The 56,971-nt window shown below is 45.6% G+C and carries 64 protein-coding genes, 2 pseudogenes and 2 riboswitches (2 of these 68 cut by a window edge); of the genes and pseudogenes, 54 read left to right on the top strand and 12 right to left on the bottom strand.

The window, feature by feature from the left end; translation table 11 throughout:
- Positions 1-3: the start of a hypothetical protein gene (locus AC3IPL_RS09395; protein WP_489240806.1), read on the bottom strand. The gene continues 267 nt to the left of window position 1, outside the view; the window shows 3 of its 270 coding nt (coding positions 1-3); it begins with the start codon at positions 1-3; its stop codon lies beyond the left edge, outside the window.
- Positions 4-259: 256 nt separating this feature from the next.
- Here AC3IPL_RS09395 and AC3IPL_RS09390 point away from each other — a divergent pair, with 256 nt between their 5' ends.
- The 4 genes from AC3IPL_RS09390 to AC3IPL_RS09375 all read left to right on the top strand — a co-directional run bounded on the left by AC3IPL_RS09390 (position 260) and on the right by AC3IPL_RS09375 (position 4,012).
- Positions 260-865, top strand: a complete 606-nt coding sequence (locus tag AC3IPL_RS09390; RefSeq protein WP_489240805.1) for a hypothetical protein — start codon at positions 260-262, stop codon at positions 863-865.
- Positions 866-953: 88 nt separating this feature from the next.
- Entirely contained in the window at positions 954-2,264 is a 1,311-nt protein-coding gene (locus AC3IPL_RS09385) for an ABC transporter substrate-binding protein (protein WP_489240804.1), read from the top strand.
- A gap of 9 nt (positions 2,265-2,273) precedes the next feature.
- Positions 2,274-3,173 (top strand): carbohydrate ABC transporter permease, encoded by a 900-nt coding sequence (locus AC3IPL_RS09380; RefSeq protein ID WP_489240803.1) that lies wholly within the window; start codon positions 2,274-2,276, stop codon positions 3,171-3,173.
- Positions 3,173-4,012 carry a carbohydrate ABC transporter permease gene (locus AC3IPL_RS09375; RefSeq protein WP_489240802.1) on the top strand — a complete coding sequence of 280 codons (840 nt, stop codon included), beginning with the start codon at positions 3,173-3,175 and terminating at the stop codon, positions 4,010-4,012. Before AC3IPL_RS09380 ends, AC3IPL_RS09375 begins: the two co-directional genes overlap by 1 nt.
- Before the next feature lie 59 nt (positions 4,013-4,071).
- Here AC3IPL_RS09375 and AC3IPL_RS09370 read toward each other — a convergent pair whose 3' ends face one another.
- From AC3IPL_RS09370 to AC3IPL_RS09355, 4 genes and pseudogenes are all read right to left on the bottom strand, one after another.
- The gene (locus tag AC3IPL_RS09370) at positions 4,072-4,536 is read right to left on the bottom strand and encodes an S-ribosylhomocysteine lyase (protein ID WP_489240801.1); all 465 of its coding nucleotides are present in this window, start codon (positions 4,534-4,536) and stop codon (positions 4,072-4,074) included.
- A 12-nt stretch (positions 4,537-4,548) separates the two neighbouring features.
- A pseudogene (locus AC3IPL_RS09365) lies at positions 4,549-5,695 on the bottom strand (bifunctional cystathionine gamma-lyase/homocysteine desulfhydrase).
- 11 nt (positions 5,696-5,706) lie between these two features.
- Entirely contained in the window at positions 5,707-6,603 is an 897-nt protein-coding gene (locus AC3IPL_RS09360; RefSeq protein ID WP_489242340.1) for a PLP-dependent cysteine synthase family protein, read from the bottom strand.
- A 198-nt stretch (positions 6,604-6,801) separates the two neighbouring features.
- Positions 6,802-7,203 (bottom strand): annotated as a pseudogene (locus AC3IPL_RS09355) (class I SAM-dependent methyltransferase); the annotation flags it as partial.
- Positions 7,204-7,390: 187 nt separating this feature from the next.
- Between AC3IPL_RS09355 and AC3IPL_RS09350 the strand changes: the two are divergent.
- The 4 genes from AC3IPL_RS09350 to ldmS all read left to right on the top strand — a co-directional run bounded on the left by AC3IPL_RS09350 (position 7,391) and on the right by ldmS (position 12,321).
- A complete protein-coding gene (locus tag AC3IPL_RS09350) occupies positions 7,391-8,062 on the top strand; it encodes a response regulator transcription factor (protein ID WP_489240800.1) in 672 nt (223 codons plus the stop codon).
- Complete coding sequence (locus tag AC3IPL_RS09345; protein ID WP_489240799.1) at positions 8,059-9,711, top strand: sensor histidine kinase; 1,653 nt, start codon at positions 8,059-8,061, stop codon at positions 9,709-9,711. The genes AC3IPL_RS09350 and AC3IPL_RS09345 overlap by 4 nt, the downstream gene beginning before the upstream one ends.
- Before the next feature lie 52 nt (positions 9,712-9,763).
- A riboswitch (SAM riboswitch) is annotated at positions 9,764-9,863 on the top strand.
- Positions 9,864-9,935: 72 nt separating this feature from the next.
- Positions 9,936-11,135 carry a M20 family metallopeptidase gene (locus tag AC3IPL_RS09340; RefSeq protein ID WP_489240798.1) on the top strand — a complete coding sequence of 400 codons (1,200 nt, stop codon included), beginning with the start codon at positions 9,936-9,938 and terminating at the stop codon, positions 11,133-11,135.
- A gap of 4 nt (positions 11,136-11,139) precedes the next feature.
- Positions 11,140-12,321, top strand: a complete 1,182-nt coding sequence (ldmS, locus tag AC3IPL_RS09335) for an L-aspartate--L-methionine ligase LdmS (RefSeq protein WP_489240797.1) — start codon at positions 11,140-11,142, stop codon at positions 12,319-12,321.
- 337 nt (positions 12,322-12,658) lie between these two features.
- Here the strand turns inward: ldmS and AC3IPL_RS09330 are convergent, their stop codons facing one another.
- Entirely contained in the window at positions 12,659-13,282 is a 624-nt protein-coding gene (locus AC3IPL_RS09330) for a pentapeptide repeat-containing protein (protein ID WP_489240796.1), read from the bottom strand.
- The gene (coaW, locus tag AC3IPL_RS09325; RefSeq protein WP_489240795.1) at positions 13,272-14,084 is read right to left on the bottom strand and encodes a type II pantothenate kinase; all 813 of its coding nucleotides are present in this window, start codon (positions 14,082-14,084) and stop codon (positions 13,272-13,274) included. The genes AC3IPL_RS09330 and coaW overlap by 11 nt, the downstream gene beginning before the upstream one ends.
- Positions 14,085-14,402: 318 nt before the next feature.
- Here coaW and AC3IPL_RS09320 point away from each other — a divergent pair, with 318 nt between their 5' ends.
- The 6 genes from AC3IPL_RS09320 to pyrG all read left to right on the top strand — a co-directional run bounded on the left by AC3IPL_RS09320 (position 14,403) and on the right by pyrG (position 22,018).
- A complete protein-coding gene (locus AC3IPL_RS09320) occupies positions 14,403-16,490 on the top strand; it encodes a (Fe-S)-binding protein (protein ID WP_489240794.1) in 2,088 nt (695 codons plus the stop codon).
- Positions 16,491-16,492: 2 nt separating this feature from the next.
- Positions 16,493-17,671 (top strand): acetyl-CoA C-acetyltransferase, encoded by a 1,179-nt coding sequence (locus AC3IPL_RS09315; protein ID WP_489240793.1) that lies wholly within the window; start codon positions 16,493-16,495, stop codon positions 17,669-17,671.
- Positions 17,668-18,477 carry a GNAT family N-acetyltransferase gene (locus tag AC3IPL_RS09310; RefSeq protein WP_489242339.1) on the top strand — a complete coding sequence of 270 codons (810 nt, stop codon included), beginning with the start codon at positions 17,668-17,670 and terminating at the stop codon, positions 18,475-18,477. Before AC3IPL_RS09315 ends, AC3IPL_RS09310 begins: the two co-directional genes overlap by 4 nt.
- A 67-nt stretch (positions 18,478-18,544) precedes the next feature.
- Complete coding sequence (locus AC3IPL_RS09305; RefSeq protein ID WP_489240792.1) at positions 18,545-19,669, top strand: acyl-CoA dehydrogenase; 1,125 nt, start codon at positions 18,545-18,547, stop codon at positions 19,667-19,669.
- An 86-nt stretch (positions 19,670-19,755) separates the two neighbouring features.
- Positions 19,756-20,283: a DNA-directed RNA polymerase subunit delta gene (gene rpoE, locus AC3IPL_RS09300; RefSeq protein WP_489240791.1), complete on the top strand. Its 528-nt coding sequence runs from the start codon at positions 19,756-19,758 to the stop codon at positions 20,281-20,283.
- Between the two features lie 139 nt (positions 20,284-20,422).
- Positions 20,423-22,018, top strand: a complete 1,596-nt coding sequence (gene pyrG / locus AC3IPL_RS09295; RefSeq protein ID WP_489240790.1) for a CTP synthase — start codon at positions 20,423-20,425, stop codon at positions 22,016-22,018.
- A 197-nt stretch (positions 22,019-22,215) separates the two neighbouring features.
- On the opposite strand, the gene AC3IPL_RS09290 is transcribed toward pyrG, so the two are convergent.
- Positions 22,216-22,716 carry a DUF2529 family protein gene (locus tag AC3IPL_RS09290; RefSeq protein ID WP_489240789.1) on the bottom strand — a complete coding sequence of 167 codons (501 nt, stop codon included), beginning with the start codon at positions 22,714-22,716 and terminating at the stop codon, positions 22,216-22,218.
- 60 nt (positions 22,717-22,776) lie between these two features.
- Here AC3IPL_RS09290 and AC3IPL_RS09285 point away from each other — a divergent pair, with 60 nt between their 5' ends.
- The 30 genes from AC3IPL_RS09285 to fabZ all read left to right on the top strand — a co-directional run bounded on the left by AC3IPL_RS09285 (position 22,777) and on the right by fabZ (position 46,503).
- Entirely contained in the window at positions 22,777-23,139 is a 363-nt protein-coding gene (locus AC3IPL_RS09285) for a response regulator (protein ID WP_489240788.1), read from the top strand.
- Between the two features lie 76 nt (positions 23,140-23,215).
- Positions 23,216-24,073 carry a class IIb fructose-bisphosphate aldolase FdaB gene (gene fdaB, locus AC3IPL_RS09280; protein WP_489240787.1) on the top strand — a complete coding sequence of 286 codons (858 nt, stop codon included), beginning with the start codon at positions 23,216-23,218 and terminating at the stop codon, positions 24,071-24,073.
- A gap of 198 nt (positions 24,074-24,271) precedes the next feature.
- A complete protein-coding gene (gene murA, locus AC3IPL_RS09275) occupies positions 24,272-25,534 on the top strand; it encodes a UDP-N-acetylglucosamine 1-carboxyvinyltransferase (protein ID WP_489240786.1) in 1,263 nt (420 codons plus the stop codon).
- A 93-nt stretch (positions 25,535-25,627) separates the two neighbouring features.
- Positions 25,628-25,963, top strand: a complete 336-nt coding sequence (locus AC3IPL_RS09270; RefSeq protein ID WP_489240785.1) for a winged helix-turn-helix transcriptional regulator — start codon at positions 25,628-25,630, stop codon at positions 25,961-25,963.
- A gap of 108 nt (positions 25,964-26,071) precedes the next feature.
- On the top strand, positions 26,072-27,049 hold the full coding sequence (gene glpX, locus AC3IPL_RS09265; RefSeq protein WP_489240784.1) for a class II fructose-bisphosphatase: 978 nt from the start codon (positions 26,072-26,074) through the stop codon (positions 27,047-27,049).
- A 221-nt stretch (positions 27,050-27,270) separates the two neighbouring features.
- On the top strand, positions 27,271-28,587 hold the full coding sequence (gene rho, locus AC3IPL_RS09260) for a transcription termination factor Rho (RefSeq protein ID WP_489240783.1): 1,317 nt from the start codon (positions 27,271-27,273) through the stop codon (positions 28,585-28,587).
- Between the two features lie 107 nt (positions 28,588-28,694).
- Positions 28,695-28,952 (top strand): type B 50S ribosomal protein L31, encoded by a 258-nt coding sequence (locus AC3IPL_RS09255; protein ID WP_489240782.1) that lies wholly within the window; start codon positions 28,695-28,697, stop codon positions 28,950-28,952.
- 119 nt (positions 28,953-29,071) lie between these two features.
- On the top strand, positions 29,072-29,650 hold the full coding sequence (locus tag AC3IPL_RS09250) for a thymidine kinase (protein ID WP_489240781.1): 579 nt from the start codon (positions 29,072-29,074) through the stop codon (positions 29,648-29,650).
- Position 29,651: 1 nt separating this feature from the next.
- Positions 29,652-30,728 (top strand): peptide chain release factor 1, encoded by a 1,077-nt coding sequence (gene prfA, locus AC3IPL_RS09245; RefSeq protein ID WP_489240780.1) that lies wholly within the window; start codon positions 29,652-29,654, stop codon positions 30,726-30,728.
- Positions 30,715-31,551: a peptide chain release factor N(5)-glutamine methyltransferase gene (gene prmC / locus AC3IPL_RS09240; protein ID WP_489240779.1), complete on the top strand. Its 837-nt coding sequence runs from the start codon at positions 30,715-30,717 to the stop codon at positions 31,549-31,551. The genes prfA and prmC overlap by 14 nt, the downstream gene beginning before the upstream one ends.
- A gap of 89 nt (positions 31,552-31,640) precedes the next feature.
- A complete protein-coding gene (locus AC3IPL_RS09235; protein ID WP_489240778.1) occupies positions 31,641-32,648 on the top strand; it encodes an L-threonylcarbamoyladenylate synthase in 1,008 nt (335 codons plus the stop codon).
- Positions 32,649-32,656: 8 nt separating this feature from the next.
- Positions 32,657-33,085 (top strand): low molecular weight protein arginine phosphatase, encoded by a 429-nt coding sequence (locus AC3IPL_RS09230; RefSeq protein WP_489240777.1) that lies wholly within the window; start codon positions 32,657-32,659, stop codon positions 33,083-33,085.
- Positions 33,086-33,149: 64 nt separating this feature from the next.
- Positions 33,150-33,602 (top strand): ribose 5-phosphate isomerase B, encoded by a 453-nt coding sequence (rpiB, locus tag AC3IPL_RS09225; RefSeq protein WP_489240776.1) that lies wholly within the window; start codon positions 33,150-33,152, stop codon positions 33,600-33,602.
- Complete coding sequence (locus AC3IPL_RS09220; RefSeq protein ID WP_489240775.1) at positions 33,589-34,119, top strand: TIGR01440 family protein; 531 nt, start codon at positions 33,589-33,591, stop codon at positions 34,117-34,119. Before rpiB ends, AC3IPL_RS09220 begins: the two co-directional genes overlap by 14 nt.
- A gap of 23 nt (positions 34,120-34,142) precedes the next feature.
- Positions 34,143-35,381, top strand: coding sequence for a serine hydroxymethyltransferase (gene glyA, locus AC3IPL_RS09215; protein WP_489240774.1), 1,239 nt, complete (start codon positions 34,143-34,145; stop codon positions 35,379-35,381).
- 36 nt (positions 35,382-35,417) lie between these two features.
- Entirely contained in the window at positions 35,418-36,047 is a 630-nt protein-coding gene (gene upp, locus AC3IPL_RS09210) for a uracil phosphoribosyltransferase (RefSeq protein ID WP_489240773.1), read from the top strand.
- A gap of 20 nt (positions 36,048-36,067) precedes the next feature.
- Complete coding sequence (wecB, locus tag AC3IPL_RS09205) at positions 36,068-37,207, top strand: non-hydrolyzing UDP-N-acetylglucosamine 2-epimerase (RefSeq protein WP_489240772.1); 1,140 nt, start codon at positions 36,068-36,070, stop codon at positions 37,205-37,207.
- Between the two features lie 188 nt (positions 37,208-37,395).
- A complete protein-coding gene (locus AC3IPL_RS09200) occupies positions 37,396-37,749 on the top strand; it encodes an ATP synthase subunit I (protein WP_489240771.1) in 354 nt (117 codons plus the stop codon).
- Between the two features lie 24 nt (positions 37,750-37,773).
- Positions 37,774-38,496, top strand: coding sequence for a F0F1 ATP synthase subunit A (atpB, locus tag AC3IPL_RS09195; RefSeq protein WP_489240770.1), 723 nt, complete (start codon positions 37,774-37,776; stop codon positions 38,494-38,496).
- A gap of 44 nt (positions 38,497-38,540) precedes the next feature.
- A complete protein-coding gene (atpE, locus tag AC3IPL_RS09190; protein ID WP_489240769.1) occupies positions 38,541-38,762 on the top strand; it encodes a F0F1 ATP synthase subunit C in 222 nt (73 codons plus the stop codon).
- Positions 38,763-38,845: 83 nt separating this feature from the next.
- Complete coding sequence (locus AC3IPL_RS09185; RefSeq protein WP_489240768.1) at positions 38,846-39,370, top strand: F0F1 ATP synthase subunit B; 525 nt, start codon at positions 38,846-38,848, stop codon at positions 39,368-39,370.
- Positions 39,370-39,903 (top strand): F0F1 ATP synthase subunit delta, encoded by a 534-nt coding sequence (locus AC3IPL_RS09180; protein ID WP_489240767.1) that lies wholly within the window; start codon positions 39,370-39,372, stop codon positions 39,901-39,903. The genes AC3IPL_RS09185 and AC3IPL_RS09180 overlap by 1 nt, the downstream gene beginning before the upstream one ends.
- Positions 39,904-39,924: 21 nt before the next feature.
- Entirely contained in the window at positions 39,925-41,433 is a 1,509-nt protein-coding gene (atpA, locus tag AC3IPL_RS09175) for a F0F1 ATP synthase subunit alpha (RefSeq protein WP_489240766.1), read from the top strand.
- Between the two features lie 37 nt (positions 41,434-41,470).
- Positions 41,471-42,331 (top strand): ATP synthase F1 subunit gamma, encoded by an 861-nt coding sequence (atpG, locus tag AC3IPL_RS09170; protein WP_489240765.1) that lies wholly within the window; start codon positions 41,471-41,473, stop codon positions 42,329-42,331.
- 19 nt (positions 42,332-42,350) lie between these two features.
- Entirely contained in the window at positions 42,351-43,763 is a 1,413-nt protein-coding gene (gene atpD, locus AC3IPL_RS09165; protein ID WP_489240764.1) for a F0F1 ATP synthase subunit beta, read from the top strand.
- Positions 43,764-43,784: 21 nt separating this feature from the next.
- On the top strand, positions 43,785-44,192 hold the full coding sequence (locus AC3IPL_RS09160) for a F0F1 ATP synthase subunit epsilon (RefSeq protein ID WP_489240763.1): 408 nt from the start codon (positions 43,785-43,787) through the stop codon (positions 44,190-44,192).
- A gap of 69 nt (positions 44,193-44,261) precedes the next feature.
- The gene (locus tag AC3IPL_RS09155) at positions 44,262-44,489 is read left to right on the top strand and encodes a DUF1146 family protein (protein ID WP_489240762.1); all 228 of its coding nucleotides are present in this window, start codon (positions 44,262-44,264) and stop codon (positions 44,487-44,489) included.
- Positions 44,490-44,584: 95 nt separating this feature from the next.
- Positions 44,585-45,868, top strand: coding sequence for a UDP-N-acetylglucosamine 1-carboxyvinyltransferase (gene murA, locus AC3IPL_RS09150; RefSeq protein WP_489240761.1), 1,284 nt, complete (start codon positions 44,585-44,587; stop codon positions 45,866-45,868).
- A gap of 5 nt (positions 45,869-45,873) precedes the next feature.
- Positions 45,874-46,065, top strand: a complete 192-nt coding sequence (locus AC3IPL_RS09145) for a DNA-directed RNA polymerase subunit beta (protein ID WP_489240760.1) — start codon at positions 45,874-45,876, stop codon at positions 46,063-46,065.
- The gene (gene fabZ, locus AC3IPL_RS09140) at positions 46,066-46,503 is read left to right on the top strand and encodes a 3-hydroxyacyl-ACP dehydratase FabZ (protein ID WP_489240759.1); all 438 of its coding nucleotides are present in this window, start codon (positions 46,066-46,068) and stop codon (positions 46,501-46,503) included. It begins immediately after the preceding gene.
- 327 nt (positions 46,504-46,830) lie between these two features.
- On the opposite strand, the gene AC3IPL_RS09135 is transcribed toward fabZ, so the two are convergent.
- Positions 46,831-47,280 (bottom strand): YwpF family protein, encoded by a 450-nt coding sequence (locus AC3IPL_RS09135; protein ID WP_489240758.1) that lies wholly within the window; start codon positions 47,278-47,280, stop codon positions 46,831-46,833.
- A gap of 216 nt (positions 47,281-47,496) precedes the next feature.
- Here AC3IPL_RS09135 and AC3IPL_RS09130 point away from each other — a divergent pair, with 216 nt between their 5' ends.
- From AC3IPL_RS09130 to yidC, 8 genes are all read left to right on the top strand, one after another.
- Positions 47,497-48,120 (top strand): single-stranded DNA-binding protein, encoded by a 624-nt coding sequence (locus AC3IPL_RS09130; RefSeq protein ID WP_489240757.1) that lies wholly within the window; start codon positions 47,497-47,499, stop codon positions 48,118-48,120.
- Positions 48,121-48,307: 187 nt separating this feature from the next.
- Entirely contained in the window at positions 48,308-48,544 is a 237-nt protein-coding gene (locus AC3IPL_RS09125) for a hypothetical protein (protein WP_489240756.1), read from the top strand.
- A gap of 301 nt (positions 48,545-48,845) precedes the next feature.
- Positions 48,846-49,742, top strand: a complete 897-nt coding sequence (locus AC3IPL_RS09120) for a transglycosylase family protein (RefSeq protein ID WP_489240755.1) — start codon at positions 48,846-48,848, stop codon at positions 49,740-49,742.
- An 85-nt stretch (positions 49,743-49,827) separates the two neighbouring features.
- A riboswitch (TPP riboswitch) is annotated at positions 49,828-49,924 on the top strand.
- Positions 49,925-49,973: 49 nt separating this feature from the next.
- Positions 49,974-50,639 carry a thiaminase II gene (gene tenA / locus AC3IPL_RS09115; RefSeq protein ID WP_489240754.1) on the top strand — a complete coding sequence of 222 codons (666 nt, stop codon included), beginning with the start codon at positions 49,974-49,976 and terminating at the stop codon, positions 50,637-50,639.
- Complete coding sequence (gene thiD / locus AC3IPL_RS09110) at positions 50,636-51,442, top strand: bifunctional hydroxymethylpyrimidine kinase/phosphomethylpyrimidine kinase (protein WP_489240753.1); 807 nt, start codon at positions 50,636-50,638, stop codon at positions 51,440-51,442. The genes tenA and thiD overlap by 4 nt, the downstream gene beginning before the upstream one ends.
- A complete protein-coding gene (gene thiM, locus AC3IPL_RS09105) occupies positions 51,429-52,214 on the top strand; it encodes a hydroxyethylthiazole kinase (RefSeq protein WP_489240752.1) in 786 nt (261 codons plus the stop codon). Before thiD ends, thiM begins: the two co-directional genes overlap by 14 nt.
- Positions 52,215-52,856, top strand: coding sequence for a thiamine phosphate synthase (gene thiE, locus AC3IPL_RS09100; protein WP_489240751.1), 642 nt, complete (start codon positions 52,215-52,217; stop codon positions 52,854-52,856).
- A gap of 82 nt (positions 52,857-52,938) precedes the next feature.
- Positions 52,939-53,793, top strand: coding sequence for a membrane protein insertase YidC (yidC, locus tag AC3IPL_RS09095; RefSeq protein WP_489240750.1), 855 nt, complete (start codon positions 52,939-52,941; stop codon positions 53,791-53,793).
- A 38-nt stretch (positions 53,794-53,831) separates the two neighbouring features.
- Here yidC and AC3IPL_RS09090 read toward each other — a convergent pair whose 3' ends face one another.
- Positions 53,832-54,479 carry an HD domain-containing protein gene (locus AC3IPL_RS09090; RefSeq protein WP_489240749.1) on the bottom strand — a complete coding sequence of 216 codons (648 nt, stop codon included), beginning with the start codon at positions 54,477-54,479 and terminating at the stop codon, positions 53,832-53,834.
- A 95-nt stretch (positions 54,480-54,574) separates the two neighbouring features.
- On the opposite strand from AC3IPL_RS09090, the gene AC3IPL_RS09085 reads away from it, so the two are divergent.
- The gene (locus AC3IPL_RS09085) at positions 54,575-54,700 is read left to right on the top strand and encodes a hypothetical protein (protein WP_489240748.1); all 126 of its coding nucleotides are present in this window, start codon (positions 54,575-54,577) and stop codon (positions 54,698-54,700) included.
- Here the strand turns inward: AC3IPL_RS09085 and cls are convergent.
- Complete coding sequence (gene cls / locus AC3IPL_RS09080) at positions 54,697-56,172, bottom strand: cardiolipin synthase (RefSeq protein ID WP_489240747.1); 1,476 nt, start codon at positions 56,170-56,172, stop codon at positions 54,697-54,699. The genes AC3IPL_RS09085 and cls overlap by 4 nt on opposite strands.
- A gap of 196 nt (positions 56,173-56,368) precedes the next feature.
- On the opposite strand from cls, the gene AC3IPL_RS09075 reads away from it, so the two are divergent.
- The gene (locus AC3IPL_RS09075) at positions 56,369-56,503 is read left to right on the top strand and encodes an Lmo0850 family protein (protein ID WP_254249839.1); all 135 of its coding nucleotides are present in this window, start codon (positions 56,369-56,371) and stop codon (positions 56,501-56,503) included.
- Positions 56,504-56,561: 58 nt separating this feature from the next.
- Here AC3IPL_RS09075 and AC3IPL_RS09070 read toward each other — a convergent pair whose 3' ends face one another.
- On the bottom strand, positions 56,562-56,971 hold the 3' portion of the coding sequence (locus tag AC3IPL_RS09070; protein ID WP_489240746.1) for an FtsW/RodA/SpoVE family cell cycle protein. 754 nt of this gene lie beyond the right edge of the window; 410 of the gene's 1,164 nt are visible here — the last part of the coding sequence; its start codon lies off the right edge, out of view; the stop codon is at positions 56,562-56,564.

The raw sequence follows: 56,971 nt of genomic DNA, 5'->3' as shown, positions 1-56,971 counted from the left end.
CATGATATCATCTCCGTAATAATATCATACGCGTCTTCATCTACTACTACGGTTAATTTTCAGTTAAACCATTGTAAATTATGTTAATTTACCGTATGGATGCGTCTGCTAACCGCAATTGTTTCGTGTTTTTTCTATCAAGGCGTGTCATAATAATAATGACACTTTCCGTACTTGAAACTTTTTCCGGCGTTTATGCGTATGAATAGAAGAAAAGGGTATAGAAAGATAAATTTCAAATTACGAAAGGGGTTCAACTATGGGATGCCCATATCATTATCAAGCGCCTGCGCGTAAAAGCAAATCACCATTTGCGCTCGGCACGTTATTAAGTGTGGCTGCACTTGGTGCTGCTGCATTTGTCGTACTAAAAAAGAAATCATCAGATGAGGAGGTCGAAGGCAGTCAGCATGTTGAGCTGCTGAAAAAACAGCCGACGCCTGATAAGTATATCGGCCAGGAATTCTACATGCCGCACTTTATGCTGAAAAATATCAGAGTCACTCCTGACGACGCAGGTCTTACTGCCAGAATTGACTACCAGATTGACGATGTGCTCTACAATCACTTGATGCACAATACACCGCACTACACATTCCGCTTCACGCTGCCGGAAGACCAGCAGCATCTGTTCGAAGGGGACGGCACAGCCAAAGTCATCGGTGACTTAGTATACGGTACCGGCGATCAGAAAGATTACGCAGTGACGTTCAACTTCAAAAAACGGGATGATGCATCACAGCAAGACATCGCACAACTTGATGCAACAACAGGTCCATACAAATTAGATATCGTAGACCATCAGTTAAAAGTATTGAATCACTTTGATGACGTCTACGGTGCTGTCAATATCATCAGATTTTAATAGTAGAAAAGCAGGTTGCCTGCTTTTTTATTTATCATTATATATGCATTTTAATTGTATGTGACAACTTATTTAAGGGGGAAAAAGAATGAAACGATTATTGGGTATGTTATTAGTATTTGTGCTTATGCTTGCAGGATGTGGCGGGTTAGTCCCGAACAGCGGCAAAAATGATTCTAACGATCAAGCAGAAGGTGGTAAGACGGAAATCAGATTTTGGACATTCTGGGGTTCTGACCCGCGTAAAGCTACATTGAATAAAATCATTGATGACTACAATGATTCGCAGGATAAAGTAGTCGTGAAGCATACCTATTTACCATGGGGGGACATCTGGACGAAGAACTTAGCGGCGATTGCAGCAGGAAATCCAGCTGATGTCGTGATCAATGATATTAATGCGACAGCACTTCGCGGCATGAAAAATCAAGCAGAAGATCTGACTTCATTTGTTGAGAAAGATGATTTATCGAGTCAGTTCTCTGAAGAACTGTGGGATGCGACACAATATGAAGGGAAAACATACGGTATTCCTTACAATACAGATACACGCGTATTATTCTATAACAAAGATGCCTTCAAACAAGCAGGACTCGATCCTGAGAAGCCACCGACAACTTGGGCGGAACTAAAAACTTATGCCGCTAAGCTGGATCAGAAAAAAGGCTCAACTTATAACAAAATCGGCTTCTATCCATTGTTCGGCGCAGGCCCTGATATTTGGATTACGAACGCCAACCACAAAAACTATATCGATATGGACGGCAATGTGTCGATCGATACAGAGCAGAATATCGATACGATGAACTGGCTGAAACAATGGCAGGATAAATACGGCAGCGATACACTGCAGAAATTCCAGGCTAAATTCGACAGTCAGCAAGGAAATCCATTTTTCGCAGGTGATGTCGGCATGATTGTTAAAGACCAGAGCTTTGCGACACAGATGGACGATTACGCTAAAGACATCGATTACGGTGTTGCACCACTGCCAGCTGTAACAGCAGGGGAACAGCCGACGAGCTGGGGCGGCGGATTTGTCGCAGAAATCCCGAAAGGCTCGAAACATAAAGATGAGGCTTATGATTTCATCAAATTCCTGACTAACGAGAAAAACCAGCAGTACTGGGCTGAGGAGACGTTTGACTTAGTAGCAAACGAAAAAGCGGCTGAAGCGGCCGGCAGCAATCTGTCAGGCAATAAAAAAGAAGCATACCAGGCAGCGGTTGATAACTTAGAGGATACTATTCTCACACCGGTTCCTGTATCAGCACCAGACTATTTCAACCTAGTCAATCCTCAGTTTGATAACATCATGCAGGGCAAAAAGACGCCACAGGAAGGACTGAAGAAAGCTCAAACAGATGTAGAGAAATTAGTTGAGCAGAATAGCAAGTAGGTGAGCCGGATGAAAAAACAATATAAAGATAATCTGGCCGGCTACTTATTTATTTCACCGTGGATATTTGGGTTCCTAGTGTTTACACTAGGACCGATTCTTTTTTCGTTATATGCGAGTTTTACGAATTACAACATTACGTCGCAGATGGATTTCGTCGGTCTGTCCAACTATTCGAGACTGTTCAAGGAAGACGAACTGTTCTATACATCGATGATGAATACCTTGTTCTTTGTCATCTTCTCTGTACCGCTGACAACGGTCGGTGCTATCGTGCTGTCACTGATGATGAATCAGGACATACCGGGCATGAGAATTTTCAGGACGATCTACTATCTTCCGGCTGTATTATCAGGCGTCGGTGTGTACTTACTGTGGATGCAGCTGCTGGATCCGTCGACAGGGCTTGTCAACACAGCGCTCGGCTACATCGGTATCGACGGCCCGAACTGGCTGCTTGACCCTGAATGGACAAAACCATCACTGATCTTCATGAAACTATGGAGCGTCGGCGGCAGTATGCTGTTGTATTTAGCAAGTCTGCAAGGGGTTTCGAAGTCTCTGTACGAGGCAGCAGATATGGACGGTGCGAATCGCTGGCAGAAATTCAGAAACATCACGCTGCCGATGATTACGCCGATCATCTTCTTCGATATCGTGACCAGTACAATCGGTGCATTCCAGATTTTCCAGGAAGCTTACGTCATGAGCAGCGACGGCGCAGGTTCACCGTCGAATTCACTGTTGTTCTATAATCTTTATATGTGGCTGAAAGCATTCAAGGCGTTTGATATGGGTTACGCCATGGCGATGAGCTGGATCTTATTCGTGCTCGTGCTGATCTTGACCGTCATCAACTTGAAGCTCGCGCCGCGCTGGGTGCATTACGAAGGAGGCGAAGATAACTGATGAAAAATCACGTCAGTCCGTTCTGGAAATGGTTCAACTTCGTACTGCTTGCAGCGGGTTCACTCGTCATATTGAGCCCGATATGGTGGATGATTGCCACGTCACTGAAAACAATGGAAGAAATTATGGGGACACCGACCTTTATTCCGAAAGAATGGCATTTTGAGAACTATATGAACACGTGGCAGGCCGCACCGTTTACGACTTATGCGGTGAATTCACTCGTCATCACCTTGATCAGCGTTGTCGCAAACGTCTTCGTCAATGCATTCATTGCGTACGGCTTTGCGAAACTAGACTTCAAAGGCAAGAAAATCTGGTTTTTGATTGTTCTCGGCACGATGATGATTCCGGGATTTGTGACGCTCATTCCGCAGTATGTGCTGTTCGCCAAGCTGCATTTATTGAATACTTACTATCCACTCATACTGCCGGCCTTTTTCGGCAGTGCTTTCAACATCTTCCTGCTGCGCCAGTTCTTCATGGGTATACCGAAATCCTATATAGAAGCGGCGCGCATGGAAGGGGCCAGTCATTTCTATATCTTCAGAAAGATCGGGCTGCCGCTCGTGCTGCCGGCGCTCGCAACCGTTGCGATATTTACGTTCAACGGTGTGTGGAATGACTTTTTAGGGCCGCTGCTGTACATCAATGATGAGAATCTGTATACATTGCAGATCGGTCTGCAAGTATTCAAAGAACGCAGCACGACACAATGGAACTACTTGATGGCAGGGTCGCTCATGGTACTGCTTCCCGTCATCGTGCTGTTCTTCATGTTTCAGAGATACTTCATTCAAGGTTCGAACATTACCGGACAGAGTTCAGTTGATAAATAATCATGCAAAAGGTCCTCATTCTCATGGAATGAGGACCTTCTGCATGATTGCTTCTATCATTAATCCTGATAGATGACTGCCCACTCATCTTCTTTAGCGAGCATGTCTGATGCTAATTGTTGTGCACCTTCTAAACTGTGGCTTGCTGCCCAGCCGCACTGTACTTCGTTGCAGGCTGGAACTTCTGTCGCTGCGAGTACATCTTTCAGTGTGTTTTCCAGTATGCTGAGGACGTCATCATAGTTATCGTGATTGATCAATGACAAGTAAAAACCGGTCTGGCAGCCCATCGGTGAAATATCAACGACTTTGTCTGAATGGTTGCGGATATTTTCAGCCATCAAATGTTCAAGTGAATGTAATGCCGGCATTTCCATATGTTCTTTGTTCGGCTGCTTGAAGCGGATGTCATATTTGTGGATGACATCGCCGCGTTGACCTTCTTTAATTCCGGCAAGACGGACAAATGGTGCCACGACTTTTGTGTGGTCGAGGTTGAAGCTCTCTACGTTCATTTTCTGCATAGTTGACACTCCTTATTGAATGGCTGCAAAGCCTTGTTTTAAGTCTTCTAGTAAATCTTCGCTGTCTTCGATGCCGACAGAAATTCTAACGAGTCCATCAGTAATGCCCAGTTCAAGACGGCGTTCGCGTGGAATAGAGGCGTGAGTCATCTGGCTCGGTACTGAAATCAAGCTTTCTACGGCGCCGAGTGATTCAGCTAATGTGAAGTATTTCAATGATTTCACAAGGGCTTCTGCTTTTTCTTTAGAACCGACGTCGAATGAAATCATGCCGCCGAATCCTGATGCCTGGCGTTGTTGGATGGCAAGCTGTGCATCGTTCAACTGGCTTGGATGGAAGACGTTTGTTACAACGTCATTATGATTCAAGTAGTCGACAATTTCAAGCGTTGTTCGCTCTGTCTGTTCCATGCGGATGGCAAGTGTTTTAATACCGCGTACTAACAGGAAGCTGTCCTGTGGTCCGAGTACACCACCGACTGAGTTCTGGATGAAGCCGATACGTTCAGCTAAATCAGCATCTTTCGTTACGAGCAGTCCTGCGACGACATCGCTGTGTCCGCCGATATATTTCGTTGCGGAGTGCAGCACGATATCTGCGCCAAGAATCAAGCGGGTTCTGGAAATAAGGGGTCATGAATGTGTTGTCGACGACCGTGATTAACTGATGCTCACGAGCAATTTCTGCCATGCGGGCAATATCTGTCACGTTCAACAGCGGGTTAGTCGGTGTTTCGATGTACAGCATTTTTGTCTGCGCTGTAATCGCATTTCTCACGGCTGCTTCGTCTGTCGTATCAACGAATGTTGATTTGACCCCGATACGGTCGAATACTTTTGTGAAGACTCGATATGTCCCGCCGTACACATCTGAACCAACGACAATATGGTCACCGGCGTTCAGCAGCATCACTACAGTTGATACAGCTGCCATCCCTGAACCGAACGCAAAGCCGTCAGTACCGTGCTCGAGGTCTGCGATTAGTGATTCAAGCGCAGAACGCGTCGGGTTTTTTGAGCGTGAATATTCATAGCCTTGTCTTAAGTTGCCGATGCCGTCCTGTTTGTACGTACTTGTCTGATAGATAGGAGGGGCTACTGCTCCTGTAAATTCATCTGTTGTGTGACCGCCGTGGATCATCATAGTTTTCTTTTTCATAGTAACGCTCCTTAGTCGAATATATGTTGTGATAAATAACGGTCGCTCGCGTCAGGGAAAATGACGACGATGTTACCTGTCACGTGGTGTGCCTGGTTCAATGCGGCAATGAGTGCAGCCCCTGACGAGCTGCCGACGAGCAGACCTTCCTGCTGTGCCAGCTGTTTGACCGCATCAAATGCTGCGTCATCGCTGATTGTTTCAATGGCGTCGATGGATTCTGGTTTGAGAAATGCCGGCCATACTTCGACGCCGATGCCTTCAGTACGGTGTGCACCGCTCTCGCCGCCGTTTAAGATAGAGCCTTCTGGTTCAACGATGACTGTCCTCGTGCCGGTTGGTTTCAAGCGTTCAGCAAGACCGGTAAATGTCCCGCCGCTACCTGCACCAGCGACGATCATCGCGACGCTGCCGACAGCGTCAGTGATTTCATTTGTAAGTTTATCATAACTTGCTGGATTATCTAATGTTTCGAACTGGTTCGTATAATAAGCGCCGGTCTCATCGGCATAAGCTCTCGCCGCTTCCCGTGCACCGAGCATGCCGTCTGCCGTCGGTGTATGGATGAGTTCTGCTCCGAGCGCACGCATGATGTCCTGCTTCTCTATGCTGAACTTCTCAGGAACATAGACGCGCAGCTTCAAGCCGTGAGTCTGACACGAGAGGGCGAGCCCGATACCGGTATTGCCGGCCGTTGCTTCAACGACTTCACCAGTTGTGATGTCACCGCGGCGCAGTGCCTGCTCGATGATATTGCGACCGAGGCGGTCTTTGACTGAGCCACCGAGATTATACATCTCTAGTTTGGCAAAGAGTCGGACGTTATCAGGCAGTTCGAAGGCCGTCAGTTCAACGAGTGGTGTATCACCGATCAAGTCTTTCGGCCGCTTGACAGTCTTCTTCGTCAGCAGCTGCAGATGGGTGAACTTATTGAGCTGAATCGCTTCGTAGTCGCAGCCGCTCCGCCGTGCGATGCCTTCCATCGTCTCTTTCAGAGGATAGAACTCCCGGTTCAGATCTTCAATGAGGCTGTTGTAGCCGAGTGCCGCGTAATGTGCAATGATATCCTCTTTGTCTTTTGGACTGTTGAACATCGTATCCAATATGATGATGCGGCCGTCGTCACTCAACTGCTGCACATAGCGCTTGATGGCTGTTTCTTTCTCTTCATCGGTCAGATGATGGAACGCATAGGAACTGATGAATGTATCTACAGGACGCTCCTTGTAGTGCAGAAAATCACCGTGCTCAAACGTCAGTCCTGTCTTCTGTTCGCCGATAGCAGCCATTTCCGGGCTTGGTTCAATCGCAGTGACGTCCAGTCCTTTGTTCAGCAGCAGCGCCGTCAAATTACCGGTCCCTGGACCGAATTCAATGGTGCGGCCATGTGCACGCTTGGCTGCTTCTCCCAGCATAAATGCATAGTTTTCAAAGACATCTTTATATTCAGGCTGCTCACCAGATACTGCATCATCATAATCCGCTGCCCAATCTTCAAATATGTCCATAAATGATAAAGACATTATGACACCTCTTTTTCCTACTATTTAACTCGGAATTAATAATACCATGAATGGCAGGGGCTGACAATGAAATGATTTCGTAAACGGATTTACCTTAAAGTTACCTTAAAGTTACTGATGCACTATTGAATATCTTCTTCTTTAATGCTATAACAAATGGCAAAGAGGTGAGATGATGACGAGCGTTCTGATTGTTGAAGATGAGATTGAAATCGCTGAGTTGATCCGGTTCATTCTCGCAAAAGAAGGGTTCGAACCAATCGCTATTGCAACGAGTTACATGGAAGCTGTGCATCAGCTGCACATCCATTATGACACCTATATACTGGACATCAATCTGCCGGACGGCTGCGGTTACGAGCTGGCGGATCACATCCGGGCGTTTTCAAAGGCGCCGATTCTCTATGTCTCAGCCAATGTCACTGATGAAGACAAATTAAAAGGATTTGCTGCGGGTGCGGATGACTATATCACCAAGCCTTTTAATCCGCTCATTCTTGCTGCCCGCGTCAAAGCGAATGCTGAGCGCTACGTCCGGGATTACCGCAATATCCCTTTTTTCTTTGATGAGCACAAGGCGGAGCTGATGGTCGACGGGCATACGTATCATCTCTCCGGTAAGCAGTATTTATTGATGCAGTATTTGTACGAAAATCAGAACAAAGTGCTGACGAAAGAACAGATATACGAAGCGGTATGGGAGAATCGTTTCGTCGATGAAAATACCGTGATGGTCCACGTGAGGAAACTACGTGAGAAGCTGGAATGTAATCCAAGTGAGCCGAAGCGGCTGCTCACGGTGCGCAGTGTCGGCTACATACTAAAAGTAGGCATCGAAGAATGAGTATCGGGCGGAGATTTACGTGGCGCTTCATCAATTACTTTTTGCTGCTGTATGTACTGATGAATATAGCAGTCATCTCGCTCTTCATCTACTTGACAATCCGCTGGGACGGGACGCTGCTCACTGGTGACTTGACGACGGAATCGACATCGACCATGCAGTCGCTGATTCATCTGGACGGTGAGGAGATCACCATCACGGATGACCTTAAGCAGGCTTTGAAGAACAATGAGAGCATGCTGGTCATCAGAGGTGATGATGGCAAAGTGCTCAAAGTATTCAATCAGCAAGGTGAAACGCTCCACGGTCTGTACTGGTATTATATTCAGGATATGCGCACATGGTCGCTGTCACCAGACCGGCAGGCCGTGCTGATCAGCCGGAAGCCGATTGTCAAGTCAGCTGAAATGTTTGACCTCAGGCAGGACAAGAAGCTGGAACGCTATATGGACCAGCATGACATCGGGCTGTTCATTCAGAGCCCGAGAGCAAACGAGCTGACGAAAATTCACGGCAGCTTATCGACGACCGAAGTCCAAAACGCCTGGTTCCAGGATTTGAACGGAGATAACTTCAATGACTACCAGCTGCGGGAAACGATGCGGGATGGCCGCTATTATTTGTTCGTCCAGAAAAATCAAGGGGTGCTGGACAAGCAGATTATCTTTGATGAGTACGGCATATTCAAAGATCAGGCATTCATGGAGGACATCAAAAATTTCTTCCTCTGGTATTTGATCTTTTCTGTGATTGTGTTCGCGATTATTTTAGCGCTGGCACTGCTGGCAGGACATCGTCTGACGCGGCCGCTTGTTCATTTTGTCGACTGGGTGAAGATGCTGCAGAACGGGCATTACGTCGTTCCGGACAATGACAGGATCTACCGGAAGCACAAGCTGCGCCGCAAGTACCAGATGTATACATCAGTGGATGAATCCATCAAGGAGCTGACGGCGAAGCTCAAGCTCGACGAAACGTATCAGAGCCGTATCGGTAAGCTCCGCGAGGAATGGATTGCAGGAATCAGCCACGACTTGAAGACACCACTCAGCTCGATATACGGCTACAGCAAGCTGTTGACGAGCGATATTGAAATCTCGGGAGAGGAGCGCCGCCGCTTTGCGCAGATTATTGAGGACAAGGCGCTGTACATCGATATGCTGATCAAAGACTTGAACATGACGTACCAGCTGAAAAATGATTTCCTTGAATTCACCAAGGAAAAGACGCATATCGTACCGTATATTCAGCACTTTATCGACCATTACAATCAGCCCTTGAAATACGTGGATCAGACAGATGCAGTCGTAATGATTGACCGCGAGCGGATGAAGCGGGTATTGTTGAACATCATCTCGAATGCATTCGCCCATAATGACATGGTCGACGTCTGGCTCAGCACGACAGTCGATGACCAGATGCTGGTCATTGCCATCACTGATAACGGCAACGGCATCAAAAAAGAAGAGCTGCCGTATATATTCGACCATTACTACAGAGGAACGAATACGACTACTGACCATAACGGTTCAGGACTCGGACTCGCAGTCGCACAGCAGATTGTCAGAAGCCACAGCGGCAGCATTGAAGTGGAGAGTACGGTCGCTGGAACACAGTTCAGAATCTATCTGCCGGTAACATCGGAATGAAAAGGTTGACGAATACCGGTAGACATTATATAGTAATCAATAACAATTAAATCACTTATCAAGACGGATCGAGGGAAAGGCCCTATGACGTCCAGCAACCTACCTGAAGGCAAGGTGCTAACTCCTACAGCTGAAGCGCTGGAAGATAAGAAGAAGAGACATTCCTTATCTTTAAGGAATGTCTCTTTTTTTCTTGATAGTAGTGGACAGAAAGGAATTTTTTGATGACAACTCACACATATACAGCACCAGAACAGACGAAGCGGATTACAGATTATATCACGGCACATCAGGACGACATCATTAAGATCAGTCACGACATCCATTCACGGCCCGAACTCGGAAACGAAGAATATCATGCGCAGCAACTACTATCAGAACTATTGGAACGAGAAGGGTTCACGGTCGAGCGGGATATCGCAGGCCATCCGACTGGATTCATTGCGACGTACGCCGCGGAGAAGCACGGGCCGACCATCGCCTTTTTGGCGGAATATGATGCACTGCCTGACTTAGGTCACGCCTGTGGTCATAACATCATCGGAACGAGCAGTGTACTTGCGGCACTCAGTTTGAAGACCGTCATCGATGACATCGGCGGAACAATCAAAGTGTTCGGTACACCAGCAGAAGAGGGCGGCGTCAACGGCAGCGCAAAAGCGACTTACGTCAAAGCTGGGCTGTTCGATGACTGTGACGTCGCGCTGATGATCCACCCTGGTCATGAATCTTACCGCACCGTGCCGACGCTTGCAGTTGATGTATTTGAAGTTGAATTTTTCGGCAGAAGTGCGCATGCCTCTGAAAATGCCTTCAACGGCGTGAACGCACTCGATATGATGATCAGCTTTTTTAATGGGATTGCACAGCTGCGTCAACATATTAAACCGAAAGACAAAGTTCATGGTATTATATTAAATGGTGGGGCAAGTGCCAACATCGTACCGGATTATACGAAAGCACGATTCTATACGCGTGCGCTCAGCCGTCATGATTTGAATGTGCTGACTGACAAAGTGGAACGTATCGCCAAAGGAGCCGCTGACATTGCCGGCGGTCAGTTCAGACTGAATCATATTCAAAACGGCGTCGACGAATTCATCTTGAATGACCGTCTGGATGACCTGTTTGAACGCCATGCAGCGCTGCACGGTGAAGAGATTCAGCATGATGACTTTGGTTTTGGGTCGACGGATACAGGGAATGTGAGTCATGTCATTCCAACGATTCATCCACATCTCAAAATTGGACCATCTACACTGATCGGCCATACGTATGAATTTGAGCAGGCAGCAGCAAGTGCTGAAGGTGACCGTGCATTACTGCAGGGTGCCCGTATTATGGCGACGATGGCGGTTGAGCTGATTACGCAACCCGCTGTGCTTGAGGAGATCAAGCAATTACACAAACATCTGAAGGGGTAAATGAATGAATAATTTGACTGCTAAACTACCGCTGACACTCCATCAACTGTACGGAGATCAAGTAGTTTTTACGTCCCGCCCGTCATACGGAAAAAATCCGTGGCTGACGACTGAAGGACATCAATCTAACATGCTGACAGCCCGTGAATTATTGATTGCGGATATGCCTGTCATTCTTCATGAGGCCACTGTCGGCGACAAAACGCGTGCCTTATTTGCTGCAGCAGACATCGAACTGCCGGGCAACTACCGCATCTATACAGATGAGCAGTCTTACAATGCCCGCTTAAGAGAAGCAGAAGATAATGGTGAGAAAATTTTCTTCCAGTATACTCATGAAACGGATTACGTAAACCCTGAAACATCCTATATCGACCGTCCGACATTCATCGCACTGAACAACAAGATGCGGCTCGCTGACTGGACAAAAGGTAAGTTTCTGCCGCGGCGTGACATCGTCAGTGCCGATGAACTTGAAGCACAGCTCGCGAACTGGGAATATCCGTATGTCATTAAACCTGCAGACGATCATCCGACAGCTGGCGGCTATGGTGTGATGATTTGTTATAACGACGACGATCTTAAAAGAGCGCTGCAGCGTATCGGCAATGTGGCAGACGCTACAGACTTTGTCATTGAAGATTTCATCCAGGCAGAGTCGAACTACTGTGTGCAGTATGCCTATAGCGAGACGCTCGGACTGAAATACCTCGGGGCGTCTATACAGAATACGGATCAATACGGCAAGTACAAAGGCAATTCAACAGCAAGTCAAGTGCCTGACAAAGTCATCGAAGCGGGTAGAGAAATCATGCAGAACGGCATCGATGCCGGCTACAGAGGCATTGCAGGATTTGACCTGCTGGTCGACTCTGACGGCGATGTTTACGCGATAGACTTGAACTTCCGCCAGAACGGCTCGACATCATTGTTACTAGTGAATGATCTGCTGGCAGGCGAACATAAGAAATTCTTCGGCTACTATGCTGAAATTGATAATTCAGCATTCTACAGTCGGATTATGGAAGAAGTGAAGTCAGGTCAATTGTTCCCGCTTGCTTATTATGACGGCGATTATTACAGCAAGAATGAAACACCATCGCGATTTGTCGGCATATGGCATGGTACAAAAGCAGAAATTGAACTGAAAGACAGTGAGTTTACAGCATTTAATAAAGCTGAATAACAGAGGTTCAGATTCGCAGACGGTTTAAGTCTGCGGATTTTTTTGTGGTTTATGGAAGTTGGGTGATCAGGTGATTGATGTGAAACATGGCCTTCAAACACGATTAGAAGGCCATGTTTGAGAGAAAATCGAGAAATCAGGCAAAACATGGCCTTCAATCACGATTAGAGGGCCATGTTTGAGAGGAAATCGAGAAACCAGGCGAAACATGGCCTTCAAACAGAATTAGAGGGCCATGTTTGAGGAAAAATCGAGAAATCAGGCGAAACATGGCCTTCAAACAGAATTAGAAGGCCATGTTTGAGAGAAAATCGAGAAATCAGGCAAAACATGGCCTTCAATCTATCACTTCTATGCCAAACAGAGAGATAATGTCTGCTGCCTGGTATCGATTGACTGTGACGCCGACGAGATCATCTGCCTGAACCGTAATACCTTCTAAATCAGAATCACTTAAATTCAGTCCAGTAAGCGGCGTTTCTATGAATGCTGCGCTGGTGAAGCGGCATGATTGCACAGTCCATTTCTGAGGTTTGATATGGAAAAAATAGCTGTCAGTCATGTCGTTATCGACAAAATTCACGCCTTCAAATGTGCTGTTGACTAAGTTCAATAGATTCATTTTGCTGCTTTCAAAACTGACATCTTTCATGCCGACATCGTCACAGCTGAATCCTGTCATCTGGCAATGGCGGAAGCTGACTCTGCGAAAACTGATGTGTTCAAACGTCATCGTCATCAGCCGGCATTTTTCAAACATCGTATCGGTCACGTGGACTGCAGAAAAATCTCCTTCAAACTGACAGCCTGTAAAAATCATTTCATCTAATTCCCGCACCGTATCATCGAGCGTGATCACACAGTTCTTATAATGGCAGCGGCCGTCGTCACGGGTCAAACTGACGGCCTGATCTTCAATGACTACTGTACAAAGCGCTGTCTGCGGGGCTTTAAGCTTCATCGCGCAGTCTCATCGTTCCGACAGCACCGGAATACTCACCGTTTTCAATGAAATAAGGTTTGAACCCGCGCAGCACTGTATAATCCATGACGACATCACGCAGCAGGTCATTCGCTAAAAATGACGATCCGATATAGACGACGTGCGCTGTGTTGAACTCACGTGCAGCATGAATTGAGATGGTTGTCACGGTCTCGCCGACAATTCCCATGACAGCAGCAAGCTTATCTTCCGGGGTAAAGGTCATATCTACTCTGTTATGCAGCACGTTGCCGAAGTTCGCAGCAGTGAGGTCGCCCGGAATCGGGGTTTTATCGCCTTTATAGATGTGTTTGACTTTCAAATCGATCTTGTCGCGGTCGCCTGCAAGTGCCAGGCGTGTCACCTCACTGAAATCAGTAAGTCCAGTCAATAAATAGCTGAGTCCTTGAATCATTCCACCGCCGGCACCTGTCCCGCCGGCTCGGAGCTGGTTCTGTCCATCGACAAAGTGAATCGATGTTCCTGTGCCGACGTTCGCAAATATATAGTTATCAAGCGGTGTATCATGAGCTTCAAGAAAGCTCTGCAGTCCTCTGAATGTCGCATCGAATTCAATCGACTGGAAAGCTGTCTGCGGAATCAATGACTGCAGATAAGTGGCTTTACCACCTGTCAAAGAAACTTCTGCGTCAGGCATCCTGGAGAGCCACGCTGCTACGTCGTCGATCGCAGTGGACGGCTGTTTGTCGAACGTCAGCTGTCCGTTCTCTTCGATTGCAATTTTAATCAATGTTCCGCCTGCATCTATTCCAATTTTCATGTCATTATCCCGTCCTCAAGTTTTTCTGTTATTATACTACAAATGCCTCGTTAACAATGTCTTGACACAACAAAAAAAAGGAGCGGGTGCAGTCCCGTTCCTTTTTTGAGTTGCCTAGGTAAGTTAATTATAGCAGTTAAATAGAATAATTTAAATGCATTTTTAAATGTTTTATAGAAATTTTATTATATGACTGACTGAAAGAGTAAAATCACTTCTTTTGGCACCTGTTGTCAAGCGTAAGAATTTTCAGATTATTATTGACTGAATGTTCATTCATTATGTAGAATGAAGACAAAGGGGTCAAGGGGGAGCGTTATGGATAAATTGATTTACTTGAACTGGCTGTTATTTTTAGCGGTGACAGGCTATGCCGTCTATTTGTTTGTCTACTTAGTCAAAACGCGTTATCAGTTCATCAAGCTCGGACGGAAACATGAATTCAACGAAGCGCGTGATGAACGTATCAATAAAGTTCTGGTCAACGTGTTCGGCCAGAAGAAACTACTGAAGGATAAGAAGTCAGGAGTCATCCACGTGATGTTTTTCTATGGCTTTCTGCTGGTGCAGTTCGGAGCGGTTGATCTCATCATTAAAGGACTATTGCCCGGGAAACATCTGCCGCTCGGACCGCTCTATCCGGCGTTTACGTTTTTCCAGGAGCTGGTGACGCTGATGATACTCGTCGCTGTTGTCTGGGCTTTTTACAGACGTTATATTGAGAAGCTGAACCGGCTGAAAAGAGGCTTTAAAGCGGGGCTCGTACTGATCTTTATCGGTGGTCTGATGGTCACAGTGCTGCTTGCGAATGCCATGCAGCTGATCTGGAACGGTAACACAGCGCTTCACTGGGCTGAACCGGTTGCCTCGACCATGGCTTCAGTACTTCAGTTCATTCCGCAGTCTGCAGCAGCCGTGCTGTTTTTTATATTCTGGTGGCTGCATCTGCTCTTCCTGCTGTCATTCCTAGTATACGTGCCGCAGTCAAAGCATGCCCATTTAATTGCAGGACCAGCGAACGTTTATTTGAATAGAACGCGTCCGACAGGGAAACTTGACGCGATTAACTTTGAACTAGAAGACGAAGAAACAGAAGAATCAGAAGAACCGGCATTCGGTGTGTCGAAGATTGATCAGTTCACTGACAAACAGCTGCTCGATCTGTATGCATGTGTGGAGTGCGGCCGCTGTACGAATATGTGTCCGGCAACTCTGACCGGTAAGACGCTGTCACCGATGCATCTTATTACGAAGCTGCGGGATCATCTGACACTGACCGGCGCAGCTGTGACGAGTCAATCACCATGGGTACCGGCGCCGTTGTTTGCAGGAACGACAGGCAATCAGCTGGCAGCAAGCAGTACGCCTTCAGAACTTTATCATCCCGAGCTGGTCGGTGACGTCATCTCAGAAGAAGAGCTCTGGGCATGTACGACGTGCCGCAACTGCGAAGATCAGTGTCCCGTCATGAACGAGCATGTCGACAAGATCATCGATATGCGCCGTTACTTAGTGATGACTGAAGGGCGTATGAAACCCGATGCACAGCGCGCGATGCAGAACATCGAACGTCAAGGCAATCCGTGGGGGCTGAATAAGAAGGATAAGGAAAAATGGCGTGACGACTATCCGGATGTAGTTATTCCGACAGTCAAGGAGCTCGGCGACACACCTTTTGAATATTTGTTCTGGGTATCATCGATGGGTGCTTTCGACAAACGCTCGCAGAAAATTGCCGCGAGCTTCTGTGAACTGCTGAATCAAGCAGGTGTTACATTTGCGATACTCGGTAACAAAGAGCGGAATTCAGGTGACACTGTCCGGAGACTCGGCAATGAATTCCTGTTCCAGGAGCTGGCCGAAAAGAACGTCAAAGATATTCAGAAGACAGGTGCGACTAAGCTTGTCACAATCGATCCGCATGCGTATCATACGTTCAAAAATGAATATCCGGATTTCGGACTCGACATTGAAGTGAAGCACCATACAGAGCTGTTAGCAGAACTCGTTGCAGCGGGCCGACTGCAGCCGACCGAAACCATCAATGAAACCATCACTTATCACGATTCGTGTTATCTCGGCCGCTACAACGATGTCTACAGTGCACCGCGTCAACTGCTGGAATCTATCGGTGCCAACGTCGTTGAGATTAAGCGCAACCGTCAAGATGCGATGTGCTGCGGTGCGGGCGGCGGGATGATGTGGACAGAAGAAGAAGGGGAACGCGTCAATATCAACCGGACAGAACAGGCACTGGCGACACACGCCACAACGATTGCGACAGCCTGTCCGTTCTGTTTGACAATGATTTCAGACGGTACTAAAGCACTGGAAGTGAATGACCACGTCCAAACGAAAGATTTAGCGGAATTACTGAATGAATCCATTAAAAAAGGGGTAGTGTAAAGATGACTGAGGTAGTAATTGTTGCTGGTAAGAGAACACCATTTGGCAAGCTCGGCGGAAGTCTGAAATCAAAGACGGCAGGTGAACTTGGCGGCATCGCGATTAAAGGGGCGCTTGACAGCATTAACTTGGCACCTGATTCGGTTGATGCGGTCATCATGGGTAACGTGCTGCAGGCAGGACAGGGACAGCTCCCGTCACGTCAGGCGCAGAAGCATGCGGATATTCCGTTCACTGTGCATACTGAAACGGTCAACAAAGTTTGTGCGTCAGGTATGCGTGCCGTGTCTCATGCGATGGATCAGATTAAGCTCGGCCATTATCAGACAGTCGTTGCAGGCGGTATGGAATCCATGTCGAACGCTGTATTCTATTCGAAGGATATGCGCTACGGCAAGATGATGGGGAATGTTGAGTTCATCGACGGCCTTATCTATGATGGTCTGACATGCAGCTTTACCGGCGGGCATATGGGGGTGTACGGTGACCAGACGGCAGCAAAGTTCAACTTGACCCGTGAACAGCAGGATCAGTTCAGCTATGAGTCACACCAGAAGGCCATCCATGCGATTGATTCCGGTCTGTTTGACGAAGAGATTGTACCTGTTGAAGTGAAGACACGCAAACAGACGATCATCGTCGACAAAGATGAAGCGCTGCGCCGCGATACGACAGTCGACAAACTGGGCGCACTGAAACCGGCCTTCGTTAAAGACGGTGGAACTGTAACAGCAGGCAATGCACCGGGCATCAACGACGGCGCTTGTGCACTAGTCGTCATGACTAGAGAACAGGCAGAGCAGCGGGGCTGTGATGTACTGGCGACACTGCTTGCGCACAGTGAAATCGGTGTAGCTCCGGAACGTTTCCCTGAAACGCCGGGACTCGTCATCAATAAGCTCCTTGAGGAACAAGGCTTGACCTCTGATGATGTGACGTTATTTGAAATGAACGAAGCGTTCAGTTCAGTAGCGCTTGCCAGCCAGCAGATTGCACAGCTACCATCAGAAAAAATAAATAAAAACGGAGGGGCAGTGGCTCTTGGCCATCCAATCGGTGCTAGCGGCGCCCGGATCATTCTCACACTGATTCACAGCTTGAAACGTGAAGGTGGCGGAAAAGGGATTGCTGCGATCTGCAGCGGCGGTGGACAGGGGGACGCTATTCTCCTGGAGGTATAACAGTGGAATATAACGGTTCAAGAATCGATATCGTACAATACAACGAGAAATATAGGGCACAGCTGGAAGCATTTGAACTGGAGGAGCGTCAACTGATCTACTCATCGCTGCCGAAAGATGTACTGGATGAAGGGTTGATGGATCCGAACAGAAGGCCGTGCATCGTGCTGAACAAAGAAGGGCAGGTCGTCGGGTTCTTTGTGCTTCATCAATATTATCAGCACGAAGGCTATGATACACCGATCAACGCAGTATACGTCAGAAGCCTGTCAATCAATTCACAGCTTCAAGGATCAGGATATGGTACAGAGATTATGATGAACATCCCGTCGTTTGTTCAGACGGTGTTTCCGGATTTCGAACATCTGTATTTAGTCGTCGATGCCGAAAATCAGGCAGCATGGAACTTATATGAACGGGCAGGATTCCTGCATCTGGCGACTAATCCTGAAGGGCCGATCGGCAAAGAGCGGCTTTATTACCTGGATCTCGAAGGCAAATATGTTTCCAAGCTGCGCCTCGTGAAGCAGGACCAGCATATTATCCTTGAAAAAGACGGTGAGCCTGCAGGTCGTATTAAGCTTGACATTGAAGGAGAGACCGCGTACATCACTTCATTTGAAGCAGATGATGCAGCAGTAAGAGAGAGTGCGCTGCGTCAACTGGCGACGTTCGTCCGTAAACATCAACCGGATGTACTGAAACTTGTCGTCTCAACGAATGAGCCGGATGATTATTTGAACGCAAATTTTGTTCATATGGACCAGCAGGAACCGGACGTATTAACTAAACTCATCAAATATTAATGCATAAGCAGCTGAATCATGAGTAGATGATGATTGAGCTGTTTTTATGCGGCAAAGGGGAAGACGCATGGATTTTAAATTGACGGATGAACAGCAGATGCTGAAGAAGATGGTGCGGGAGTTTGCGCTTGAGCGCATCGGCCCGACCGTCAAAGAACGGGACCAGCAGGCACGGTTTGACCGGTCATTGTTTCAGGAGATGGGGGACCTTGGACTGACGGGAATAGTTATTCCTGAAGCCTATGGTGGCGCGGGCATGGATTATTTAAGCTATTCCCTCTGCCTTGAAGAACTATCGCGGGTCGATGCGTCGATGGGTGTGACATTATCGGTGCATGTGTCGCTCGGCTGTGTGCCGATCTACCGCTTTGGAACGGATGCGCTGAAAGACAAGTATTTACCCAGATTGACGAGCGGCGAATACTTGGCGGCCTATGCATTAAGTGAACCGGATGCAGGAAGCGACGTCCAGGCGATGAAGCTTACAGCGCGGACGGCTGACGGGGGCTATATACTGAATGGGAGTAAAATCTGGATCACGTCAGGCGGCTACGCTGATATTTATATCGTTTTCGCCCGGCTGGACGGTGAAGTCACGTGCTTTGTCATTGACGGTAACAACGACGGGCTGTCAGTCGGCAAGAAGGAAGATAAGATGGGACTCAGGTCATCAGCAACGACTGAAATCATATTCGAAGACGTCTTTGTACCGGCAGACCATGTGCTCGGGGCAGTCGGTGAAGGATTCAAAATAGCGATGGCGGCACTGGACGGTGGTCGGATGGGCATTGCCTCACAGGCAGTCGGCATCGCACAAAGTGCACTCGACCATGCGGTGGACTATGCCAATACGCGGGAGACATTCGGCAAGAAGATCATTCTGCATCAAGGCGTTGGATTTATGCTGGCGGACATGGCTGCGGAGATAGAAGCGGCGAGACTGCTCACCCGTCAGGCAGCATGGTATTTGTCAAACGGTCAGCCGAATACGAAGATGAGCAGCATGGCGAAACTGTTTGCTGCCGACACTGCGATGAAAGCGGCGACAGATGCTGTCCAGATCTTCGGCGGTTACGGCTATACGACGGATTATCCGGTCGAACGCATTATGCGGGACGCCAAGATCACACAGATCTATGAAGGGACACAGCAGATTCAGAGGCTCGTCATTTCACGGCAGCTCATGCGCTAACAAAATTTACTGGAAAAACAGCCGGGTTCTTGATATGATGAACTGTGAATAAAAATCGACTGAACGAGCTGAAAGGACGAACATTAATGAAAATCAGTGACTATACTAAAGAAATGATGAACGAGAACTCATTCATTGACCTTGCCTACCTCTATTTAAGCGAGCAGGGCAAAGATACAGGCCTTTATGATATGATCGATGAATTTAAAAAAATCGGTGGCTATAAAGATGAAGAGATTGAAACACGTGTGCTTCAATTTTATACTGACTTGAATACAGACGGCCGCTTCCTGTCTACAGGCGAAAGTATCTGGGGGCTGCGCGACTGGTATTCAGTGGACGACATCGAAGAAAAAATCGCACCGACTATTCAGAAATTCGACGTTCTTGACGAAGATGAAGATGATGCTAACATCGTCCTTCTTGGTGAAGAAGAAGTGGAAGATGAGCTTGATCTAGTCGTTGAAGGCGGTTCTGATGAAGAGAACTTGGAAGATCCTGAAGACGAAGAAGTGGAAGACGAGATTGATTCAGCTGGACTTGTCGTTGAAGAAGATGAGTTCGAAGATGATGAAGATGAAGATGAAGATTACGGCGAAGAAGAAGAAGAATAGGTTCGTTATTGACATTACTGTTAAAAGTGATTATTATTTTACTTGGGCTCCTTTAATTAGGACAAACGTATAAACCAATACGCTCCCTTTGCGATCTGCAAAAGGAGCGTTTTTTATTTTTTTATTCAGGAGGAACGTAATGACTAAATTTATTTTTGTAACTGGCGGCGTTGTTTCGTCATTAGGTAAAGGGATTACAGCAGCAAGTTTAGGACGATTATTGAAAGACCGTGGATTGAATGTGACCATCCAGAAATTTGACCCGTACTTGAACGTCGATCCAGGAACGATGAGTCCGTATCAGCACGGTGAAGTATTCGTGACAGACGACGGTGCGGAGACGGACCTTGACCTCGGACACTATGAGCGTTTCATCGACATCAACTTAAATCAGTATTCCAACGTGACAGCAGGGAAAGTGTATTCCCATGTCTTGAAAAAAGAACGTCGCGGTGATTATTTAGGCGGGACTGTGCAGGTCATCCCGCACATTACGAACGAAATTAAATCACGTCTGCTGCTTGCCGGCGAAAGCACAAAAGCAGATGTCGTCATCACAGAAATCGGTGGTACGACAGGGGACATTGAATCACTGCCATTTTTAGAATCGATCCGTCAGATCAAGAGCGATCTCGGCCGTGAAAATGTCATGTACATTCACTGTACACTGCTCCCTTACATTAAAGCAGCAGGTGAAATGAAAACGAAACCGACTCAGCACAGTGTGAAAGAACTGCGCGGACTAGGCATCCAGCCGGACATGATCGTTGTCCGTACGGAATACGAAATGACGCAGGACTTACGCGACAAAATCGCTTTGTTCTGTGACATCGATAAACAATCAGTCATCGAATGCCGTGATGCAGACACGTTATATCAAGTGCCTTTAGCATTAAAAGCACAGAAGATGGACGACATCGTCATCAACCGTCTCAGTCTTGAGGCATCTGAAGAAGCAGAAATGACGGAGTGGACTAAATTACTGGAAACTGTTCGTCACTTAAACGGTAAAACACGCATCGCGTTAGTCGGTAAATATGTCACGCTGCAGGATGCTTACTTGTCAGTCGCTGAAGCATTGAAGCATGCAGGTTATGAGTTCGGCAAAGAAGTAGAGATCAAATGGATCAATTCAGAACAATTGGATGTAACAAATTTCAAAGAAGAACTGAGTGATGTTGACGGTATTTTAGTGCCGGGTGGATTTGGTGAACGCGGCATTGAAGGAAAGATTTTAGCGACGCAGTATGCTCGTGAGAACAATATCCCGTTCCTCGGCATCTGTCTCGGTATGCAGCTGGCAACTGTTGAGTTCGCACGAAACGTCGTTGGTCTTGAAGGTGCACACTCTGCAGAGCTTGACCCGAATACGCCGTACCCGGTCATCGCCCTGCTGCCTGACCAGAAAGATGTCGTCGATCTAGGTGGAACACTGCGTCTCGGCTTATATCCATGTCAGCTGGTTGAAGGTACAAAAGCACATGAAGCATATGGGGAGTCATTAGTTCACGAACGTCACCGTCACCGTTATGAGTTCAACAATGAATTCCGTCAGCGCCTTGAAGAAAAAGGACTGGTCTTCTCAGGAACATCACCTGACGGCCGTCTTGTCGAAATCGTTGAGATTCCTGATCATAAATGGTTTGTCGCTTGTCAGTTCCATCCGGAATTTTTATCACGTCCGACAAGACCACAGCAATTGTTCAGAGGATTTGTCGAAGCAACACTTAAATAATATGATGAAAGCCGCTCATAACGATGGAGCGGCTTTTGTTGTAGGAAGACACAAAACATGGCCCTCAAACAGGGTTAGAGGGCCACGTCTGAGGGAAAATCATGAAATCACACAAAACATGGCCCTCAAACAGGATTAGAGGGCCACGTTTGAGCGGAAATCACAAAATCATACAAAACATGGCCCTCTTATCTATTTTATTCTGCTTCTTCTTCCAGCAGTTCTTTCATGCCTGCATAAATTACGTAATAGATGTAGTTCATCGCCATCATATGAGGGCGGATAATACGACTGAAGTCTTCTGCCGGCACAATCGCACGTGGTGTAGACAAGTCGATGAAATTCATACTGGTAATACGTTCGTCTTTGTTACATACAAGAATGTAATCGATATTAAATGCTTCCAGATCTTTAATATATTCAATGACAGCTTCATCATAAGTATCGGCCATCAACAATACTCGGTCCGTTTGGTCGAGGACGGATTCAGTAATCATCTTTTCAGCGCCGAACAAACTTTCTTCACTGTCAGCGACAAACTCTTCGAAATGGCGCAGGTCGCCGAATCCTTTGACGTAAATTTTCCCTTCACCGACGACTGCCTGGGCGAGTAAGCGTGAGGCAATATCAAGCTCGGTTTCCTGCGCGTCGATCTTCTTGAAAATACCGTTCAACTGCGTATTGAATATCTTTAACATTAAAATCCTTCTTTCTGTTATTTATAGTACAATTCTAATATAAAAGAGAGGTGGAAGACAATGGTACGCATTTTGGTCATTGATGATGAGAAGAACATCAGACTGCTGTTAAAAGAGATTTTCTCCATGTATGGGTTTACGACCGATGAAGCAGAAAATGGTCAAGCGGGGCTTCTTATGCTTGAGCAATCACAGTATGACCTTGTGTTCCTGGATAAGCGGATGCCTGTGATGAGCGGGGAGGAGACGTTGAGGAAGCTGAGAGCACATAGCCGGATTCCTGTTTATTTAATCTCTGCCTACCAGACGAACGAAGAAATTGACCGGATTATCAACCTAGGGATTGACGGAATTTTAATGAAGCCGTTTTCAATTGCTGATGTAGCAAAAATCGCTGAAAAATATAGTGATGACAAGGTTTAAAGTTATGCAAATACACGAATTGTCTGCTATACTAATGACATAATATTGTGCAGCAGCACACAAGGAGGATTTTTTCATGCCATTAGTTTCTATGAAAGAAATGTTAATCCAGGCTAAAGAAGGCGGTTATGCGGTAGGTCAGTATAACATCAACAATTTAGAGTTCACACAAGCAATTCTTGGCGCTTCTCAAGAAGAGAACGCACCAGTCATTCTTGGTGTATCTGAAGGCGCTGGAAAATACATGGGCGGATTCTACACTGTAGTAAAAATGGTTGAAGGTTTAATGAAAGACATGAACATCACTGTTCCTGTAGCGATTCACTTAGACCACGGTTCTAGTTTCGACAAATGTAAAGAAGCGATCGATGCTGGTTTCACATCTGTCATGATCGATGCTTCTCACCATTCATTTGAAGAGAACGTTGAAATCACTAAACAAGTCGTAGAATATGCACATTCTAAAGGAGTTTCTGTAGAAGCTGAATTAGGTCGTGTCGGCGGTCAGGAAGATGACGTCGTATCTGACGGTGTGGTCTATGCAGATGCTCGCGAATGTCAGGAACTTGTTGAAAAAACAGGTATCGACTGCTTAGCACCAGCACTTGGTTCTGTACACGGTCCTTACAAAGGTGAACCAAACCTTGGATTCAAAGAAATGGAAGAAATCGGCGCTGCGACCGGCTTACCATTAGTATTACATGGTGGTACTGGTATCCCGACTAAAGATATCACTCGTGCCATTTCTTTAGGAACAGCTAAAATCAACGTCAACACTGAAAACCAGATCGCTTCTGCTAAAGCAGTACGTGATACATTGAATAATGATGCTGACGTCTACGATCCACGTAAATATCTCGGACCTGCACGTGAAGCAATCAAAGCAACTGTTCAAGGTAAAATCCGTGAGTTCGGTACATCTGGCAAAGCTTAATCAGAAAGAATTAATACAAGCACATCAGCTCGGCTGATGTGCTTTTTTTCTTGACTTTTTGCTTGATTTTGAATTATATTTAAAGTCGCAAATTCTATATTTTGCTATTATTCAATGGATAAACTTACAATAATAATGAGAATAATATGATGAAACTTAATCATGTGTTTTTTATGGGAATAGAAAAGGAGTACGGACATGTCAGAAGAAGTGATCAAGATAAGAGGTGGTAACCCACTTCGCGGTAAAGTGCAGATCAGCGGTGCTAAAAACAGTGCAGTAGCGCTTATTCCTGCTACATTGATGGCGCAAGGTGTTGTGAAGCTGGAAGGACTGCCGGAAATTTCAGATGTCGTGACATTGATGAGTCTGCTGGATGACTTGAATATTAAAACAACGCTTAATGGCGACTTGCTTGAGGTAGACTCGAGTGAAGCAGTCAATCTGCCGCTGCCGAACAACAAAGTACAGTCATTACGTGCTTCATATTATATGATGGGTGCGATGCTCGGACGTTTCAAAAAATGTACGATCGGACTTCCTGGCGGCTGCCCGCTTGGTCCGCGTCCTATCGACCAGCATATTAAAGGATTTGAAGCTCTAGGTGCTACTGTGACAAACGACATGGGTGCGATGCATCTTGAAGCGGAAGAACTCATCGGCGCGAAAATCTTTCTTGACGTTGTGAGCGTCGGTGCAACAATCAATATTATGCTTGCTGCGAGTATGGCCAAAGGTAAAACAGTGATTGAAAACGCAGCGAAAGAACCAGAAATTGTTGATGTAGCAACATTGCTGAACAATATGGGTGCTAAAATCCGCGGGGCAGGGACAGATACACTGAAAATCGAAGGTGTTGAGCACCTGCACGGGACTACACATACGATTATTCCTGACCGTATCGAAGCGGGCACTTATATGTGTGCGGCTGCTGCGATGGGTGAAGAAGTTGTGATTGAAAATATCATCCCGCTGCATATGGAGCCGCTGACAGCGAAACTCATTGAAATGGGTGTTGATGTCGAAGTAGGTGAGGACAAAGCTGTGATCCGTAAATCTGGACCATTGTCCCCGTTGACGATTACGACTAATGTCTATCCAGGCTTCGCCACTGACCTGCAGCAACCGTATACACCGCTGCTACTCATGACGACAGGCGAGAGCACGGTGACCGATACGATTTATCCTGCACGTTTCAATCACGTAGCAGAACTTGCTAGAATGTCTGCTGACATCAAGGAAGCAGGCGGTACGGCAACTATCAAACCGTCAAAACTGACAGGGGCGGAAGTAGCAGCGAGCGACTTACGTGCCGGTGCATGTCTGGTCATCGCCGGGCTGACCGCTGAAGGAATTACGACTGTCTACAACGTTAAACATATCGACCGCGGCTACAGCGGTATCGTCGAGAAGCTAAAAGCACTAGGTGCCGATATTTGGCGCGAAACTATCGAAGCATAGCCTCCTTTTATCAGGAGGTTTTTAATTTTATATATAAATTATATTTGATATATTTTTTATACCATGATATAATAGGATTGTGAGGTGAGAGATATGGAAATGTGTCCTTATTTAGAAGAAACTTTTAAGATTCTTGGACGCAGCTGGAATGGGTTATTAATTAACTATCTTTCACGCTGTGATGACCATGCTGCTCATTTTTCAGACATCAAACGTGATCTGAAGTCCATTACACCTAGAGCGCTGAGCCTTAAACTGGCAGAACTTGCAGAGTGGGGCTTAGTAGAGAAGAAAGTCTTGACGACTACACCTTTATCAATCAAATACATTTTGACTCCGAAAGGCTATGCCTTGAGTCAAGCAATGATTCCTATAGAAGAATGGGCTCAGGACAACATTGAGCTGACAAGTGAAGCAAGCAGCCATTAAGCAGATGGCTGCTTTTTTTGTGGTTGCTGACAATCTTTGATTATGCTATTTGTTAAATGTGTTATACTATTTTTGAAAGTATGATCATGATAGCAAAGGAGAATGATGATGGAACGTAGTTTATCAATGGAATTAGTTCGTGTCACAGAAGCGGCTGCCCTGCAAAGTGCGCGCTGGGTAGGTAAAGGATTGAAAAATGAAGCGGATGACGCAGCAACTACTGCGATGCGTGAAGTATTTGATACAATTCCTATGGATGGTGTAGTGGTGATTGGTGAAGGCGAAATGGACGAAGCACCGATGCTGTATATCGGTGAGAAACTGGGTACTAAAGAGGGTCCGGAGATTGATATTGCTGTAGACCCGCTTGAAGGGACGATTCTTGTTGCTGAAGGTAGCTGGAATGCGTTGACCGTTCTCGCTGTGGGTGACCGCGGTACGTTGCTCCATGCACCCGACATGTATATGGAGAAGATCGCTGTCGGCCCTGAATGTGTCGGCGTTGTTGATATTTCTAAAAGTGTCACTGAAAACCTCCATGCTGTCGCTAAAGCCAAGAACAAAGATATTACGAATGTCACTGCGACATTACTGAACCGTGAGCGTCATGCCGGTATCATCAAAGAAATTCGCGAAGCGGGTGCCCGCATTAAGCTGATTGAACATGGTGACGTTGCAGCAGCTGTAAATACGGCCTTTGATTTCACCGGTGTCGATATTCTATTCGGTTCAGGCGGTGCTCCTGAAGGCGTCATCGCAGCGGTCGGTCTCAAGGCACTGGGCGGTGATTTTCAAGGGATTCTCCTTCCAGAAAATGCAGAGCAGGAAGAGCGCTGCCGTAACATGGGTATTGAGCCGAACACAGTACTGAAGCTCGATGACATGGTCAAAGGGGACGACGCTATTTTTGCGGCGACCGCGGTCACTGACGGCGAACTCCTTAAAGGCGTTCAGTTCAAAGGTGGTTTCGCTGAGACGCATTCATTAGTCATGCGTGCGAAATCCGGGACAGTCCGTTTCATTCAAGGACGCCACAGCCTGGAGAAAAAACCAGGACTGACTATCGATAGTAACGACCATATTTAAGGTGACTGCTGAAATTATTAAATAGTGAACATATGAAGGCCAAGTGGTTGCTGATTCCGGCAATTTCCTGGCCTTCAATCTCTGAATAGTCCCAGTGAGTTTGCTTTGAAATTTAATTGATTCGTGTTAAACTGTGGAAGTTATCCACGCACGTCCTCATCTTATTCTTCCTTTTTTCACAAATACACAATATGACTACAATGATAAATAGAAGGTGCTATATGATAGAAAAACAACGCACAAGCCCTCAGTATGAGTCATTCGATAAACTGTACAAAAACAGTACGACGAAAGAACTCACTGCACGTGCTAAAGAACTGGGTCTTGTCAATTACAGCAAACTGAATAAAAAAGAACTGGTCCTTGCCGTGATGGAGAAGCAGATGGAGCAGGATGGTAATTACTATATGGAAGGAATTCTTGACGATATTCAGGCAGACGGCTACGGCTTCCTGCGGACAGTCAATTACTCCAAAGGTGAAAAAGACATCTACATCTCTGCCAGTCAGATCCGCCGCTTTGAAATCAAGCAGGGCGACAAAGTAACAGGTAAAGTCCGTAAACCGAAAGAGAACGAGAAGTATTACGGCCTGCTGCAAGTCGACTTCGTCAATGACCAAAACGCAGAAGAAGTAAAAAAGCGGCCTCACTTCCAGGCGCTGACACCGCTCTATCCAGACCGTAGAATTAAGCTTGAAACAAGGAAGACGGCTTATTCGACCCGGATCATGGACCTAGTGACACCGATCGGCTTCGGTCAGCGCGGAATGATCGTCGCACCGCCGAAAGCAGGCAAGACGTCACTGCTGAAAGAGATTGCCAATGCCATCTGCACGAATCATCCTGAAGCCAAGCTCTTCATTCTGCTGATCGGCGAACGTCCGGAAGAAGTGACAGATCTTGAACGTTCAGTGGAGCAGGCGGAAGTCGTCCACTCGACATTTGATGAACCGCCGGAGCACCACGTCAAAGTGGCGGAGCTGCTGCTGGAACGCGCAAAGCGTCTCGTAGAGCTTGGTGAGGATGTTATTATCCTGATGGACTCCATCACTCGTCTGGCGCGTGCCTATAACTTAGTCGTTCCACCGAGCGGCCGGACATTATCAGGCGGCCTTGATCCAGCCAGCCTGCACCGTCCGAAAGCATTCTTCGGTGCTGCCCGCAATATTGAAGCAGGCGGCAGTCTGACCATTCTTGCGACAGCGCTTGTTGAAACGGGATCCCGTATGGATGATATGATCTACGAGGAATTCAAAGGGACCGGGAACATGGAACTGACGCTCGACCGAAAGCTTGCAGAAAAACGCGTCTATCCGGCGATTGATATTCGCAGAAGTTCAACGCGTAAAGAAGAACTGCTGCTGGAACCGAAAGAACTCGAGATGATCTGGCAGCTTAGAAACTTGTTTACTGAGCAGCAGGACTTCACTGAACGTTTCCTGCGCCGCCTGAAACAGAGCGACAGCAATGAAGATTTCTTCAAACAGCTCGGTGATCGCATGGAAATGAGTGCGAAAACCGGTAAACCGATCATATAATTAACAGTTGCATTTTGACGGGCAAGCCTATATAATATGTAAGTATTGACGTGAAATATCACGAATAACTCTGTTCCAGATGGTCCAGGGCAAAGGAGCTGAAAATAATGAAACAAGGAATTCACCCGGAATACCGTAAAGTAATCTTCTTAGATTCTACTACAGACTTTAAATTCTTAAGCGGTTCTACTCGTTCTTCAAAAGAAACGATGACATGGGAAGATGGTAACGAGTATCCAGTTATCCGTTTAGATATCTCTTCAGATTCTCATCCATTCTACACAGGTCGTCAGAAATTCGCTTCTGCAGATGGTCGTGTTGAGCGTTTCAACAAAAAATTCGGTCTTAAAAGCAGCAACGAATAATTTAGAGAAAGAAGTTCCACATTCAGCTTTGCTGGGTGATGGGACTTTTTTTGTACATAAGTTTCACTGTGAACTATGATATAATAAAGCGATTATGTGTAAAAAAGGTGGCCGTAATTATGTATGAAAGTTATTCCGCAGGTTGGATAGAATGTATCGCCGGCAGTATGTTCAGCGGTAAGAGTGAAGAGCTCATCAGAAGATTGAGACGCGGCCTGTATGCCAAGCAGAAAGTCGTCGTCTTCAAACCGGAAATTGACAACCGTTATAGTATGGACGCTGTCGTCTCACATAACGGCACTCAAATAGAGGCGCATAACGTCGCACGTTCTGAAGAGATATTGGACTATGTGACGAGTGATGTCGATATTGTCGCCATCGATGAAGTGCAGTTCTTTGATCCGGGTGTTGTCGCTGTCGCAACGACACTTGCTGAGGCAGGGCACCGCGTCATTGTCGCAGGACTGGATATGGATTTCAAAGGAGTACCTTTTGATCCTGTGCCCGAACTGATGGCAGTGAGTGAACATGTCACTAAGCTGCAGGCTGTATGTGCTGTCTGCGGCGCGCCGTCGTCAAGAACGCAGCGGCTGATTGACGGACAACCTGCACATATCAATGATCCGATTATTTTGATCGGTGCCAAAGAAAGCTATGAACCACGATGCCGTGAGCATCATATCGTAAAGGAGGATTAATATGTTTGATCAATTAGATATCGTAGAAGAACGCTATGAGCAATTAAATGAATTACTGAGTGATCCAGATGTTGTGTCGGACACGGACAAACTGCGTCAATATTCAAAGGAACAGTCCGATCTGCATAAGACGGTTGAAGTCTATAGAAATTACAAATCAGTCAAAGAACAGCTGGACGAAGCGCTGGAAATGATGAGTGAGACGTCTGACCCTGAAGAAGAGGCGATGATCAAAGAAGAGATCAATGAACTCAAACCTCAAATCCCTGTACTGGAAGAGGAACTGAAAGTGCTGCTGATACCAAAAGACCCGAATGACGACAAAAACGTCGTGATGGAAATTCGTGGCGCAGCAGGGGGAGATGAAGCAGCAATCTTCGCAGGAGACTTGTTCCGCATGTATTCGCGCTTTGCTGAAGAGCAGGGCTGGAAAATCGATGTGATGGAGACGAACGAAGCAGATCACGGCGGCTACAAAGAGATCAGTTTCACGATTATCGGTAACGGGGCTTATTCGATGCTCAAATTCGAAAACGGAGCACACCGTGTACAGCGTATTCCAACGACGGAAAGCGGCGGTCGGATTCACACGTCCACTGCTACAGTAGCTGTACTTCCTGAAGTGGAAGACGTGGAAGTGGATATTAGAAACGAAGACCTGCGAATAGAAACGTACCGTTCAAGTGGTTCTGGTGGTCAGCACGTCAACACGACTGACTCTGCCGTCCGTATTACCCATATACCGACCGGTCTCGTGGCGACAAGCTCTGAAAAATCTCAGATCAAAAACCGTGAGAAAGCATTGAAGCTGCTGAAAACACGTGTTTTTGACAAGATGCTGCAGGAAGAACAGGCGAAATATGCTGAACAGCGTAAGTCCGCTGTCGGTACGGGTGACCGTTCTGAGCGTATCCGGACGTACAACTATCCGCAGAATCGCGTGACTGACCACCGGATCGGTCTGACGATTCAGAAGCTGGATCAGATTATGGAAGGCAAAGTGACTGAAATTATCGAAGCACTGACGATTGCTGAACAGACAAGTAAGCTTGAAGCATTGAACGATGGCGTTCTTTAAGCCGTCCGAACTGACAGCAGCCGGTCGCAGCACGTTGACAGATCACGGCCAGCCCGGCATTGGTGCATTATTTTTGATGATGGACTTGTTTGACTTGTCGCAGATAGAGGTCACGCTCGACAAGCGGCTGCTGAGTGCAGAGGATGCGGCACGTTACGAAGCAGGTATTAACGCGTTATGTCATGATGTGCCGCTTGCTCACATTACTGGATTCCAGGAATTCTACGGTCGTAAGTTCACAGTGACAGCAGACACATTGGTGCCCCGTCCTGAAACAGAAGAACTCGTCCAGAAAGCACTGTCCGCTCAGCGCGGGGGTGTCGCTGCTGACATCGGGACAGGAACGGGTTGTATCGGCATCACGTTGGATCTCGAAGCAGATTTGACAGTGTACTGTACAGATATCAGCGGGGCAGCTCTTGACGTTGCCCGCACGAATGCAGAAGCGCTGAACAGCACTGTCATCTTAAGACAGGGGGATCTTTTGTCGCCGCTCATAGCAGAAGGCATCAAGCTTGATCTGCTGGTGTCGAACCCCCCGTATATCGCTGAAAGTGAAACGTCATTGATGACGGCATCCGTGCTTGACTATGATCCGCATTTAGCGCTATTTGCAGACGACCACGGTCTTGCGCTGTATAAACGAATCATCGATGAACTGCCGCTTGTCATGACAGCGGGAGGTTATGTCTTCTTTGAGATCGGTCATGCACAAGGGTCAGCGCTGACAGACTATGTGACTGAAAGATACAGTGTGACTGTCCATGTGGAACAAGATATGAATCAGCTTGACCGGATTCTCTGGTTCAAGTGGTGTGAATAAGTTATGCACAATTTAGAAAAGTTATCCACAATTTGTGCATAACTTTTTATTATGTAATAAAATAGACTTATGAGAAGGGAGTTAATGTGATGGAAACATATGTTTGGGATGTTCGTAACTATGTGGACGACTTATCCACATATCCACAAATCGGTGAAATTACTGCTGCTTTTCATGCGGATGAACTTGTTGCGATACCGACTGAGACAGTCTATGGTCTCGCAGCCAATGCCTATAGCAGTGAAGCAGTCGGCAAGGTCTATGCGGCGAAAGGACGCCCGAGCGATAATCCACTCATCGTCCATATTCACCGTAGCGACCAGCTTGACTTCATTGACGCTGTTCATCCGGCTGCGCGTCAGCTGATGGATGAATTCTGGCCGGGCGCCATTTCATTTATTCTGCCGGTCAAGGCGGGGATGCTCGCGCCGCAAGTGACTGCAGGACTGTCGTCGGTTGCTGTCAGAATGCCGAAAGACCGGGTCGCACGTCAGCTATTGCAGATTACGGACCTGCCGCTTGCAGCACCGAGCGCTAACTTAAGCGGTCGTCCGTCACCGACTCAATTTGACCATGTACTGGAAGATTTAGATGGTAGAATTTACGGTATCATACAAGGGCCGGACAGTGATATAGGGATTGAGAGCACGGTCGTCGACTGCACGAGCTATCCGTTCAAGATTGCGCGGCCGGGCAGTATTACAGAATCGATGCTTGAAAGTGTCGTTCCGGGCTGTATCACTGAGGCGGATTACAATGCTGAAGCTCCGATAGCACCCGGCATGAAATACCGGCATTATGCACCGAACAGCCCGGTTCAGCTCATTGACGGCGGCATTCGTTCCGCATTGACAGTTGATGCAGCAACAGCAGTCATCGCGCCGGAAAGCGTCCGGAAATGGATTGACGGCGGCCACTTTTATCCGCTCTGCGCTGATGAACATGACATCGAAACAGCGGCAGCTCGTCTGTATGACGTACTGCGCTCAATCGATCATAACCATGCAGTCAAGCAGATTATATTAAGCGGCTTTGAACGTACGGAAGCGGCACGCGCGCTGATGAACCGTATCGACAAAGCATCGTCTGGACAGTAGGAGGCACTATGAGAATTATATTTGTATGTACCGGCAATACGTGCCGGAGTCCACTCGCTGAAAGCATCGCAAAGTCACTGTCGGACGCTCATGACTTCACGTCACGCGGATTGTCGGCATTTGACGGTGCACCGGTATCGCAGCATTCCCGCACATTGATCCATCAGCACGGGCTGCCGGAACCGTCACCTGCACAGCAGTTCTCTCAACAAGATGCAGACGTCGATCTGATTGTTACGATGTCAGCCGACCACAAACGCTATATCGAGCTGATGTATCCAGAGGCCAACGTCTATACACTCAGTGAATATGCAGCAGGCGAAACCCGCAATATTAACGATCCTTACGGCGGCGAACTGCGTGACTATGAACGCGTGTATGACGAAATTGAACACTATGTCCGACAATTGTTAGAAAAATTGGACAATGGTCAATAAATGCTCGAGGAAACCAGTTAAATGAGCTATAATGAAGTGTAAATGCTAAAAGGAGGTCACTGTTATGAAAGTTGCCATCGCAAGCGATCATGGAGGCTTTGAATATAAGGAAGCCATCAAGAACCGTCTCAATGAACTGAACATCGACTATGAAGATTTTGGGACACATTCACCGGAGTCTGTTGATTATCCGGATTATGCACGCCCCGTGGGAGAAGCCGTGACAAGCGGCCGGGCGGATAGAGGGATTCTCATCTGCGGCACGGGAGTCGGCATGAGCATTGCAGCGAACAAAGTCAAAGGCGTACGCTGTGCCCTAGTGCATGATGTGTTCACTGCCAAGCTGACAAGACATCACAATGATTCCAACGTCATTGCGATGGGTCAGCGGGTCATCGGTGAAGGTCTGGCACTGATGATTATCGAAACATGGTTAAGTGAATCATTTGATGGCGGTCGTCATCAACAACGTCTAGACAAACTGGCGGAGCTTGAAGAACATAATGGCAGACATTAATCAGCTGCTTGATGAACTAATAGCAATCGACTTTTTTAAGGCGGGTGAGCTCTGTGTCATCGGCTGTTCAACTTCTGAAGTCATCGGTCAGAAGATCGGTACGCACAGCTCGGATGAAGTAGCGGCAGAACTGCTCGCTGCATTCGAGTCTGTGGCAGCAGAGACAGGGGTCACTTTCTGCTTCCAGGGCTGTGAACATATCAACCGGGCATTGACGATGGAGCGGGAGACAGCTGTCCGCTATCAGCTGGAACCGGTCTCCGTAATACCGGTCAGACAGGCAGGCGGCAGTATGAGTGCAGCAGCCTACCGGAGTATGATTGATCCCGTCGTCGTTGAACATGTTCAGGCCGACTGCGGCATCGATATCGGTCAGACATTGATTGGCATGCATATTAAGCACGTGCAGATTCCAATCAGAGTTCAGACGAAGAAGATCGGCGATGCAGTCGTCACAATCGCTGCGCATCGTCCGAAGCTTATCGGAGGACCACGCGCACAGTACACTCGTACATAACACAAAGAAAAGAGGGAGTTATATTGTCTACTTTACAAACACAGGATCAGCAGCTATGGCAAGCAATGCAGCAGGAGAAGGACAGACAGAGCAATAATATCGAACTGATTGCTTCTGAAAACTTCGTATCTCAGGCAGTGATGGAAGCTCAAGGGTCTGTACTGACCAACAAATATGCTGAAGGTTATCCGGGTAAGCGGTATTACGGCGGCTGTGAGTTCGTCGATGTCGTGGAAAATCTGGCGCGTGACCGTGCAAAGGAACTGTTCGGTGCTGAACACGCCAACGTCCAGCCGCACTCCGGTTCACAGGCCAATATGGCAGTATACCGCGTGGCACTGGAAGCAGGCGACACGGTACTTGGTATGGATTTAAATCACGGCGGTCATTTGACGCACGGTTCAAAAGTGAACTTCAGCGGCATTGATTACCAATTCGTAGCCTATGAAGTAGACAAGGAAACAGAAGCTATCGACTACGCGGAAGTGAGACGTCTGGCGAATGAACATCAACCGAAATTAATCATTGCAGGGGCTTCTGCTTATGCCCGTCAGATTGACTTCGCTGAATTCAAATCTATCGCTGACGAAGTCGGTGCAAAACTGATGGTCGACATGGCGCATATCGCTGGTCTTGTCGCTGCTGGATTACATCCGAATCCAGTCCCTCATGCAGATTTCGTGACGACAACGACGCACAAAACATTGCGCGGTCCGCGCGGCGGCATGATTTTATGTAAGGAAGAATACGCCAAAGCCATCGACAAAGCGATTTTCCCTGGTATTCAAGGCGGCCCGTTAATGCACGTTATCGCAGCAAAAGCAGCGGCGTTCGGCGAAGCACTGCAGCCTGAGTTCAAGGCTTATCAGCAGCAAGTAGTGGACAACGCCAAAGCATTGAGTGAAGGATTGAAAGAACGCGGCCTGAGAATTGTCTCCGACTACACTGAAAACCATGTGTTCCTGATTGATGTGACGACCGTGAACTTAACGGGTAAAGTCGCTGAACATGCGCTTGATGCAGTCGGTATTACGACTAACAAAAATACCATTCCTTTTGACGAGCAGAGTCCGTTCGTGACAAGCGGTATCCGCATCGGAACACCAGCCGTGACAACGCGCGGCTTCAAAGCACAGGAAATGAAAGAAATCGCTGATATTATCGCTGACGTCTTGAACGCTCCGGAGAATGAAGAAGTATTGGCACAGGCAAAGCAGAAAGTCACAGCATTGACAGACCGTTTCCCGCTGTACGACAACTAAACAGCAATGAACAGATTAAAGAAGTGAGGTGCATTTATGGGTAAAGTACATGTATTAGACCACCCATTGATTCAACATAAATTAAGCTATATCCGAGATATAAATACAGGAACTAAAGAATTTCGTGAACTGGTCGATGAAGTCGGCATGCTGATGGCTTACGAAGTGTCACGTGACTTAGAACTACAGGATGTGACGATTGATACACCGGTAACAAGGATGACAGCAAAGCGCCTGTCAGGTAAGAAGGTAGCAGTCGTTCCTATTCTGCGCGCAGGACTCGGGATGACTGACAGCGTCTTGAAGATGATTCCAGCTGCACGTGTCGGCCATATCGGTCTATACCGTGACCCTGAAACATTGCAGCCGGTCGAATATTTCGCAAAGCTGCCACAGGATATTAAGGAGCGTGACTTTATCGTTGTCGATCCGATGCTTGCAACTGGCGGCTCTGCAATCGAGGCCATCAATTCCTTGAAGAAACGAGGAGCGACGAAAATTCGCTTCATGTGTCTCATTGCTGCTCCAGAAGGCGTCAAACTGCTTGAAGAAGCGCACCCGGATGTTGATATTTACATCGCTGCATTAGATGAGAAGTTAGATGATCATGGTTATATCGTTCCTGGTCTCGGCGACGCAGGAGATCGACTGTTTGGTACGAAATAATACTTAGGAGCTCTTAAACGATGAAAAAAATTATGACGATTTTCGGCACACGACCTGAAGCCATCAAAATGGCGCCGCTTGTTCTGCAGCTTAAAAAAGACCCTGAACTTGAACCGATTGTAGTCGTGACAGCACAGCACCGTGAAATGTTGGACCAGGTGCTTGATATTTTTGATATCACACCGGATTATGACCTGGATATTATGAAGGCCGGACAGACATTGACTGAAGTGACTGCCCGCGTGCTGACAGGACTAGAGTCTGTCATTCAGGAAGCACAGCCGGATATGATTTTAGTGCATGGAGATACGACAACGACCTTTGCCGGCAGTCTTGCAGCACTCTATAATGAAGTGGCCATCGGTCACGTGGAAGCAGGCTTACGGACGTGGCAGAAATATTCCCCGTTCCCTGAAGAGATGAACCGTCAGATGACTGGTGTATTAGCAGACCTGCATTTTGCGCCGACTGCTGAAGCGGCAGACAACTTACTGCGCGAAAATAAGCCGGCAGACCGCGTCGTCATCACAGGAAACACAGCAATCGATGCGCTGAAAACTACTGTTCAAGAAGATTATAAGAGCGATATCATTGAGCAGACAGACGAGAAGATCATACTGCTGACCGCTCACCGCAGAGAAAATATCGGGCAGCCGATGCATAATATTTTTAGAGCAGTACGCCGTATCGTCGATGAGCATGACGATGTCAAAGTCGTCTATCCGATGCACAAAAATCCAAAAGTACGTGACATCGCTGGTCTATATTTAGCGGACCACAATCGTATCGAATTGATTGAGCCGCTCGACGTCATCGATTTCCATAACTTTGCGGCGAGAAGTCATTTCATCCTGACTGATTCAGGAGGCGTACAGGAGGAAGCACCGTCACTCGGTAAGCCGGTCATCGTACTGCGTGATACGACTGAACGCCCTGAAGGAGTAAAGGCAGGGACACTGAAACTTGCCGGCGTCGAAGAAGAAGCCATCTACAACTTGACCAATGAGCTGCTGACTGACGCATCTATCTATCAGGAAATGAGTCAGGCAAGCAACCCATACGGAGATGGCCGCACATCTGAACGGATTTGTGATCATATTAAATATTATTTTAACTTGACAGAGTCAAAACCCGAACCATTCAAGGTAGAAGGAAAATAATTTCATTCGATTTAAAACTTTTTTAACAAATCGAGATATATATGTCTAAAATGTGAACTATGGGTGAAGAATTATTATAGCGAGTTTTTCTGAGAGCATTGACACATATTTTACCCTATATTATTATAAACTTTGGAATGAAACGGTTTTCATCTCCATGAAAACTATTTCAAAGGAGACATAGTCCTATGTCCGAATTCAAAACTTTTTTCAAGCTTTATCTGCAATACTTTCTCTACTTAATCCTCGCTGTCCTTGTTGTGTATTTGATGACAGGAAGCAGCTTTGCATTAGGATTAGTCATCGGCACTATCGCGTCAGCTTGCAGTGCCTTTGTGTGGCATCACTACCTTAATCGAGCGATTAACAGTGATTCGCTGCACATCTCAAGTGGCTCAGGTCTACGCTTTTTAATAGCAGTCATGGCCTGTCTCTTCTGGGTGCGATTTCCTGATGCCATCAGCATTTATGGAATCGCATTTGGCCTCGCATTAACGTATGTGATGATCCTCATACATACATTCATCAGTTTGAAACACTAATACATAATAGGAAGAGGTGAAGAAATGGAACACGGATCACCGCTTTATACTTGGCATTTCATGGGTCAAGACATCATCTTCAATCTGAGTTCAATCTTAATGGTTATCATTACTGCTTTGATTGTATTATTGATTGCAGTGTTATGTACAAGACGCTTAAGTGTCAGACCAGCTGGTGCCCAGAACTTTATAGAATGGATTTTCGACTTTACCCGCGGAATTATCAACAGCAACATGGACTGGGGTAGAGGTGCACGTTTCCACTTTTTAGCGGTTACGTTACTATTGTTCATCTTTGTGGCGAACATGCTCGGATTACCGTTTTCAGTTGTCACGGGTCACACGTTATGGTGGAAATCACCGACAGCAGATGCAACCGTCACATTGACGTTATCGACAATGATCATTTTATTGACGCATTACTATGGTATCAAGATGCGCGGTGCAGGCAATTACTTCAAGAGCTTTGCACAGCCGGTCTGGTTCATGGTACCGTTCAAGATTATTGAAGAATTCTCTTCAACATTGACGCTCGGTCTTCGACTTTACGGTAACATCTTTGCAGGTGAAGTATTACTTGGATTATTATCTGGTATTGCAGCAGGAGGCTTACTCGGCTTCTTCGGTGCAGCGATTCCGATGATTATCTGGCAGGCTTTCTCTATTTTTGTCGGCTCAATTCAGGCCTACATTTTCGTTATGTTATCAATGGTATACATGTCACACAAAGTGTCGGAAGACCATTAATATAAAATAAAAAAACAATTATATTTCTTAGGAGGAAATTATTAATGAATTTATTAGCAGCAGCAATCGCAATTGGTTTAGCAGCACTTGGCGCAGGTATCGGTAACGGTTTGATCGTTTCACGTACAGTTGAAGGGGTTGCTCGTCAACCTGAAGCACGTGGTCCTTTAATGACAATCATGTTCATCGGTGTCGGTTTAGTTGAGGCACTTCCAATCATCGCGGTAGTAGTAGCGTTCATGGTAATGAACGGCGTATCTAACTAATATATAGAATCGTTACGGCGAAGTCTGAAATAGATTTCGCCATTCATTTATGAATATAACTGCGGTGAAAGGAGCGTTAAGACGTGAATTACTTTTTATTAGGTCATGCTGCTGATACAGCAGCGACAGGTGTTCAATGGGGAACCATTGTTGTTACTTTACTTACATTTTTAATCTTACTTGCATTACTACGTAAATTTGCGTGGGGTCCACTTAAAAAAATCATGGACGATCGTCAAAATACAATCAATTCAGATATCGACAATGCAGCAGCTCAAAATGCAGACGCTAAGCGCTATGCAGATGAAAACAAAGCATTGTTACAACGCACACAGACAGAAGTTCAAACGATTCTTGAAAATGCTAAAACTCAAGCGAAACGTGAACATGAAGAAATTCTTCATGCAGCAAACTCTAGAGCGAACAAGCTTGTAGAAGATGCTCAAGTTGAAATCGAAAATGAAAAACAGCGTGCAATTGCAGACATCAATGATCGTGTCGCAGAACTTTCTGTATTGATTGCTTCTAAAGTCATCAATAAAGAAATCAATGAAGCTGACCAGCAGAACCTTGTGCGCCAGTTCATTCAAGAGGCAGGCGATAAATAATGGTACATATCGCAAAAAAATACGCTGAGAGCTTATTCGAAGTCAGCCGTGACAACGGCGTCCAAGAAAGCGTTCATGCTGATTTACAGCAGATTAAACAAGCAGTGAACGGCAGTAAAGCTTATCAGCTCTTTACAGAAGACCCTAAAGTATCGACAGATGCACGCATCCAATTCGTCAAAGATACATTCAACGGTGTCGATCAGCCATTGCTGAACTTGCTGCAGATACTTGCAGAGCGTAAACATTTGAATCTCGTGAGTGAAATCGCAGATAACTATGAATTTTATTACAATGAATACAATGAACAACAATATATGAAGGTTGAATCTGTCTATCCGTTATCCAGCGATGAACTAGACGCAATCGGTCAATCATTCATTAACCGAACAGGCTACAAAAAGTTGCTGCTTGAGAATATCATCAATCCAGAATTGATCGGTGGTATCCGCGCAACGATTGGTACAACTGTCTATGACGGTTCAATCCAGAATGAGCTGAAACAAATCGAAAAATCATTTCACCAACAATAATATTTCTAAGGAGTGACATAAATGGCCATCAAAGCTGAAGAAATCAGTGCGTTACTTAAATCCCAGATCGCAAATTATGAGTCTGGCGTCACTGTAACGGATGTAGGTACTGTAATCCAGGTCGGAGACGGTATCGCATTAGTTCATGGTCTGGACAACGTTATGGCAGGGGAACTTGTAGAATTCCATAACGGTGTGTTAGGTCTTGCACAAAATTTAGAAGAAAACAATGTAGGTGTCGTTATTTTAGGCCCATACAATGAAATCAAAGAAGGCAACGAAGTGAAACGTACAGGACGTATCATGGAAGTACCAGTCGGTGAAGAACTGATTGGTCGTGTCGTTAACCCTCTTGGACAACCTATCGATGGTAAAGGTCCATTAAATACATCTAAAACGCGTCCTATCGAATCACCAGCTACAGGTGTTATGGACCGTAAGTCAGTTGATGAACCTCTGCAGACAGGTATTAAAGCGATTGATGCACTTGTACCTATCGGTCGTGGTCAGCGTGAGTTGATCATCGGTGACCGTCAGACAGGTAAAACAACAGTAGCGATTGATACTATCCTTAACCAAAAAGACGAAGACATGATCTGTGTCTATGTGGCTATCGGTCAAAAAGAATCAACAGTACGTACAGCTGTTGAAACACTTCGTCAGCACGGTGCATTAGATTATACTATCGTCGTCTCAGCATCTGCAGCACAGCCAGCGCCACTTCTATACCTTGCACCTTATGCAGGGGTTGCGATGGCTGAAGAGTTCATGTTCAACGGCAAACACGTATTGATCGTCTATGATGATTTAACGAAGCAGGCTGCTGCATATCGTGAGCTTTCATTGTTATTACGTCGCCCGCCAGGCCGTGAAGCGTATCCTGGGGATGTCTTCTACTTACATAGTCGTTTACTTGAGCGTGCAGCGAAGTTGAACGATGATTTAGGTGGCGGCTCTATCACAGCACTTCCATTCGTTGAAACACAGGCAGGAGATATCTCAGCTTACGTTCCGACCAACGTCATCTCGATCACTGATGGACAGATTTTCTTACAATCTGACTTATTCTTCTCAGGTGTACGTCCAGCGATCAACGCCGGTTTATCTGTTTCACGTGTCGGCGGTTCAGCGCAGATCAAAGCGATGAAAAAAGTAGCAGGTACACTGCGTCTTGACTTAGCGTCTTACCGTGAGCTTGAATCATTCGCTCAGTTCGGTTCAGATCTTGACCCGGCAACTAAAGCGAAACTTGAGCGTGGTAAACGTACAGTTGAAGTACTGAAACAAGATCAGAACAAACCATTGACAGTTGATAAACAGGTTGTCATCCTTTACGCATTGACTAAAGGTCACCTTGATGATATTCCAGTAGAAGATATCACACGTTTTGAAGATGAGTTTCTTGGCTGGGTAGGTAACAATGCACCTCACCTGTATCAGGAAATTCGGGAGACTAAAGGATTGCCTGCCGATGAGAAATTCATCGAAGCAATCAATGCCTTCAAAAAAGTCTTCAAAAAATCTGTATAATACAAGCGATTTATCATGTAAATAAGGTGGTGACATAATGAGTTCACTTAGAGAGATTAAGACGCGTATTACATCGACTAAAAAGACAAGCCAGATCACTAACGCTATGCACATGGTATCTAACTCTAAGCTGCGCCGTGCTGAAGAAAACGCCAAAAGCTTCTATCCTTATATGGATAAAATGCAGGAAACGATTGCAAGTATCGGCAGCGGTAATGACAGTTCTCACCCGATGCTCGTGAAGCGTCCCGTGAATAAGACAGGCTACCTTGTCGTGACCAGTGATAAAGGACTGGCAGGTCCATATAATGCGAACGTCCTTAAAAATGTGACGCAGCAGATTAAAGAACGTCACAACAACAACAAAGAAGCTTATGCGATTTTAGTCATCGGTAGTGTCGGACGTGACTTCCTTAAGTCACGAGGCTACAACGTAGTCGGCGAAATCGTCGGCCTGCCTGAACAGCCGTCTTTTAAATCCATCAAAGAATTAGCATATAGTGCAGTGAATCGTTTTGAAACGGGTGAATTTGATGAACTCTATATTCATTTCAACCATTTCATCAGCGTACTTGAGCAATCTGTTCAGGAACGTCGGATTCTCCCTGTCAGCCAGGATAACTTGAGCGGCGGCGCTGCAGCAAACTATGAATTTGAACCGGACAAAGATGCAATTCTGGAAGTCATTCTGCCGCAGTACGCAGAGAGCTTGATCTACGGGGCGTTACTGGACGCAAAAGCCAGTGAACATGCTTCACGGATGACAGCGATGAAAAATGCGACAGACAATGCGAAAGAAATTATCGACGACTTATCACTACAATATAACCGTGCACGTCAGGCGGCAATCACTCAACAGATTACTGAGATTGTCGGCGGGGCAGCCGCACTGGAATAATCTTTAGGAGGAAATCATAATGGCAGTAGGTCACGTAATTCAAGTGATGGGGCCAGTCATTGACGTTAAATTCGAAAATGGCCAGTTACCAGCGTTAAATAACGCTTTAACTTTAGAAATTCAACGTGAAGATGGCGTTGCTAAACTTGCTTTAGAAGTTGCCCTTCATTTAGGTGACGATGCAGTACGTACAATCGCGATGAGTTCAACTGATGGCGTTCAGCGTGGTGCAGTTGTTACTGATACAGGATCACCGATCTCAGTACCAGTCGGAGATGTGACATTAGGTCGCGTATTCAATGTACTTGGAGAGAAAATCGACTTAGATGAAGAACTTGGTCCAGACGTGCGTCGCGATCCGATTCACCGCCAAGCACCGAAGTTCGAAGAATTATCTACTAAAGTTGAAATCTTAGAGACAGGTATCAAAGTAGTAGACTTGTTAGCGCCTTACATCAAAGGTGGTAAAATCGGTCTGTTCGGTGGTGCCGGTGTAGGTAAAACCGTTCTGATCCAGGAATTAATCAACAATATCGCACAGGAGCACGGTGGTATTTCTGTATTCGCGGGCGTCGGTGAACGGACTCGTGAAGGGAACGACTTATACCACGAAATGAGCGACTCAGGCGTTATCAAGAAGACAGCGATGGTATTCGGACAGATGAACGAGCCACCTGGAGCACGTATGCGTGTTGCTTTATCAGGCTTGACAATGGCAGAATATTTCCGTGACGAACAAGGTCAGGACGTCCTGTTATTCATCGATAACATCTTCCGTTTCACGCAGGCAGGTTCTGAAGTATCAGCGCTGCTCGGCCGTATGCCTTCAGCCGTTGGTTACCAGCCGACACTTGCGACTGAGATGGGGCAATTACAGGAGCGTATCACGTCTACTAACGTAGGTTCAGTAACATCGATTCAAGCGGTATTCGTACCAGCCGATGACTATACTGACCCGGCGCCTGCGACAGCATTCGCCCACTTAGATGCAACAACAAACTTAGAACGTAAATTAACAGAGATGGGTATTTACCCAGCCGTTGACCCGTTAGCGTCTACATCACGTGCATTGACACCAGCTGTCGTTGGCGAAGAGCACTACGAAGTAGCACGTCAAGTACAGGCGACACTGCAAAAATACCGTGAGTTACAAGATATCATCTCTATCCTTGGTATGGATGAGTTATCTGACGACGATAAAAAGACTGTTAACCGCGCACGTCGTATTCAGTTCTTCTTATCACAGAACTTCCACGTTGCTGAGCAGTTCACTGGTCAAAAAGGTTCTTATGTACCAGTTGCACAAACTGTACAGGACTTCAAAGCTATCCTTGAAGGTAAATACGACCATATTCCTGAAGATGCATTCCGTCTAGTCGGTGGTATCGAAGCAGTTTTAGAACAGGCTAAAGGTATGGGCGTAGAAGTTTAAACTACTTAGGAGGAAGCAAATATGAACACATTATCGTTAAATATAGTCACTCCTAATGGCTCAGTTTATGCTACTGATCAGGCTGAACTGATTGTACTGCAAACTGAAACAGGTGAAATGGGTGTCATGGCCGGACATATTCCAACTGTTGCACCCTTGAAAATCGGCGCTGTTCGCGCTACGATTGCTGGTAAGCAGGAATATGTAGCTGTCAGTGAAGGATTTGCTGAAATCAGACCGACAGGCGTCTCTGTCCTCGTTCAGTCTGCTGAACAGTCCAACGAAATTGACATCGAACGCGCAAAAACTTCATTAAGCCGTGCGGAGGAACGTCTGAGTAGTGATCAACAAGAGCACGTAGACTACCACCGCGCAGAAAAAGCATTAGCTCGCGCCATCAACCGGATTGATGTAGCGAAATTCCGCTAGAACTTGATAGGATAAGACATAGTTGAATCATTATGTCTTATCCTTTTTTTATTTTAAGGAGGGAATGTCATGCAGGATATAGGTATTTACGCGCTCATTCATATCATAGTCCATGTCATCTGCGTATGTATCAGTTTCTGGGCGCTCCAATCGCTGCGCACCGATCAGTGGTTCAAAGGAAATCATACGAAACAAATACAAGTACTGCTGATTTTCATGAGTTTCGCGCTTGGCAGCTTAGTCAGCAATTTTATCATGGATATCATTTATTTTTCGCAGCAGCTGACGTGGATGTAAAAATTAATTTTGTAAATTGCGGTGTTTTATTACTGACGGACGAGCGCCATCTGTTATAGTATATAATGTATATATAAGTGTGGAGGAAATTTCGAATGGATACAATTTTAGTAAAAGGTGGTAACAGGCTGACAGGCTCTGTGAAGATTGATGGTGCCAAAAATGCAGTGTTACCTATCTTAACGGCTTCAATACTTGGATCGACAGGGGTCAGTGTATTTCACAATGTGCCGAAGTTATCAGATGTTGAAACAATCAGTCATGTGCTGGACGGATTGAATGTAACCGTGACAGCACAGGACGACAATACATATAGCGTCAATGCAGAAGCAGAGCTCAACCATGTGGCAAGCTATGAATATGTGAGTAAGATGCGTGCCAGTATTTTAGTGATGGGACCGCTGCTCGCCCGTCTCGGCAAAGCCAAAGTAGCGATGCCCGGCGGCTGCGCAATCGGCTCACGTCCGATTGAACAGCATCTCAAAGGATTGACAGCACTAGGTGCAGAGATTGTTCAGGAAAATGGATATTTAGTAGGAACTGTGAACGGTAGATTAACCGGTGCATCCATCTATCTTGATTTCCCGAGTGTCGGTGCGACGCAGAATATTTTGATGGCAGCAGTACTTGCTGACGGCACGACGGTGATGGATAACGTCGCTAAAGAACCTGAAATCGTTGACCTTGCAGATTATTTGAATGCGATGGGGGCAGATATTACAGGGGCAGGGACTGACCGCATTGTAATCAATGGTGTTTCGGAACTTCGAGGCGTTGAACATACGATTATCGGAGACCGTATTGAGGCAGGTACATTTATGGTTGCTGCTGCGATTACGCGCGGTGATGTCTTCGTTGAAGGTGCACGAGCAGATCACATGGCGTCACTTCTGTCAAAACTTGAAGAGATGGGAGTTAAACTTGACGTCAAAGAGAATGGTATCCATGTATCAGCTGACGGCTCGTTAAAAGGTGTTGAAGTAAAAACGATGCCTCACCCTGGATTCCCGACAGATATGCAGGCGCAGATGATGGCGTTAATGCTGACAGCAGATACATCCAGTCAAATGACAGAAACAGTATTTGAAAATAGATTCATGCATGTGGATGAGTTTGTGAAGATGAGAGGTCACATTAAAGTTAATAACCGCACAGCTGTTATATTAAAAGAACAGCTTCACGGTGCAGCTGTTCAGTCGACAGATTTACGTGCTTCAGCAGCATTGGTCTTAGCAGGGCTTGCAGCAGAAGGTTATACTCGTGTGACACAGTTATCTCATCTAGACCGCGGCTATGTGAATTTTCACGGCAAATTGAAAGCGCTCGGTGCAGCTATTGAGCGCACAGGTGATCAACAAGCATTCGTAGAAACGAGGTAAGAGAGATGCAGGTAGAAAAAACAGACATCGTCTATAGAAAACTTCCTATTATGATGATTGTATTGATTGTAGTGATTTTATCTCTATTATTATTTATTATAGGGCTGATGCTGGGTTATGGTATTCTGCATTCACCGCTTGATGTATTCAATCCGAAAACGTGGACACATATTTTGAAACTGACAGGAGCTGCTTAAATGGAGACGATAATGACATTTGATGAAATTAAGAAAGTGATTCCACATCGCTATCCGTTCTTATTGATTGACCGCATAGTAGAGCTGGAAGACGGCAAACGATGTGTCGGCTTGAAACAAGTCAGTGGCAATGAACCATTTTTTCAAGGACATTTTCCTGACTATGCTGTGATGCCGGGTGTGCTCATTGTAGAAGCGCTGGCTCAAGTAGGTGCCGTTGCTATGCTGCGTATGGAAGCTAATGAAGGTAAACTTGCGCTGTTTGCCGGAATTGACAAGTGTCGCTTCAAGAAACAAGTGACACCAGGAGATACACTGCTGCTTGAAGTAGAGATTGTCAAAATTAAGGGACCGATCGGCAAAGGAACAGCAAAAGCAACTGTAAACGGCGAACTCGCCTGCAGCTGTGAAATCACTTTCGCCATCACAGATAATTAATCATAGTAACGTGGCCTTCTAACAGGATTAGAGGGCCACGTTTTGGTTGATAGGGCGATTCTGACGAAAACATGGCTTTCTAACAGGATTAGAGGGCCACGTTTTGATTGATAGCGCGATTTTGACGAAAACATGGCCTTCAAACTGGATTAGAGGGCCACGTTTTGATTGATTATGAGATTTTGACGAAAACATGGCCTTCAAACTGGATTAGAGGGCCACGTTTTGATTGATGGTGAGATTTTGACGAAAACATGGCCTTCAAACTGGATTAGAGGGCCACGTTTTGATTGATTATGCGATTCTGACGAAAACATGGCTTTCTAACTAGTCCAACGATTCAATCTCGTCTTCTTTTTCTTTTAACTTTGGTTTAGAAACCATCATGCGGTTGAAGACCGTGATCAGTTCGCTGCCGCTCAGACCATCTTCTACTAATTGCTCCAGCAGTTGCTCTGCATATGCTTGCCTCAATGTATAAATATGACATTCAAAAATCACTGATATTTTATCTTCCAGCTGCATAATATTCTGGATCGTTGATTCAAATAGCGCGGGATCATTAGCTGTTCTCGTAATCACTACCCGTGTATCCAGAAGTGTGCCTGCTTTTTGATAGGCTTCCATCTTCTCGCGATGGATGTCGTCAATCAATATTTCAAGGAGCCATCCTGTCCCACTGTTCTCTTTATTGATAATGATGCCATCATGCAGCGTGTATTCATTAGTCGCTCCGTCTTCTACTATTTGAAACCGTACCGCCTTAAATGTTTTCATTCCCATCCCTCCACCTTCATTATAGATGACACGATTCTTTCATTCAAAATTATCATAACATGCATTTTTCCTGAAAATGCATCAATTTTGTGCATAACTTGATGAAATACCATCAGTTCATTAAATTATACGCACAATTAAGGACATTTCGCCATATTCTGCAATTTTTCAAAAGATATTCTTCCTATTATATTGGTGTTAGAAGGGAGGTGACATATGATAAACAAAGTTGTGCTTGTCGGACGACTAGCCAATGTGCCGAAATCCAATCAATCGAATCAGAAGACGGGTCATATTTGTGTAACGTTTCCGATTGCGATTGAACGAGGTTACAAACCAAAAGACGAAAATGCGCAGACTGTAGATTTTCTTCATTGCAAAGCTTTCAATAAAACCGCGACTAATATTCTTCAATACTGTAAAAAAGGGTCGACAGTATGCATTACTGGTCAGATTCACAGTAACAAATATTACAAAGCTGGAGAAGAAAAAGCGCAATATTTTACTGAGATTATTGTCGAGAACATTAAGTTTCTACCGAATTTCGGTGTTATCAAGACAGATGATGTGCTGCCACAGACACCGGATGAAATCTGGAACGAACTATCAGATGCTGAAAAGACACATGCCATCATCATGGCCAAAGAAGCGGCGGTGAAACAGTTTATCAGTGAACGGACAGATGAGCGTCTGAACACAGAACCTGTCAAAACAGAAGCGCATGCTGTCATCAGTGAAGAGCAGAGCAAAAAATTCATTGAACAGCTGGATAGTATCGAAGAAACTAGTGACCACTGTGACAAAGAAACAGTTTCCCCGGAAGAACCCGTCATTGCTTAACTGCACTCTCATTACTCACACCCACAAATACCTCTTCAGTCGTGCTGTCTGAAGGGGTATTTATATTGATACCATTCTGTAATCATTACGTAATTTAAAGCGGTCACTTAACATATTGCTGTAACCACAGGTACGGAATTTCGTGTTAAAGTATTATCAATATAAGAAACAAGGGTGGAGGCACACAATGAGAAAGATAGCAGTTATGGCAGGTGCAGTTATCGTATCGAGTATGATAACAATGCCACAGACAGAGGCCTGGTCAAATCGCGACACAAGAAGTGAGTCATTATGGGTGATTGCCGATAAATACGACACGACAATATCCAAAATGAAAAAAACACACAATGATAAATCGGAAGTCATTCAGAGCAATCAAACACTTGATCAATTACTGATGGACACACCCGCCTATCAGAAATGAGAATTATAAAAGGGATTTAACCAATAGATGAAAAAATGAGTATCAATCTCAGTATTGGTACTTTTTTCCTGTAACATTACAGACAGATAACGTCATATTTTGTGAATTTCATATAAAAATAGTGAAGAAACCGTATAGCCATTACTCATTCGACTGTTCAAACGTGTAAATAGGATAATTATTCCATTTGTAATGACGCTGTAATAAAAGGCGATATCTTTTATTTGTCTGTAACCTATGAAATATTTTTATCTGTTATATTATTAGCAGAGTTATAAAAGCCTAGGAGGAAAACAAAACTATGAAAAAATTATTAGCCGTTACAACAGCAGTAGCTGTTTCAGGATCTTTCGCTGCAACTGCAGATGCAGCAGAGCACACAGTAAAATCTGGTGATACTTTATGGGGAATCTCTAAAAGCTATGGTACATCAGTAGAAGCTATCAAAGCTGAGAATGGATTATCATCTAACCTGATCCTTCCTAACCAAGTATTAAAAGTAAATGAAGAAACTAAAACAGAATCTATAAAAACATATAAAATCGTATCTGGCGATACTTTAGGTAAAATCGCTAAAAAATTCGATGTAACAGTTGCACAATTGAAACAATGGAACAACTTATCATCTGATCTAATCATCGCTGGCAAAACATTGAATGTTCAACCAGTTCAATCAGTTCAAGCAGCACCAGCAGTTCAATCTGCACCTGCTACTGTAGCAGCGCCTAAAAAAGTTTACACTGCACCGAAAGCAGCTCCAGCGACTGAATACAAAGCGCCAGCACAGACAACTTACCAAGCACCAAAAACTACAACTTACCAAGCACCAAAAGCAGCACAAACAACTTATCAAGCACCAAAAGCTGTAACTCAAGCGCCAAAAGCAGCACAAACTACTTACCAAGCACCAAAAGCTGTAACTCAAGCGCCAAAAGCAGCAACAACTCAAACATCTACAGCTGGAAGCGGCGCTAACTGGGCAGCACTTGCAGCTTGTGAATCAGGCGGTAGAGCAAATGTGGTCGATGCAACAGGAACTTACCATGGTTTATACCAATTCGACGTACAAACTTGGCACTCAGTAGGCGGATCAGGTGTACCATCACAAGCATCAGCAGCTGAACAAACAAAACGTGCTCAAATTTTATACAGCCAACGTGGTTCTCAACCATGGCCAGTATGTGGCGCACGCTTATAACAGCGCACAAGTCATCCTTCTTGGATGGCTTTTTTATTTGTGTTTTTATAGATAATTCGTTATCCTTAAAGTAATAAAATAACCTATTGACTGCTAGGGGTGCCTCATGGCTGAGATGACTTCGTCAAACCCTTGTACCTGATCTAGTTAATACTAGCGTAGGAAAGCATCCTTCTTATGAGGCCTTTTTCTGCGGAAATAGGTTTTTTTTAATTTTAAGGAGGAATTTCAATGTTTACAGATGACTTAAAGCAGCAGGCAGAACCTATTATTGAAGCGATTTACAATGATCCATTTATTCAAGGTGTCATTAAAGGAACCATCGACAAAGCAGCGGTCCGGCATTATTTAAAAGCTGATCACTTGTATTTGAATGAATTCGCCAAAATATACAGTCTGTTGATCGCTAAACTAGATGATCGTGAGGGTATTAACTTCCTGCTTGGTCAAATAGACTTTGTGATGAACGGGGAAATCGAGGCCCATTTAGTGATGGCAGATTACGTCGGAGAAGATTACCACACCATCATCAAAGACGGTGTGTGGTACCCGGCAAGCGATCACTATATTAAACACATGTATTACAACGCCTACCGCTATGATGATGCCAGCTTCACGATCTGTGCGATGGCTCCGTGCCCTTACGTCTATCAGCAGCTGGCTCTGAAAATTACAGAGCATCATCATTTGACCGGTAATCCGCTGAAACCGTGGGTCGATTTCTATACGGTTCATATGGATGAGCTGTTGATGCATCTGGACCGCTGGGTCAATACATTTGCCGAACAGGCAACAGCCAAAGAGCGGGACATTCTTCGCCGTAATTTTCTCGAGAGCTGTATTCACGAAAGAAGATTCTTCAATATGGCAGCTGTGCAGGAGGAGTGGCTGTTATGATGAAGAGTGCATTATCAATAGCGGGAACCGACCCGTCAGGTGGTGCGGGGACAACGGTTGATCTTAAAGTATTTCAGTCGCGTCATGTGTACGGGATGAGTGTGGTGACGAGTATCGTCGCTCAAAATACGACAGGTGTCCAGCAAGTATTTGATCAGCCGCTGGACGTCATTGAAGCACAGCTGAAAAGTGTATACAGTGATATTATCCCTGATGCTGTCAAAACTGGAATGCTTGCGTCAAGTGACGTGATGGATGTGGTTCGACCGTATATATTGAACAACCGCATTCCTTATGTCATCGATCCTGTCATGGTCGCCAAAAGCGGTGATGATTTACTGGATGACGCCGGGAAAAGTGCCGTGCGTTATAAGCTGCTTGATGTAGCAACAGTTGCCACACCGAATCTACCAGAACTTGAGCGCATTTTGGAGATGACGATTGAAACGCGGGATGATATCGATCGTGCAGGACGACGTTTCATCAATGAAATCGGTTCGCAGGCAGTCGTCATTAAAGGCGGCCATATGGAAGGTGATGCAACTGATTATTTGTTCACTAAGCATGACTGTATCGTACTACCGGCCGAACGGACAGTTACCCGTCATACACATGGGACAGGGTGTACATTAAGTGCTGTGATTGCAGCAGAACTGGCAAAAGGTCGTTCGATTGAAGCAAGTGTGCGGACAGCAAAAGCCTATATTACAAGTGCCATTCAACATGCACCAGGTCTTGGTCACGGTAATGGCCCGGTCAACCATTTCAGTTATATGGAGGAAAGCAATCATGAGAATTCATGACGTAAGAAACGAGGCGCCGCTTGTCCTATGTATTACAAATGATGTCGTCAAAAACTTTACAGCTAACGGACTGCTTGCGCTAGGTGCAAGTCCGATAATGGCTGCTGATCCACAAGAACTGGATGAGTTGATACAGCACTGCGGCGCGGTACTGATCAATATCGGCACTCTGTCAGCAGCAGTGATACCGTCAATCGAAACAGCCATCCAATCAGCAAACCGTCATGCGGTGCCTGTCGTGCTGGATCCCGTCGCCTGCGGAGCTACAGCGTTCAGAAAGAACTTCTGTCTGAAACTGCTGCACCATTATGATATCAGTGTCATCCGCGGCAACGCATCAGAACTGCAGAGTCTGTTGTCAGCAGCTGAGATGAAAGGAACAGATAGTGATACGACTTTGAATACTTCAGCTATTGCCCGTGCAGCAGGACTGCATTTTAGTACAGCTGTTGTCGTGACAGGCCGGGAAGATGCAGTTTGTGTCGATGGACAAGTGATGAAGCTTACAAATGGCACACCGATGTTAACAAAAGTGACAGGTGGCGGCTGCTTATTAGGGGCAATTGTCAGCGCTTTTATATATAATGAAGTTAAACCGACATTGTCGATGCTGACAGAGGCGGTTAGCTGGTATAATATAGCAGCTGAACGCGCAGAACAGCTGGATAATGGGACTCTGCCCGGGCATTTTCAAATGAATCTGCTTGATATGCTGCAGGACACAGGAGAAAATGACATAGTAGAGAATATGCGAGCGGAAGAAGTGAAGTAAATGTTTGATCGACAAATGCTGCAACTCTATTTTATTTGCGGAACGAATGATGTTCCAGATGGTGACATTGAACGCGTGCTGACAGAAGCACTCAAAGCAGGTATTACGATGTTTCAGTTCAGAGAAAAAGGCGAAGGTGCGTTGACAGGTGAGGCGAAGAAACAGATGGCATTGACACTGAAAGAACTGTGTCAGTACTACCAGGTCCCGTTCATTATTAATGACGACTGGGAACTCGCTGTCCATATTGATGCAGACGGCGTACATCTCGGCCAGGATGATCAGGATGTTAAGGAGATCATCAATTATTTTCCGGACAAGATTATCGGATTATCAGTCAGTGACTTCCATGAATATGACCAGTCAGACCTTACGTATGTGGATTATATCGGTGTCGGTCCAGTCTATGAAACAAGCTCTAAAAGCGACGCAAAAAAACCAGGCGGTATCGAACTTATCCGCAAGATGCGCTTATACGATGAAGACATTCCGATTGTTGCCATCGGTGGTATTACAAATAAAAACTGCGAATTGATTTTAAAGGCAGGGGCTGATGGTGTATCGACGATTTCGTCCATCGCCAGAAGTCAAAATATTGAACAAGATGTGAAGGCATACTTGGATTATTATCAGAAAAACTGAGAATCGCTGTAGGAATAGTTTGATACAGTGCTGAAATATGATAAAATAACCTCTATGTGAAAGAATACTACGAGGTGAAGAAATGAAAAAAAAGGCACTACTGCCGTTATTATTCGGTATTATGATTTTTCTTGCAGGCTGTGATTACTCAAAAGAATCTAACCGAAATGGCTTTTTCTATGATACATTTGTTCTACCGCTTGACCACGTAATTCATTGGTTAGGTGCCAATATGGGACACAACTACGGTCTTGCGATCATCGTTATTACGTTAATTGTACGTCTGGCGTTGTTCCCGTTCATGATGAAAACTTATAAGAATCAAAGCATCATGAAAGAAAAAATGAACTTGATTCAGCCGCAGATGAAGGAAATCCAGGAGCGTGTCAAACGTGCACGTACGCAGGAAGAAAAAATGGCAGCCAATCAGGAAATGATGGCATTGTACAAAGACAATAACATCAATCCTTTGAATATGGGCTGTCTGCCGTTACTGATTCAGCTGCCGATCGTTACCGGATTATTCTACGTACTGAAATATCCGTCAACGGGCGGTATTACTGAATATCCTCACTTTTTATGGTTCGAGCTGACAAAGACTGACCTGTTGATGACGATTATTGCAGGTCTTGTCTATGCACTGCAGGCTTATGTCTCTATGCAGAATATCCCTGATGAGCAAAAAGCTCAAATGCGGATCATGATGTTCATTTCACCGATCATGATCGTGTGGATGTCATTCATCTCACCTGCAGCATTGCCGTTATATTGGGCTGTCGGTGGATTGTTCCTCGTATTCCAGACTTGGTTAGGGAATAAGTTTTATAAAACTAAAGTTCATGAAGAGATGAAACCATTAGTGGAAGCACATGAACAGAATCAAGCAAAAGCTGTGAAAAATACAACAGTCGCAGCTAAAAAGAAGAGAAAGAAATAATTTTAAACGACCTTCAAACTCAGTTTGAAGGTCGTTTCTTAGTTGACAGGACGTTGAGATGAGTGCCATTCCTGCTTGAAGCGGTGAATGAAATCTTCCATGTACTGCGTGCGTTCTTCAGCAAGACGTCTGCCTGTCTCAGTGTTCATTAAGTCTTTCAGCTTAAACAGCTTCTCATAGAAATGATTGATCGCCGTTGACGGTTCCCGGTAATTGACCTTGGACAACTCTCTCGGCGGAATATCAGGGTCATACATCGTATCTTTGAATGCACCGGCATACATAAATGTCCGTGCAATTCCGATGGCGCCGAGAGCATCGAGGCGGTCAGCATCTTGAACGACTTTTCCTTCCAGTGATTTCAGCTTACCGGCATTAACACCACCTTTGAAGCTGATATAGCGCAGTATATGACTGATGTCATCACGGCTCTGCTGCTCAAGCTGGATACTGTCAAAAAATGCTTCCAGGCCCTGCCACGCGGTCACTGGATCAACGAGTTTGTCATCGACGGTATCATGAAGCAGAGCAGCCATTTCAACAATGAATAAATCAGCCTGTTCTTCTGAGGCGATAGCCAGTGCCGTCCGGCGGACACGTTCAATATGACTGAAGTCGTGACCGGATGAATCACTCCCGTTAATCGTTTTGACATAGGCTTCAGTCGCTTGGATGATAGATGACATTAAAAAAATCCTTTCTCAAATAGTTTACTTTATCAGCTGCCAGGAATATAATAAGCATTAAAAATATCTGAATATTCTAATAAATAGGAGTGATCATGATGCTGACCACTTACACGTATCAATTGACACCTCACCAGAAGTTGGCCGCATTCAGCTTTTTAGCAGTTCATACTGTGTTCTTTCTGAACATCGTCTGTGATTTTATATTTTTCCATATTTAAAGTATCGGTGAGATCAAACGCGCAAAACCTTCTTTGAATTTGATCCATGTCGTGCGCTGACTGTAGATTTCTTCAGTCAGCTCACTCGATACTTTGACATCTTCTTCGAATGTCTTTCTTACTTTTACAGCCATTTCGTGATTATACATAAACGCATTCACTTCAAAGTTCAAGTCAAAACTTCTGACATCCATATTTGCTGTGCCGACACTTGCTACTTCGTCATCGATGACAATAGTCTTGGCATGTAGAAAGCCATTCTCATAAATAAATACTTTGGCACCTGTGTTCAGCAGTTCTGCCACATTGGAATAAGTAGCCCAGTAGACGAATGGATGGTCGGGTTTATTTGGGATCATAATGTTGACATTGACACCTGAGAGTGCCGCGACTTTCAGAGAGTCGAGGAACGACTCGTCCGGTATGAAATAAGGAGTCTGTATATAGATTGATTTTTTGGCGTCGGCAATCATTTTCAAGTAACCGTATTTAATCTGCTGCCACTTATCATCCGGCCCGCTGGAAGCGATCTGTATGCCGACGCTGCCATTACTTTTGACGTCGGGGAAGTATTCAGGTTTATTGGTCATGTAGTTACGGTTGGACTGCGAATTCCAGTCCAGCATGAACCTGAGCTGCAGCGCATTGACGGCATCTCCTTCAATACGGAGGTGCGTATCGCGCCAATAACCGAAGCGTTTATTTAACCCCAGATATTCATCGCCGACATTGAACCCGCCGACATAGCCGATATGTCCGTCGATGACTACGATCTTTCTGTGGTTTCTGTTGTTCAATCTGAAATTAATCAGCGGCAGAATGGATGGAAAGAACGCTTCAACTTGTCCACCGAGCTTCTTGAATTGTTTGAACTTAGACAGTGTCAGTGTTCTTGAGCCCATGTCATCATACAATATTTTCACTTCTATGCCTTCTTTGAGCTTCTGTTCAAGAGCATCGATGATTTCGAGGCCGATTCCATCTTTCTTAAAGATATAGTATTGAAAGTGAACGTGATGCTTCGCTTCCAGAATGTCTTTGATCAGACGGTCAAATTTTTTGCGTCCGTCAGTGAACACATCTACTTTGTTGTCAGTCGTCAAAAAAGCCGGCTGATTGATCAGCATCATCCTGATCATATCTTTGTGCTGCTCAATTTCTGCTGTCGGTTCATGCAGTAGATTTCTATCGAGGGCTGTAATCTGTTCGTTGATGATCGTTTCAAGAGCCACCTTGTCTTCTTCATCAAGTCTGAATAACTTTTGGCGCTGAATCTGGCGGCCGAACAGCAAGTAGAGAATGAAGCCGGCAATCGGCAGAAAGAACAGCACAAGCAGCCATGCCCACGTAGAACTCGCCGCTCTATGCTCCAGAAAGATTAAGATGAAGGCAAGAAATATATTAAAGATAAAAGCAATGAATAACAGCGTTGAGAAGATTTGAGGAAATTCCTGCGTCACGTAATCTATCATAGTCATTTCTCCTTTTTGTTAGTGTCAATTATACATGACAATTCATTATTTTGAGCATTTTAATCCACTCACCTAATCCATTTACTTAATGAACATCATTTTTTCGAAAAATTTACACAAATAGGTCCATAGTCTTATGGATAATGAGCAATAATTTGGGTAGAATATAATTATTAAAGAGACAGGAGAGATTATTATGCCGAATACACAGGACAAAATGAAGAACGTTGTGAATCTCTTATCTACGCTCGGAGTTAATATTTCAAAAACTAAGTCTAGATTAGAAGTAATGCGCACGCTGCCACATGTCGCACCTGCCAAACTGAAATAGAAATAGCCAAATAAAACAGCTGACTCCTTTGAGAATTACTCGTGGAAGCCAGCTTTTTTTATTGTGGATGCGTATTGTGATAGTAGATGCTCAGCGCAATACCGATACCTGCCATCGCTGCCCATAACGCACTGCCGCCATAACTGATGAATGGAAGCGGGATACCTGTGATGGGCACTAATTGAATCGTCATACCGATGTTCTGAAAAACATGGAACACCAGCATGCTCAGAAAGCTGATAAGAAAAATAGCACTGAATGGATGGTCAGCGTGCTGAGCGAGTTTGATGAGATGAATGAACAATGCAAGAAATAATACTAAGACGACAATGGCTCCGATAAATCCGAACTCCTCACCAATGACTGAGAAAATGAAATCCGTATGATTCTCAGGAATATAGACTTCACCATTTTTAAATCCTTTGCCGAACAGGCCGCCTGAGCCGATAGCTTTTAACGATTCCATCA

Source organism: Macrococcus sp. GL_134 (genome assembly GCF_057834705.1).
Note: the sequence above shows the minus strand (reverse complement) of the source record. Positions and strands in the feature narration are given on the sequence as shown.

Coding starts and splice junctions, on each gene's coding strand:
- AC3IPL_RS09390 (WP_489240805.1), top strand. CDS start 260: ATGGGATGCCCATATCATTATCAAGCGCCTGCGCGTAAAAGCAAATCA.
- AC3IPL_RS09385 (WP_489240804.1), top strand. CDS start 954: ATGAAACGATTATTGGGTATGTTATTAGTATTTGTGCTTATGCTTGCA.
- AC3IPL_RS09380 (WP_489240803.1), top strand. CDS start 2,274: ATGAAAAAACAATATAAAGATAATCTGGCCGGCTACTTATTTATTTCA.
- AC3IPL_RS09375 (WP_489240802.1), top strand. CDS start 3,173: ATGAAAAATCACGTCAGTCCGTTCTGGAAATGGTTCAACTTCGTACTG.
- AC3IPL_RS09370 (WP_489240801.1), bottom strand. CDS start 4,536: ATGCAGAAAATGAACGTAGAGAGCTTCAACCTCGACCACACAAAAGTC.
- AC3IPL_RS09350 (WP_489240800.1), top strand. CDS start 7,391: ATGATGACGAGCGTTCTGATTGTTGAAGATGAGATTGAAATCGCTGAG.
- AC3IPL_RS09345 (WP_489240799.1), top strand. CDS start 8,059: ATGAGTATCGGGCGGAGATTTACGTGGCGCTTCATCAATTACTTTTTG.
- AC3IPL_RS09340 (WP_489240798.1), top strand. CDS start 9,936: ATGACAACTCACACATATACAGCACCAGAACAGACGAAGCGGATTACA.
- ldmS (WP_489240797.1), top strand. CDS start 11,140: ATGAATAATTTGACTGCTAAACTACCGCTGACACTCCATCAACTGTAC.
- AC3IPL_RS09330 (WP_489240796.1), bottom strand. CDS start 13,282: ATGAAGCTTAAAGCCCCGCAGACAGCGCTTTGTACAGTAGTCATTGAA.
- coaW (WP_489240795.1), bottom strand. CDS start 14,084: ATGAAAATTGGAATAGATGCAGGCGGAACATTGATTAAAATTGCAATC.
- AC3IPL_RS09320 (WP_489240794.1), top strand. CDS start 14,403: ATGGATAAATTGATTTACTTGAACTGGCTGTTATTTTTAGCGGTGACA.
- AC3IPL_RS09315 (WP_489240793.1), top strand. CDS start 16,493: ATGACTGAGGTAGTAATTGTTGCTGGTAAGAGAACACCATTTGGCAAG.
- AC3IPL_RS09305 (WP_489240792.1), top strand. CDS start 18,545: ATGGATTTTAAATTGACGGATGAACAGCAGATGCTGAAGAAGATGGTG.
- rpoE (WP_489240791.1), top strand. CDS start 19,756: ATGAAAATCAGTGACTATACTAAAGAAATGATGAACGAGAACTCATTC.
- pyrG (WP_489240790.1), top strand. CDS start 20,423: ATGACTAAATTTATTTTTGTAACTGGCGGCGTTGTTTCGTCATTAGGT.
- AC3IPL_RS09290 (WP_489240789.1), bottom strand. CDS start 22,716: ATGTTAAAGATATTCAATACGCAGTTGAACGGTATTTTCAAGAAGATC.
- AC3IPL_RS09285 (WP_489240788.1), top strand. CDS start 22,777: ATGGTACGCATTTTGGTCATTGATGATGAGAAGAACATCAGACTGCTG.
- fdaB (WP_489240787.1), top strand. CDS start 23,216: ATGCCATTAGTTTCTATGAAAGAAATGTTAATCCAGGCTAAAGAAGGC.
- murA (WP_489240786.1), top strand. CDS start 24,272: ATGTCAGAAGAAGTGATCAAGATAAGAGGTGGTAACCCACTTCGCGGT.
- AC3IPL_RS09270 (WP_489240785.1), top strand. CDS start 25,628: ATGGAAATGTGTCCTTATTTAGAAGAAACTTTTAAGATTCTTGGACGC.
- glpX (WP_489240784.1), top strand. CDS start 26,072: ATGGAACGTAGTTTATCAATGGAATTAGTTCGTGTCACAGAAGCGGCT.
- rho (WP_489240783.1), top strand. CDS start 27,271: ATGATAGAAAAACAACGCACAAGCCCTCAGTATGAGTCATTCGATAAA.
- AC3IPL_RS09255 (WP_489240782.1), top strand. CDS start 28,695: ATGAAACAAGGAATTCACCCGGAATACCGTAAAGTAATCTTCTTAGAT.
- AC3IPL_RS09250 (WP_489240781.1), top strand. CDS start 29,072: ATGTATGAAAGTTATTCCGCAGGTTGGATAGAATGTATCGCCGGCAGT.
- prfA (WP_489240780.1), top strand. CDS start 29,652: ATGTTTGATCAATTAGATATCGTAGAAGAACGCTATGAGCAATTAAAT.
- prmC (WP_489240779.1), top strand. CDS start 30,715: ATGGCGTTCTTTAAGCCGTCCGAACTGACAGCAGCCGGTCGCAGCACG.
- AC3IPL_RS09235 (WP_489240778.1), top strand. CDS start 31,641: ATGGAAACATATGTTTGGGATGTTCGTAACTATGTGGACGACTTATCC.
- AC3IPL_RS09230 (WP_489240777.1), top strand. CDS start 32,657: ATGAGAATTATATTTGTATGTACCGGCAATACGTGCCGGAGTCCACTC.
- rpiB (WP_489240776.1), top strand. CDS start 33,150: ATGAAAGTTGCCATCGCAAGCGATCATGGAGGCTTTGAATATAAGGAA.
- AC3IPL_RS09220 (WP_489240775.1), top strand. CDS start 33,589: ATGGCAGACATTAATCAGCTGCTTGATGAACTAATAGCAATCGACTTT.
- upp (WP_489240773.1), top strand. CDS start 35,418: ATGGGTAAAGTACATGTATTAGACCACCCATTGATTCAACATAAATTA.
- wecB (WP_489240772.1), top strand. CDS start 36,068: ATGAAAAAAATTATGACGATTTTCGGCACACGACCTGAAGCCATCAAA.
- AC3IPL_RS09200 (WP_489240771.1), top strand. CDS start 37,396: ATGTCCGAATTCAAAACTTTTTTCAAGCTTTATCTGCAATACTTTCTC.
- atpB (WP_489240770.1), top strand. CDS start 37,774: ATGGAACACGGATCACCGCTTTATACTTGGCATTTCATGGGTCAAGAC.
- atpE (WP_489240769.1), top strand. CDS start 38,541: ATGAATTTATTAGCAGCAGCAATCGCAATTGGTTTAGCAGCACTTGGC.
- AC3IPL_RS09180 (WP_489240767.1), top strand. CDS start 39,370: ATGGTACATATCGCAAAAAAATACGCTGAGAGCTTATTCGAAGTCAGC.
- atpA (WP_489240766.1), top strand. CDS start 39,925: ATGGCCATCAAAGCTGAAGAAATCAGTGCGTTACTTAAATCCCAGATC.
- atpG (WP_489240765.1), top strand. CDS start 41,471: ATGAGTTCACTTAGAGAGATTAAGACGCGTATTACATCGACTAAAAAG.
- atpD (WP_489240764.1), top strand. CDS start 42,351: ATGGCAGTAGGTCACGTAATTCAAGTGATGGGGCCAGTCATTGACGTT.
- AC3IPL_RS09160 (WP_489240763.1), top strand. CDS start 43,785: ATGAACACATTATCGTTAAATATAGTCACTCCTAATGGCTCAGTTTAT.
- AC3IPL_RS09155 (WP_489240762.1), top strand. CDS start 44,262: ATGCAGGATATAGGTATTTACGCGCTCATTCATATCATAGTCCATGTC.
- murA (WP_489240761.1), top strand. CDS start 44,585: ATGGATACAATTTTAGTAAAAGGTGGTAACAGGCTGACAGGCTCTGTG.
- AC3IPL_RS09145 (WP_489240760.1), top strand. CDS start 45,874: ATGCAGGTAGAAAAAACAGACATCGTCTATAGAAAACTTCCTATTATG.
- fabZ (WP_489240759.1), top strand. CDS start 46,066: ATGGAGACGATAATGACATTTGATGAAATTAAGAAAGTGATTCCACAT.
- AC3IPL_RS09135 (WP_489240758.1), bottom strand. CDS start 47,280: ATGAAAACATTTAAGGCGGTACGGTTTCAAATAGTAGAAGACGGAGCG.
- AC3IPL_RS09130 (WP_489240757.1), top strand. CDS start 47,497: ATGATAAACAAAGTTGTGCTTGTCGGACGACTAGCCAATGTGCCGAAA.
- AC3IPL_RS09125 (WP_489240756.1), top strand. CDS start 48,308: ATGAGAAAGATAGCAGTTATGGCAGGTGCAGTTATCGTATCGAGTATG.
- AC3IPL_RS09120 (WP_489240755.1), top strand. CDS start 48,846: ATGAAAAAATTATTAGCCGTTACAACAGCAGTAGCTGTTTCAGGATCT.
- tenA (WP_489240754.1), top strand. CDS start 49,974: ATGTTTACAGATGACTTAAAGCAGCAGGCAGAACCTATTATTGAAGCG.
- thiD (WP_489240753.1), top strand. CDS start 50,636: ATGATGAAGAGTGCATTATCAATAGCGGGAACCGACCCGTCAGGTGGT.
- thiM (WP_489240752.1), top strand. CDS start 51,429: ATGAGAATTCATGACGTAAGAAACGAGGCGCCGCTTGTCCTATGTATT.
- thiE (WP_489240751.1), top strand. CDS start 52,215: ATGTTTGATCGACAAATGCTGCAACTCTATTTTATTTGCGGAACGAAT.
- yidC (WP_489240750.1), top strand. CDS start 52,939: ATGAAAAAAAAGGCACTACTGCCGTTATTATTCGGTATTATGATTTTT.
- AC3IPL_RS09090 (WP_489240749.1), bottom strand. CDS start 54,479: ATGTCATCTATCATCCAAGCGACTGAAGCCTATGTCAAAACGATTAAC.
- AC3IPL_RS09085 (WP_489240748.1), top strand. CDS start 54,575: ATGATGCTGACCACTTACACGTATCAATTGACACCTCACCAGAAGTTG.
- cls (WP_489240747.1), bottom strand. CDS start 56,172: ATGATAGATTACGTGACGCAGGAATTTCCTCAAATCTTCTCAACGCTG.
- AC3IPL_RS09075 (WP_254249839.1), top strand. CDS start 56,369: ATGCCGAATACACAGGACAAAATGAAGAACGTTGTGAATCTCTTATCT.